The sequence below is a fragment of the Amycolatopsis sp. NPDC059027 genome, from assembly GCF_042739735.1.
Classification (GTDB): domain Bacteria; phylum Actinomycetota; class Actinomycetes; order Mycobacteriales; family Pseudonocardiaceae; genus Amycolatopsis.
In genome coordinates this window covers 2,137-42,998 of the sequence record NZ_JBHYIK010000062.1, presented here as the reverse complement: position 1 = coordinate 42,998, position 40,862 = coordinate 2,137, and the positions used below count along the sequence as shown (strand labels likewise).

Annotated in this window: 36 protein-coding genes; 23 read left to right on the top strand and 13 right to left on the bottom strand. The window is 70.7% G+C overall.

Annotated features, from left to right (window positions below; all coding sequences use genetic code 11):
- Positions 1-79: 79 nt before the first annotated feature.
- Entirely contained in the window at positions 80-688 is a 609-nt protein-coding gene (gene wrbA / locus ACFWY9_RS33925) for an NAD(P)H:quinone oxidoreductase (RefSeq protein ID WP_378340775.1), read from the bottom strand.
- Positions 689-825: 137 nt separating this feature from the next.
- On the bottom strand, positions 826-1,644 hold the full coding sequence (locus ACFWY9_RS33920) for a lysophospholipid acyltransferase family protein (protein ID WP_378340774.1): 819 nt from the start codon (positions 1,642-1,644) through the stop codon (positions 826-828).
- A gap of 129 nt (positions 1,645-1,773) precedes the next feature.
- On the opposite strand from ACFWY9_RS33920, the gene ACFWY9_RS33915 reads away from it, so the two are divergent.
- The 5 genes from ACFWY9_RS33915 to ACFWY9_RS33895 all read left to right on the top strand — a co-directional run bounded on the left by ACFWY9_RS33915 (position 1,774) and on the right by ACFWY9_RS33895 (position 7,340).
- The gene (locus ACFWY9_RS33915; protein ID WP_378324233.1) at positions 1,774-4,305 is read left to right on the top strand and encodes a DNA translocase FtsK 4TM domain-containing protein; all 2,532 of its coding nucleotides are present in this window, start codon (positions 1,774-1,776) and stop codon (positions 4,303-4,305) included.
- 76 nt (positions 4,306-4,381) lie between these two features.
- Positions 4,382-5,620 carry an ATP/GTP-binding protein gene (locus ACFWY9_RS33910; RefSeq protein WP_378340773.1) on the top strand — a complete coding sequence of 413 codons (1,239 nt, stop codon included), beginning with the start codon at positions 4,382-4,384 and terminating at the stop codon, positions 5,618-5,620.
- A gap of 50 nt (positions 5,621-5,670) precedes the next feature.
- Positions 5,671-6,192 (top strand): RloB family protein, encoded by a 522-nt coding sequence (locus ACFWY9_RS33905; RefSeq protein WP_378340772.1) that lies wholly within the window; start codon positions 5,671-5,673, stop codon positions 6,190-6,192.
- Between the two features lie 41 nt (positions 6,193-6,233).
- Positions 6,234-6,707 (top strand): hypothetical protein, encoded by a 474-nt coding sequence (locus ACFWY9_RS33900; RefSeq protein ID WP_378340771.1) that lies wholly within the window; start codon positions 6,234-6,236, stop codon positions 6,705-6,707.
- Positions 6,708-6,833: 126 nt separating this feature from the next.
- Positions 6,834-7,340 (top strand): hypothetical protein, encoded by a 507-nt coding sequence (locus tag ACFWY9_RS33895; RefSeq protein ID WP_378324237.1) that lies wholly within the window; start codon positions 6,834-6,836, stop codon positions 7,338-7,340.
- 54 nt (positions 7,341-7,394) lie between these two features.
- On the opposite strand, the gene ACFWY9_RS33890 is transcribed toward ACFWY9_RS33895, so the two are convergent.
- Positions 7,395-8,042 carry a nitroreductase family protein gene (locus ACFWY9_RS33890; RefSeq protein WP_378324238.1) on the bottom strand — a complete coding sequence of 216 codons (648 nt, stop codon included), beginning with the start codon at positions 8,040-8,042 and terminating at the stop codon, positions 7,395-7,397.
- A 66-nt stretch (positions 8,043-8,108) separates the two neighbouring features.
- On the bottom strand, positions 8,109-8,627 hold the full coding sequence (locus ACFWY9_RS33885; RefSeq protein ID WP_378340770.1) for an amino-acid N-acetyltransferase: 519 nt from the start codon (positions 8,625-8,627) through the stop codon (positions 8,109-8,111).
- A 128-nt stretch (positions 8,628-8,755) separates the two neighbouring features.
- On the opposite strand from ACFWY9_RS33885, the gene ACFWY9_RS33880 reads away from it, so the two are divergent.
- The 8 genes from ACFWY9_RS33880 (at position 8,756) to ACFWY9_RS33845 (ending at position 21,749) form a co-directional block, all read left to right on the top strand.
- The gene (locus ACFWY9_RS33880) at positions 8,756-14,416 is read left to right on the top strand and encodes an AAA family ATPase (protein ID WP_378340769.1); all 5,661 of its coding nucleotides are present in this window, start codon (positions 8,756-8,758) and stop codon (positions 14,414-14,416) included.
- A gap of 5 nt (positions 14,417-14,421) precedes the next feature.
- The gene (gene rimO, locus ACFWY9_RS33875; protein WP_378340768.1) at positions 14,422-15,864 is read left to right on the top strand and encodes a 30S ribosomal protein S12 methylthiotransferase RimO; all 1,443 of its coding nucleotides are present in this window, start codon (positions 14,422-14,424) and stop codon (positions 15,862-15,864) included.
- Positions 15,861-16,508, top strand: coding sequence for a CDP-diacylglycerol--glycerol-3-phosphate 3-phosphatidyltransferase (pgsA, locus tag ACFWY9_RS33870; protein ID WP_378324242.1), 648 nt, complete (start codon positions 15,861-15,863; stop codon positions 16,506-16,508). Before rimO ends, pgsA begins: the two co-directional genes overlap by 4 nt.
- Before the next feature lie 3 nt (positions 16,509-16,511).
- Entirely contained in the window at positions 16,512-16,973 is a 462-nt protein-coding gene (locus ACFWY9_RS33865; RefSeq protein ID WP_378324243.1) for a CinA family protein, read from the top strand.
- Positions 16,974-17,072: 99 nt separating this feature from the next.
- The gene (locus tag ACFWY9_RS33860) at positions 17,073-17,561 is read left to right on the top strand and encodes a helix-turn-helix domain-containing protein (RefSeq protein WP_378340767.1); all 489 of its coding nucleotides are present in this window, start codon (positions 17,073-17,075) and stop codon (positions 17,559-17,561) included.
- Between the two features lie 606 nt (positions 17,562-18,167).
- A complete protein-coding gene (locus tag ACFWY9_RS33855; RefSeq protein WP_378324245.1) occupies positions 18,168-19,019 on the top strand; it encodes a PspA/IM30 family protein in 852 nt (283 codons plus the stop codon).
- 34 nt (positions 19,020-19,053) lie between these two features.
- Positions 19,054-20,067 (top strand): hypothetical protein, encoded by a 1,014-nt coding sequence (locus ACFWY9_RS33850; protein WP_378340766.1) that lies wholly within the window; start codon positions 19,054-19,056, stop codon positions 20,065-20,067.
- A gap of 260 nt (positions 20,068-20,327) precedes the next feature.
- Positions 20,328-21,749 carry an amidase family protein gene (locus tag ACFWY9_RS33845; protein ID WP_378340765.1) on the top strand — a complete coding sequence of 474 codons (1,422 nt, stop codon included), beginning with the start codon at positions 20,328-20,330 and terminating at the stop codon, positions 21,747-21,749.
- On the opposite strand, the gene ACFWY9_RS33840 is transcribed toward ACFWY9_RS33845, so the two are convergent.
- From ACFWY9_RS33840 to ACFWY9_RS33815, 6 genes are all read right to left on the bottom strand, one after another.
- Positions 21,718-22,773, bottom strand: a complete 1,056-nt coding sequence (locus tag ACFWY9_RS33840; RefSeq protein WP_378340783.1) for a quinone-dependent dihydroorotate dehydrogenase — start codon at positions 22,771-22,773, stop codon at positions 21,718-21,720. The genes ACFWY9_RS33845 and ACFWY9_RS33840 overlap by 32 nt on opposite strands.
- A 66-nt stretch (positions 22,774-22,839) precedes the next feature.
- A complete protein-coding gene (locus ACFWY9_RS33835) occupies positions 22,840-23,400 on the bottom strand; it encodes a GNAT family N-acetyltransferase (RefSeq protein WP_378324249.1) in 561 nt (186 codons plus the stop codon).
- A 412-nt stretch (positions 23,401-23,812) separates the two neighbouring features.
- The gene (gene add, locus ACFWY9_RS33830; RefSeq protein WP_378340764.1) at positions 23,813-24,862 is read right to left on the bottom strand and encodes an adenosine deaminase; all 1,050 of its coding nucleotides are present in this window, start codon (positions 24,860-24,862) and stop codon (positions 23,813-23,815) included.
- Between the two features lie 126 nt (positions 24,863-24,988).
- Positions 24,989-25,792, bottom strand: a complete 804-nt coding sequence (locus tag ACFWY9_RS33825; RefSeq protein WP_378340763.1) for a DNA-formamidopyrimidine glycosylase family protein — start codon at positions 25,790-25,792, stop codon at positions 24,989-24,991.
- A 3-nt stretch (positions 25,793-25,795) separates the two neighbouring features.
- Positions 25,796-26,665, bottom strand: coding sequence for a ParA family protein (locus ACFWY9_RS33820; RefSeq protein WP_378324253.1), 870 nt, complete (start codon positions 26,663-26,665; stop codon positions 25,796-25,798).
- A gap of 10 nt (positions 26,666-26,675) precedes the next feature.
- The gene (locus ACFWY9_RS33815; RefSeq protein WP_378340762.1) at positions 26,676-27,443 is read right to left on the bottom strand and encodes a ParA family protein; all 768 of its coding nucleotides are present in this window, start codon (positions 27,441-27,443) and stop codon (positions 26,676-26,678) included.
- Between the two features lie 71 nt (positions 27,444-27,514).
- Between ACFWY9_RS33815 and ACFWY9_RS33810 the strand changes: the two genes are divergently transcribed.
- The 3 genes from ACFWY9_RS33810 (at position 27,515) to ACFWY9_RS33800 (ending at position 30,266) form a co-directional block, all read left to right on the top strand.
- Positions 27,515-28,246: a class I SAM-dependent methyltransferase gene (locus tag ACFWY9_RS33810; RefSeq protein WP_378324255.1), complete on the top strand. Its 732-nt coding sequence runs from the start codon at positions 27,515-27,517 to the stop codon at positions 28,244-28,246.
- Between the two features lie 194 nt (positions 28,247-28,440).
- Positions 28,441-29,658 carry a DNA polymerase IV gene (dinB, locus tag ACFWY9_RS33805; protein WP_378324281.1) on the top strand — a complete coding sequence of 406 codons (1,218 nt, stop codon included), beginning with the start codon at positions 28,441-28,443 and terminating at the stop codon, positions 29,656-29,658.
- A 197-nt stretch (positions 29,659-29,855) separates the two neighbouring features.
- Entirely contained in the window at positions 29,856-30,266 is a 411-nt protein-coding gene (locus ACFWY9_RS33800; RefSeq protein WP_378340761.1) for a DUF3040 domain-containing protein, read from the top strand.
- A 135-nt stretch (positions 30,267-30,401) separates the two neighbouring features.
- Here the strand turns inward: ACFWY9_RS33800 and ACFWY9_RS33795 are convergent, their stop codons facing one another.
- From ACFWY9_RS33795 to ACFWY9_RS33785, 3 genes are read right to left on the bottom strand one after another with little or no spacing between them, the layout of a single operon-like run.
- A complete protein-coding gene (locus ACFWY9_RS33795; protein WP_378340760.1) occupies positions 30,402-32,933 on the bottom strand; it encodes a DUF3488 and DUF4129 domain-containing transglutaminase family protein in 2,532 nt (843 codons plus the stop codon).
- A 56-nt stretch (positions 32,934-32,989) separates the two neighbouring features.
- A complete protein-coding gene (locus tag ACFWY9_RS33790; RefSeq protein WP_378324258.1) occupies positions 32,990-34,264 on the bottom strand; it encodes a DUF58 domain-containing protein in 1,275 nt (424 codons plus the stop codon).
- Positions 34,265-34,297: 33 nt separating this feature from the next.
- Positions 34,298-35,380, bottom strand: a complete 1,083-nt coding sequence (locus ACFWY9_RS33785) for an AAA family ATPase (RefSeq protein ID WP_378324259.1) — start codon at positions 35,378-35,380, stop codon at positions 34,298-34,300.
- Between the two features lie 285 nt (positions 35,381-35,665).
- On the opposite strand from ACFWY9_RS33785, the gene ACFWY9_RS33780 reads away from it, so the two are divergent.
- From ACFWY9_RS33780 to ACFWY9_RS33750, 7 genes are all read left to right on the top strand, one after another.
- Positions 35,666-36,016, top strand: a complete 351-nt coding sequence (locus tag ACFWY9_RS33780; RefSeq protein WP_378324260.1) for a hypothetical protein — start codon at positions 35,666-35,668, stop codon at positions 36,014-36,016.
- Positions 36,017-36,019: 3 nt separating this feature from the next.
- On the top strand, positions 36,020-36,583 hold the full coding sequence (locus ACFWY9_RS33775; RefSeq protein ID WP_378324261.1) for a DUF3558 family protein: 564 nt from the start codon (positions 36,020-36,022) through the stop codon (positions 36,581-36,583).
- 28 nt (positions 36,584-36,611) lie between these two features.
- Positions 36,612-37,205 (top strand): PE-PGRS family protein, encoded by a 594-nt coding sequence (locus ACFWY9_RS33770; RefSeq protein WP_378340759.1) that lies wholly within the window; start codon positions 36,612-36,614, stop codon positions 37,203-37,205.
- The gene (locus ACFWY9_RS33765) at positions 37,202-37,954 is read left to right on the top strand and encodes an ESX secretion-associated protein EspG (protein WP_378340758.1); all 753 of its coding nucleotides are present in this window, start codon (positions 37,202-37,204) and stop codon (positions 37,952-37,954) included. Before ACFWY9_RS33770 ends, ACFWY9_RS33765 begins: the two co-directional genes overlap by 4 nt.
- Positions 37,955-38,520: 566 nt before the next feature.
- Positions 38,521-38,952: a division/cell wall cluster transcriptional repressor MraZ gene (gene mraZ, locus ACFWY9_RS33760; RefSeq protein ID WP_378324264.1), complete on the top strand. Its 432-nt coding sequence runs from the start codon at positions 38,521-38,523 to the stop codon at positions 38,950-38,952.
- Between the two features lie 210 nt (positions 38,953-39,162).
- On the top strand, positions 39,163-40,125 hold the full coding sequence (gene rsmH, locus ACFWY9_RS33755) for a 16S rRNA (cytosine(1402)-N(4))-methyltransferase RsmH (RefSeq protein WP_378324265.1): 963 nt from the start codon (positions 39,163-39,165) through the stop codon (positions 40,123-40,125).
- On the top strand, positions 40,122-40,802 hold the full coding sequence (locus ACFWY9_RS33750) for a hypothetical protein (RefSeq protein ID WP_378340757.1): 681 nt from the start codon (positions 40,122-40,124) through the stop codon (positions 40,800-40,802). The genes rsmH and ACFWY9_RS33750 overlap by 4 nt, the downstream gene beginning before the upstream one ends.
- The last annotated feature ends 60 nt before the right edge of the window (positions 40,803-40,862 follow it).

The window sequence follows — 40,862 nt, the reverse complement described above, 5'->3', positions numbered from 1 at the left end:
CGATAAACTCTTTTTCGCGCCGTGAGCTGATGGGGACTTTCCCCGCATGCGATGCGAGGAAAGTCCCCTTCAGCGCGTGTTACGAGAGGAAAGTCCCCTTCAGCTTGCCGGTGACCGTGGCGAGGCGGCGCCCCTGCAACCGGAGAGCGCCGAGCGCCAGGTCGTCGGGCTCGGCGGACTTCCGCGAGACGAACGAGCCGCCGTACGGGTTCCCGGACTCGTGCAGGTGCGGATCGGTGTAGCCGAGCGGCAGGACGATCGCGCCCCAGTGGTAGAAGACGTTGTTGATCGCCAGCACGGTCGACTCCAGGCCACCGTGCGAAGTGGACGCGGTGGTGAACGACGTCGCGACCTTGTCGGCGAGCTTTCCCTGTGCCCACAAGCCACCCGTGCTGTCCAAATAGGACTTGAGCTGCGCGGCGGGCCCGCCGAAGCGGGTCGGGCTGCCGACCGCGAGGCCGTCCGCCCACTCCAGGTCGTCCAGCGTGGCGAGGTCGTGGTGCGGGCCGGAATCGACCCACGCCTGCCAGCGGGGGTTGCGCGCGATGGCGTCCGGCGGCACCGTCTCGGGAACGGTCCGCAGCCGGACGTCGGCGCCGGTCTCGGCCGCGCCGTCGGCGAGCGCGGTGGCCAGCTTCGCGGTGTTGCCGGTGGCGCTGTAGTAGGCGACGAGAATGCGTGTGCTCACGTCCCGCGACTCTACTGTGCCGTTTGTTACCAATCCGACGGCAGTCACGGCGGAAACAGGTACCTACGAGCAGGTCGGCCGCGGACCGTATCCGCCTGCTTTCGGTCGGATTGGTAAGGCGAACCGCGGACGCCGTCTCATGATCCGGAATTCGGCCGCCACGGGCTGCGCGTGTCGGTGGGCCGCGTCGGGTCGTGGAAGCGTGGCACGTCCGGTTCGTCGCGGCGCAGCGGGACGAGTCCGTCGGTGATGGCCTGCATGATCCTGGCGTGCGCCCGCACCCCGGCACCGGGCCGCTCCGGCTCGACACCGGAGAGATCCACCGGCGCGCCGAAATGGACGCGGAACCGCGGACGCCGCAGCGGCGCGGAAAGGCCCGAGCGGGCCAGCGGGACCAGGTCGGCCGGGCCGTTGACGGTCTCGGTGCCCCAGTAGACGGCCTCGTGCGCGCCCCACTGGCTGATCGGGATCACCGGGACGTCCGCGGCGAGCGCCAGCCGCGCCGCGCCCGTCTTGCCGCGTTCGGGCCAGAGCCCGGGGTCGTGGCTGATCCGGCCCTCGGGGTAGACGATGATTGGCTCGCGCGTGGTCTTCAGCGCCTCGACGGCCTCGGTGAACTGCCCGACCGCGGTCGCGGCCTGCTTGCGGTCGACCCGCAGGTGCCCGCTGACCCGCAGCGCGGGCCCGATCACCGGCGCGTCCAGGATGCCCCCGGCCAGCATGAACCGCGGGTTGATGCCGATCCGCTTGCACGCGGCCATCAGCACGAACGCGTCGAACACGCCGATGTGGTTGGCGGCCATCAGCAGCGGCCGGTGCCGCAGGTGCGCGGGCACGCTGCCGGACACCGTGAGCCGTCCGACCAGGTTGACCAGGCCGCGGTCGATGTTCAGCATCGTCCGCCAGAGGGCGGGGGCACGGCGGGGCGATTCGTCGTCCTGGCGCAGGGTGAACATGCCGAGAGCATGTCATGACGCCGATTTCACCCGAACGGCCGCTCATGTCCGAGGTCACGGGGAAAATGTTGTGGACGTGCCGCGAGTGGCACATGGGGCGAACGGTGCTCGCCGGTTACCGTAGAGGGCATGGCTAGCGGGTCGGCGACGAGGAAGCGGAGCACGGGAAGCGGCGGCAAGGGGTCGGCGCGGAAGCCACGTACCCAGGCGAAGCCGCGTTCGTCCGGTACGCGCAGTTCGTCCGCGCGGGGCTCGTCCGCACGCAGGACCCCGGCCCGCAAACCCGCCCCGCGCCGCTCCAGCCGGTCCTCGGGTTCGTTCGCCCGCGGCGTCCGCGGCACCTGGAACCTGCTGGCCAAGGGCCTCGGGACGGTGGCGAGGACGGTCGGCCGGACCAGGGAGCTGGAGCCGGAACACCGCCGGGACGGGCTCGCGCTGGGCCTCATCGCCGTCGCGCTGGTCGCGGCGGTCGGCGTCTGGTGGCGTGCGGCGGGGCCGATCGGCGAGGGCGTCGAGTTCGGCACCCGCGCGATCCTCGGCGCCGGCGCGGTGACGCTGCCGCTCGCGCTGGTCGTGATCGCCGTCGCGCTCATGCGCTCCGAGCCCAGACCGGAGACCCGGCCGCGCATGGTCATCGGCACCCTGCTGGTCATCCTGGCCGTGCTGGGGATGCTGCACATCTTCACCGGGCTGCCGGAGACGAACGACGGGCGGATGTACGCCGGCGGCATCATCGGCGTGTTCTCCGGTGGGCTGCTCACCAAGGGCGTGACGACCTGGGTCGCGGTCCCGCTGCTCGTCCTGGTGCTGGTGTTCGGGATCCTCGTGTTCACCGGCACGCCGGTCCGCGAGATCCCGCACCGGCTGCGCACCTGGGGCATGGACGAGGAGGAACTCGCCGACGCCGAGGCCGAGCGCCAGGCGATCGCGGCCGAACGCGAGGCCGTCACCGAGGCGGACCCGAAGTCGGTGCGCCTGCGCAAGCCGTCGCGGCGCAGGCAGTCCAGCGGCGCCGAGGGCGAGCAACTCGACATCGAGGCCGCGCTGGCGGAGCCGCCGACACCGTTGCGCCCGCCGAAGCCCGCGAAGGCCGTCGCCGCGGAAGTCCCGGAGAAGAAGCCGAAGAAGGCCGCCGAACCGCCGATGGCCGTCACGCGGACCGTCGAGGGCGACTACGAGCTCCCGCCGCCGGACCTGCTGCAGCTCGGCGACGCGCCGAAGTCCCGCAGCAAGGCCAACGACGCGATGATCGAGGCCATCACCGGCGTGCTGGAGCAGTTCAACGTGGACGCCCAGGTGACCGGCTTCACTCGCGGCCCGACGGTCACCCGGTACGAGGTCGAGCTGGGCCCCGGCGTGAAGGTCGAGAAGATCACCGCGCTGACCAAGAACATCGCCTACGCCGTCGCCACCGACAACGTCCGGCTGCTCGCGCCCATCCCCGGCAAGTCCGCCGTGGGCATCGAGGTGCCGAACTCCGACCGCGAGATGGTGCGCCTCGGCGACGTCCTGCGCGCCCCGGGGACCGTCAAGGACAACCACCCGATGGTGATCGGGCTGGGCAAGGACATCGAGGGCCACTTCGTCACCGCGAACCTGACGAAGATGCCGCACCTGCTGGTGGCGGGGTCCACCGGTTCCGGTAAGTCGAGCTTCGTCAACTCGATGCTGGTGTCGTTGCTGGCGCGGGCGACCCCGGACGAGTGCCGGATGATCCTCATCGACCCGAAGATGGTCGAGCTGACGCCGTACGAGGGCATCCCGCACCTGATCACGCCCATCATCACCCAGCCGAAGAAGGCCGCCGCGGCGCTGGCCTGGCTGGTGGAGGAGATGGAGCAGCGCTACCAGGACATGCAGGCCAACCGGGTCCGGCACATCGACGACTTCAACAAGAAGGTGAAGTCGGGGGAGATCACCGCGCCGCCGGGCAGCGAGCGCGAGTACCGGCCCTATCCGTACATCATGGCGATCGTCGACGAGCTGGCCGACCTGATGATGACCGCGCCGCGCGACGTCGAGGACGCGATCGTCCGGATCACGCAGAAGGCCCGTGCCGCCGGGATCCACCTGGTGCTGGCCACCCAGCGGCCCTCGGTCGACGTCGTGACCGGCCTGATCAAGACCAACGTGCCCTCGCGGCTGGCGTTCGCGACCTCGTCGCTCACCGACTCGCGGGTCATCCTCGACCAGCCCGGTGCCGAGAAGCTCATCGGGATGGGCGACGCGCTGTACCTGCCGATGGGCGCGGGCAAACCGGTCCGCATCCAGGGCGCGTTCGTCGGCGACGACGAGATCTCCGCCGTCGTGAACTTCTCGAAGGAGCAGGCGCAGCCCGACTACAACGACGGCGTGACCTCGGCGAAGGCGGGCGAGAAGAAGGAGATCGACCCGGACATCGGCGACGACCTCGACGTCCTGCTGCAGGCCGCGGAGCTGATCGTGACCTCGCAGTTCGGCTCGACGTCGATGCTGCAGCGGAAGCTGCGGGTCGGGTTCGCGAAGGCCGGCCGGCTGATGGACCTGCTGGAGAGCCGGGGCGTGGTGGGCCCGTCGGAGGGCTCGAAGGCCCGCGACGTGCTGATCAAGCCGGAAGAACTGGAGTCGGTGCTGTTCATGATCCGCGGCGGCGACGCACCGCCCGCGGACGACGAGGAGTAGCCTCGGACGATGCTTCGGGGCGTTCTGTGCGGTTTACTGGTACAGAACGACCCGAAACTTCGTCAGAGAGGTGTTCATGGTGCTGCGAAGCTTTCGGCTGGCGAACCACAGCTCGTTCCGTGACGAGCACGAGCTTCTGCTGATGCCCGCACTCCCCGGCGATGACCGCGCGGTCGTACCCGCGGCGGCGATCTACGGTGCCAATGCCTCCGGTAAGTCCAATCTGCTCGATGGTTTGTGGCAAATGCGCGGGGCGGTCGTCGGACCCCTTGTGCTGGGTGCGGGGGACCGCGACTTTTTTCTGTTGGACGATGCCGGGGCGACACGTCCGTCGGTCTATGTCGTGGAGATCATCGCCGAGGGAATCCGCTATACATACGGCTTCAGCGTCGATGACGAGCAGGTGCTGGAGGAATGGCTGTACGCCTACCCGGAGAAGCGCAAGCGGGTGATTTTCGAACGACAGGATGGCGAAGTCAGGTTCGGAAGCACCGTCGCGGACCTGAAGGGTAAGTTCGCTGCTTTGGAGGAGTTGATCCGGCGGGACACCTTGTTTCTCGGAGTGTGCGACCGGCTGGAACTCGGCCCCCTGATGCCCGTTTATCGCTGGTTCGAGCACGGATTGCGGATACGGACCCGGACCGCCTCTCGGTCCGTTCGGGAGGTGGGTGATCGTGTCGGTGCCTTTATACGGCGAAGCCCGGACAATGCGCGGAAGCTGTCGTCGTTGCTGGCTGCCGCCGACGTCGGTATCACCGATGTCTTGGTGGAACAGGTCGAAGGCCCCTTGCCGGTTCGTCGCTGGTCTCGGCCACCCTCGCCGCAAGGCGGCGCGCCGAGGCAAACGCACTGGGTTCTCAAACTCCGGCACGGACCTGGTGCGGAACCATTCGACCTCTATGCTGAATCCGCCGGAACCCTGAACTGGCTCGAGTTGCTGCCGACGGTTCTCGAAGTGCTGGACCGTGGACAGGCCTTCGTCGTCGACGAGATCGACACCAGCTTGCACCCGATGCTGACTGCTAAATTGGTCGGGCTTTTCCAGACTCCGGAAACGAACCCCAACGCGGCGCAGTTGATCTTCACCACCCACGACACCAGCTTGCTCGGCACGATGCTGGGTGACCAGGTACTGGATCGGGATCAGATCTGGTTTGTCGAGAAGGGCGCCGAGGGAGCGAGTCAGCTTTATCCGCTGACCGACTTCAAACCACGTAAGGAGCAAAACACCGAGCGTCGCTACCTCGCGGGCAGCTACGGTGCGGTGCCGGTACTGGCCGACTCCTCGTTCGCAGACGCGGTGCTGGGCAAATGATCCGGCGGGAGAACAACGGACGTCGTCGCTCACCGCTTAGAGAACCTCGTGTGTCCACGCTGATCGTCTGTGGCGCAAAGGTGACCGAGCCCGCATATTTCGATGGCCTCAAGCGTGCTCGTCGCAATCCGGCGATCACTGTCACCATCAAGAAGAAGGCAGCCGACCCGGAGGCTGTCGTGAGGTACGCGGCGGCCGCGCGTCGGCAGGCTGACGGGGTGTACGACGAAGTTTGGTGTGTCGTCGACGTCGACGAGTTCGACCTGGCGAAAACGGCGGCTCTTGCACGGCGGTCACGCATCAACCTGGCGATCTCGAACCCCTGTTTCGAGTACTGGCTGCTGCTGCACTTCCAGGATTGTTCCGCACCGCTGACCTGCTACGCGGAGGTCGATAAGCGGCTACGCAAGCACGTGCTCGGCTATGACAAGACAGCTCTCAAGTTCACGGACTACGCCGACGGCGTCGCGGATGCCGTCGAACGCGGCAAGTCACGCGGAGCTACTCATGGCGAGGAGCACAACCACAACCCGTCCAGTGGGGTCTGGGCTTTGGTCGAGAAGATCCGGTGAAGCCGTGCAACCCCGGACGGCGCCCGTTCCGTCGTAGGGGCGTGGATGGGAAGCAGCTGGTCATCGGAGTCATCGTGCTCGCCGGGGTCGCCCTCGGGGCGGGCAGCTCGCTCGCGGCCGGGCAGCACTCGCGGCCGGTCGCGCCTGCCGCCCAGCCGGGGCCCGGCCAGCCGAGAACGGAGCAACCCTCGACTGAACCGGTCGGGGTCAAGCTCGATCAGCAGTTCACGCTCAGGACCGGGCAGGCGGCGGCACTGGACGACAAGGACCTCGTCGTGCGGTTCACGGACCTGGTCGACGATTCGCGCTGCCGTCCCGGCATGCAGTGTTTCTGGGCGGGCGAGGCGGTCGTCGCGGTCAGCATCGCCGAACCGGGCCGGGGTGAGCGCACCACGGCCGAGCTGCACACCGGGCAGGGCGGGGCGAGCCGGACGGAGTTCGCCGCCTGCCGGATCGACCTGATCGCGGTGAACCAGGCCGGGGACGCGGTGACCTTGCGAATCTCCAAGGCATAAAAGGAAAGTCCCGCTCAGCAGATCTCGTGGATCATCGTGGCAACCTCCCTCGCACCCGGCACGTCTACCGGGTGGCGACCGCGGAGGGCGGTCGCGTTGGGGATCTCAATTCGAGGGGGAACACCTATGCACAAGGTCGTGTCGAGACTGCTGCTCGCGCTGGTGGCGGCGGTCGTGGGGGCGGGGCTCATGGCGGGCCCGGCCCAGGCGGCAGGCCAGACCCAGGCCCGGATACTCGACTCGTTCGGCTACGGGCAGCTGAAGCTGGGCATGTCCGAGGCGGACGCTGTGGCCACGGGGCTGCTCACCGCGGGGGAGCCGGGGAAATGCGCCGCCTACTACTTCGTGCCCAGCGAGGGCAGCATGCCGCGCAGCAGTGGTGTGTTCATCTCGAAGACCGATGGAGTCACCGTTATCGGCGGCACGTCGAAGATGCGCACGCCGCAGGAGATCTGGCGCGGCTCGACGCTTGACGACCTGCGTGAGGCGTACCCGGACCTCACGCAGGACAGCCAGATGGACTGGATCTACCGGGCGTCCGCGCCCGGAAACCCGGCGGCGAACTACAGCTTCGTCGTGAACTTCAACCAGGTCCAGGACTTCGCACTGGAGGCAACCGGCAAGGGGTGCTGACAGCGGACTCGGTGGGCACAGGGCGACCCGGCCGTGTGCCCACCGGGCCGGCACTCAGTCTCCGAGCGCGTGGCCCCAGCCGTCGAGGTAGGCGACCTCGTCCAGCGGGATCCGCCGTGCGGGCGCGAAATCCGACACGGTCGTGTAGGCCACCGGCAGCAGCCCGACCTGCGTGTAACCCTCGGGAATGCCGAGGATCTCGGCGGCTTCGGCCTCGTGCTGCAGGTGGTATGTCGTCAGCGTCGAGCCGAGACCTCGCGAGCGCAGCGCGAGCTGGAAGTTCCAGACCGCGGGGAAAATCCCGCCGTAGAACGCCGAATCCAGGGCGTTGTCCCCGTGCGGACGGCCTCGCAGACAGGGGATCACGTACACCGGGACGCGGTCGATGACGTCGATCAGGTGCTTGCCCGAAGCGATCGCGCGGGCCACTGGCAGCTGCTTCACCGTGTCACCGGCGGACTCGATCGCCGCTTCCAGGTACGCCGTGCCGACGCGCCGGAACAACGTGGCCAGGCGGTCCTTGACGTTCTGGTCGCGAATGACGAGCCAGCGCCACGCTTGCGCGTTGCCCGGTGTCGGCGCCTGAAGTGCCAGTTGCAGGCACTCGCGGAGCACGTCGGCTTCGACCGGCCGGTCGAGGTCGAGTTTCCGCCGCACCGAGCGGGTCGTGCTCAGCAAATGATCGGTGATCGAGGTGTCCATCCCCGGCCTCCCCGGTGTTCCATGATCGTCCACAGCCGACACTAGCCCCTCGGGCCGACCGTCCGATCAGGACTCCAGCTCCAGCAGCATCCTGCTGTTGCCCAGGGTGTTCGGCTTGACGTAGGGCAGATCGAGGAACTCCGCGACACCGGGGTCGAGCGACCGCCGCATCTCGTCGTAGACCTCCTGCGTCACCGGCGCGCCGTCGATCTCGACGAAGCCGTGCCCGGCGAAGAAATGGGTCTCGAAGGTCAGGACGAACAGCCGTCTCAGGCCCAGTTCCCGTGCTTCCCCGACGAGCCGGTCGACCAGCGCGTGGCCGATCCCACGTCCACGCGCGGCCTTGTCGACCGCCACGGTGCGCAGCTCGGCGATGTCCTCCCACAGCACGTGCAGCGCCGCGCAGCCGAGCACCTCGTCCGCCGCGTCGGCGACCCAGAACTCCTGGATGGCTTCGTACAGCGTGACCAGGTCCTTTTCCAGCAGCACGCGGCCGGCGTCCGAATCGACCAGTGTCTTGATCTTGCGGACGTCGGCGATGCGGGCGCGGCGGATCGCCGCCTCACCGGGCGAATCTGGGGGCACGGATCGACCGTATCCGGCGCGCGAGGTCTCCGCTGCGGTGGGTTCCGTGTGTTCGACGGTTCCCCGTATGCTGCTTCGGCGCAGGTGATCAGCTGCTCACGCAGAGGATTCGACAAAGAGGGGGAGCTTTGACGCGCGCCGGATGGGACCCGTTCCAGGCCGCGGAGGCCCAGGCGTCGGCCGGGAGGACGACGATGCTGGCCGCGCCGGACGGGGTGTCGTGGCTGCTCGTCCCGGGACGGCCGTGGCAGTGGAGCGCCCGTGGGGGCGCGTGGCAGTTCGGGCAGCCGCCCGCCGATCCGGGATACCGGGGCGCCACCCGGCTGGTGCCACCGCCAGGACCCGCGCCGTCGGCTCCGCCGCCGGTGCCTCCGCCCGCGTACGGGCCGCCGTCCGGTCAGGTGCCGGTCGCGCCGCCGGGGCCGCCGTCCGGACCACAGGCCAGGGCCGTCCCGCCTCCGCTGCCCACCGGTCCGACGCCCGTGGGCCCGCCGCCCCTGCCGAACACCCCGCCGCCGCTGCCCGCGCCCGTGGCCGCCGCCCCACCCGCGCCACCCGCCCGCCCGGCCGTCGTGGTGGAGAACCTCCGCGGCGGGACCCGTTTCGTGGCCGGGCCGGAGTCGGCGCTCGCGTTCGTCGACCGCGCCGTCCGCATCATCGGCTGGGCGGACGGGACCCGGCACGCGGAGCAGTCGGGCCCGGCCGATCCGCCGCCCGAACCGGAGCCGCCGGAGGGTGGCAGCCAGTACGGCCTGCTCGACAACATGGCCGCGCACAGCCGATCCGTGACCCTTGACCTGCTCGCCGCCGGAAACCGTTTCCGGCGGTCGAGTCAGCAGCGGAAGCAGCAGGAGGACTACGAGCGCGCGTATCAGCAGTGGCAGCTCGACTACCAGGAGTGGGAGCGGCGGCAGCGTGAGGCGGAGCTGCGCACGGCGGGACAGGAACAGCCGAACCCGCTGATCCTGTTCGTCGGCAAACCACACACCGGGCAGCGACGGCTGTTCCGTGCTGTGTCCGAAGCGCTGTACGCCGCGGGTGTGAGCGTCAGCGCACCCGCCAACGTCACCGGGCCGGAACTGCTCGGTGGCAAGGAGAATCCGTCCGCGGAAGCGGAGTTGCGGCGCACGATCGAGCGCTACGACGACGCCGAGGTGCCCCCGTCGGTACTGGTGGAAGAAGCCGACGTGCTCTTCGACGGCGTGCCCGGTGGTGTCATCCGCTACCTCCGCGATCTCGCGCACGACCAGAACAGCTGCCGGGTCGTCGCGTTCGCCGGGACCGAGGCCATGCTGTCGCTGCTCAAGGCCGAGGCGCCGGAGCTGATCCCGAGGCTGCTCGTCCATCCGATGCCGGACCTGTCCCAGCCCGCGACGGTGTCCGCGCTGCTCGACATCTTCACCGCGGAGCGGTCGATCGTCATGGCGCCCCCGGTGCGGGAGCGGCTCGCCGGGCTCGCGCAGGCGGGCCGCACGACGGAGAACGCGAGGGACGTCGAGGCGTTGCTCGCGGCGGCCAGCCAGCACGCCATCGGCCGGGGCGCGATGCCGGGTGGCCCCGTGCACATCGAGCCGGCCGACGTCGACCAGCTCGCGCAGGCGGTGCGGGCCAAGGGCGGCAAGACGATCGAGGAACTGCTCGCCGAACTGGACGGGATGATCGGGCTCGCTTCGGTGAAACAGCGGGTCCGGTCCCTGGTCGACGAGATGGCGATCGACGCCCGGCGCCGCGAGGCTGGGCTGCGCGTGGCCACCCGCAGCCGTCATCTGCTCTTCACCGGAAATCCGGGCACCGCGAAGACGACGGTGGCGCGGCTCGTCGGCCAGATCTACCAGGCGCTCGGCGTGCTGTCGAAGGGACACGTCGTCGAGGTGGCTCGCACCGACCTCGTCGGCGAGTTCCTCGGCCACACCGCGCCGAAGACCCGCGAGGTGTGCGAGCGGGCGATGGGCGGCGTGCTGTTCCTCGACGAGGCGTACAACCTCGTCAGCGACAAGGACGACGAGTTCGGCCGCGAGGCGGTCACCGAGTTGTTGCTGCAGATGGAGAACAACCGGGACGGCTTCGTCGTGTTCGCGGCGGGTTACCCGAAGGAGATGGACGATTTCCTGGAGAGCAACCCGGGCCTGCGCTCGCGGTTCGCGGGCCGGGTGGAGTTCCCGGATTACTCGAACGAGGAACTCGCCGGCATCTTCCGGGTGATCGCCGAGAGCCAGGGCTACCGGCTGGCCGACGACGCGGCGGCGGCGCTGCCGGACGCCGTCCGGACGATCCCGCGCGGCCGGGGTTTCGCGAACGGCCGGTCGGCACGGGTGCTGCTGGAGGCGGCGATCGCCAAGCAGTCCTCGCGCCTGGCCGCCGCGCCGGACACCGATGCCGCCGAACTGGAAGTCCTGGTCGCGGCCGACCTGCCGGGGGCGGGCGAGTCCGGCGTCGCGATGACCGACGGTGGTGGCCCGCGGCGAAGCCTCGACGACCTGCTGTCCGAATTGGACGGAATGATCGGGCTCGCGTCGGTGAAGCAGCGGATCCGTTCGCTGGTCGACGAGATGGCCATCGACAAACGCCGCCGTGAGGCCGGGATGCGGGTCGGTGCCCGCACCAGGCATCTCGTGTTCACCGGAAACCCGGGGACGGCGAAGACCACGGTGGCCCGGTTGATCGGGCAGATCTACCGGGAACTCGGTGTCCTCTCCTCGGGACACCTGGTCGAGGTCACCAGCCCGGACTTGATCGGGCAGTATGTCGGCACCACCTCCCCGAAGACGCGTGAGGCGTGTGAGCGTGCGGTCGGTGGTGTGTTGTTCATCGACGAGGCGTACAACCTCGCGGGTGCGAAGGGGACGAACTCGGATTTCGGCGGTGAGGCCGTCGCGGAGTTGCTGGTGCAGATGGAAAACCACCGCGACGACCTGGTGGTGATCGCCGCGGGGTATCCGAAGGAGATGGACAACTTCCTCGAGACGAACCCCGGCCTGCGGTCCCGGTTCGCGAACCGCGTGGAGTTCCCGGACTACTCCAACGAGGAACTCGAGGGCATTTTCCGTGTCATGGCGGAGAAACAGGGCTATCGACTGGGTGAGGACCTCGAAGGCGCGCTCTCCGAGGCGGTCCGCCGGATTCCGCGGGGCCGGGGCTTCGCGAACGGCCGCTCGGCGCGGGGCCTGCTGGAGGCGGCGACCGCGCGGCAGTCGAGCCGCTTGGTGGGGCAACCCGACGCGGAGCTGGACGTCTTGGTCGCCGCGGATCTTCCGGGTGCGGGGGAGTCCGGTGTCGGTATGGCGGACGACGGTGGCCCGCGGCGGAATCTGGACGAGCTGTTGTCCGAATTGGACGGAATGATCGGGCTGGCGCCGGTGAAGCACCGGGTTCGTTCGCTGGTGGACGAGATGGCGATCGACAAACGCCGTCGCGAGGCGGGTTTGCCGGTATCGGCCCGCAGCCGCCACTTGGTGTTCACGGGTAACCCGGGGACGGCGAAGACGACGGTGGCGCGGTTGATCGGGCAGATCTACCGGGAACTCGGCGTGCTGCCGTCCGGGCATCTGGTGGAGGTCACCAGCCCGGACCTGCTGGGCCAGTACTACGACGACGCCGCGCAGACGACGCGTGACGTGTGTGAGCGTGCGGTCGGCGGCCTGCTGTTCATCGACGAGGCGTACAACCTCGCCGAAAAGGCCGCGGGCAACGACGTCGTCGCGGAGTTGTTGGTACAGATGGAAAATCACCGTGACGACCTGGTGGTGATCACGGCCGGTTACCCGAAGGAGATGGATACTTTCCTGGAGACGAACCCTGGCCTGCGGTCGCGGTTCGCGGGCCGGGTGGAGTTCCCGGACTACTCCACCGAGGAACTGGCCGCCATCTTCCGTCTGATGGCGGGGAACCAGAAGTACCGGCTCGCCGAGGACATGGCGAACGCGTTGCCCGAGGCGGTCCGGCGCATCCCTCGGGGGAAGGGTTTCGCCAACGGCCGCTCCGCGCGGGTGCTGCTGGAGGCGGCGATCGCCCGGCAGTCCGGCCGTCTCGCGACGCAGCCGGACGCCGAACTGGACGTCCTGGTGGCCGCGGATCTGCCGGAGGCGGGCGAATCCGGCGTCGGGGTCGCGGACGATGGTGGTCCGCGGCGGAGTCTGGACGAGCTGCTGTCCGAATTGGACGGAATGATCGGGCTGGCGCCGGTGAAGCACCGGGTCCGTTCGCTGGTCGACGAGATGGCGGTGGATAAACGCCGTCGCGAGGCCGGGATGGCCGTCACGACCCGGACCCGGCACCTGGTGTTCACCGGGAACCCCGGCACGGCGAAGACGACGGTGGCGCGGTTGATCGGCCAGATCTACCGGGAACTCGGCGTGCTGCCGTCCGGGCACCTGGTCGAGGTCACCAGCCCGGACATGATCGGGCGGTATGTGGGCGAAACGTCTCCGAAGACGCGTGAGGTGTGTGAGCGCGCGGTCGGTGGTGTCCTGTTCATCGACGAGGCGTACAACCTCGCGGGCGCGAAGGGGACTGACTCCGACTTCGGCGGTGAGGCCGTCGCGGAGTTGCTGGTGCAGATGGAAAACCACCGTGACGACCTGGTGGTGATCACGGCCGGGTATCCGAAGGAGATGGACAACTTTCTGGAGACCAACCCGGGCCTGCGGTCGCGGTTCGCCGGGCGGGTCGAATTCCCGGACTATGCGAACGAGGAACTCGAAGGAATCTTCCGCCTCATGGCGGCCAAGCAGGGCTACCGCCTCGCCGAGGACATGACCACAGCGTTGCCGGAAGCGGTCCGCCGCATTCCGCGGGGGAGAGGCTTCGCGAACGGCCGGTCCGCCCGCGGGCTGCTGGAGGCCGCCATCGCCAAGCAGTCGAGCCGGGTCAGCGGCGCCGACGGCGCGGAGCTGGACCAGCTCGTCGCCGCGGACCTGCCGGGCTCGGGCGAGGCAGGTGCCGCGGTCACCGACGACGCCGGGCCCCGGCGCGGCCTCCAGGAGCTGATGGCCGAGCTCGACGGCATGATCGGCCTCGACGGCGTCAAGCAGCGGGTGCGTTCGCTGGTCGCCGAAACCCGGCTGGACGCGCGGCGCCGCACCGCGGGCCTGCCGGTGTCGCCACGCAGCAGGCACCTCGTGTTCACCGGCAATCCCGGCACCGCGAAGACCACAGTGGCCCGGCTGATGGGGCAGATCTACCGGGAGCTGGGCGTGCTGCCGTCCGGGCATCTGGTCGAGGTGACCAGCCCGGACATGATCGGCGAGTACATCGGACGGACCGCGCCGAAGACCCGCGAGGTGTGCGAGCGCGCGGTCGGCGGCCTGCTGTTCATCGACGAGGCCTACAACCTCGTCCAGGACTACGGGAACGACTTCGGCAAGGAAGCCGTCGCCGAGCTGCTGGTGCAGATGGAGAACCATCGCGACGACCTGATCGTCATCGCGGCGGGCTACCCGGCCGACATGGACCGCTTCCTCGACAGCAACGCCGGGCTGCGCTCGCGGTTCGGGGGCACCGTCGAGTTCGCCGACTACACCGACGACGAGCTCGCGGGGATCTTCACCGCGATGGCGGCCAAGCAGGGCTACCGGCTCGCCCCCGACCTCGTCGCGGCGTTGCCGCAGGTGATGGCCGGGATCGACCGGGGCGCCGGGTTCGCCAACGGCCGGTCCGCGCGCGGGCTGCTCGAACAGGCGATCAGCGCGCAGGCGATGCGGCTCGCCGGGCCCGAAGTGGATCTCGAACAGCTGGCCGACGACGACCTGACCCTGCTGACGATGGGCGATCTGCCACGCCAGCTACCCTGAACGTCGTGCCTTCTCCCACCACAGAGCCCGACAGCGGCCGACGCGTCTCCTTGCTGACCCTGGGCTGCGCCCGCAACGAGGTCGACTCCGAGGAGCTCGCCGGCCGTCTCGCCGCCGGTGGCTGGGAGCTGACCGCGGATCCCGAGGACTCCGACGTCGTGGTGGTCAACACCTGCGGGTTCGTCGAATCGGCCAAAAAGGACTCGGTCGACACACTGCTCGCCGCGTCCGACACCGGCAAGAAGGTCGTCGCCGTCGGCTGCATGGCCGAGCGCTACGGCCACGAACTCGCCGAGAGCCTGCCCGAGGCTGACGCCGTACTGGGCTTCGACCACTACGCCGATCTCTCCGAGCGGCTCGGCGACGTCGTGGCCGGGCGCAAGATCGCCGCGCACACGCCGTCGGACCGGCGCAAGCTGCTGCCGATCAGCCCGGTGCAGCGGCCCGCCGCGGCCGAGACGGTCGAGGTGCCGGGCCACGCCCAGCACGGCTGGGGCCCGCGCGTGCTGCGCACCCGGCTGGACACCTCGCCGGTGGCGGCGCTGAAGATCGCCTCCGGCTGCGACCGGCGCTGCTCGTTCTGCGCGATCCCCTCCTTCCGCGGCTCCTTCGTGTCCCGGCAACCGGAGGAGATCATCGCCGAGGCGCGGTGGCTCGCCGAGCAGGGCGTCAAGGAGCTGTTCCTGGTCAGCGAGAACTCGACCTCCTACGGCAAGGACTTCGGCAGGGACGGCGCCCGCGCGCTGGAACTGCTGCTGCCGCGCCTGGCCGAGATCGAGGGCATCGACCGCGTCCGCGTCTCCTACCTCCAGCCCGCCGAGACCCGCCCGCAGCTGGTCAAGGCCATCGCCACCACGCCGGGCGTCGCGGACTACTTCGACCTGTCCTTCCAGCACTCCAGCGAGCAGGTGCTGCGCCGGATGCGCCGCTTCGGCTCGACCGACTCGTTCCTCGCGCTCACCGAGCAGATCCGCGAGTACGCGCCGGCCGCGGGCATCCGCACCAACGTCATCGTCGGGTTCCCCGGCGAGACCGAGGAGGACCTCGCCGAGCTGGAGCGCTTCCTCACCGGTGCCCGGCTCGACGCGGTCGGTGTCTTCGGCTACTCCGACGAGGACGGCACCGAGGCCGAGACGTTCGACGGCAAGCTCGACCCCGCCGAGATCGCCGAGCGGGTCTCGCGGATCTCCGCGCTGGTCGAGGAGCTGACCGCGCAGCGGGCCGAGGATCGCATCGGCGACTTCGTCGAGGTGCTCGTCGAGCAGACCGGCGAGGACGGCGACGACCCGACCGGCCGTGCCGCGCACCAGGCGCCCGAGGTCGACGGCGAATGCGTCGTGCTGGACGCGCCTTCCGCGCTCGAGGTCGGTGACCTGATCCGCTGCGAGGTGGTCGACTCCGCGGGTGTCGACCTCATCGTCCGGCCGGTACCGGACGCCGACCGGTGAGTGCGCTGCCGAGCGACGCGGGCGAGGGCAGTACGCCGCACGGCCACGACGCCCCCGCCCACGTCCCGGAGCCGACCCCGGTCCCGACGCTCAACATCGCGAACCTGCTGACGTTGTCGCGGCTGGTGCTGGTGCCGCTGTTCGTCGTCGCGCTGTTCACCGGTGACGGCACCGACATCCTCTGGCGCGCGATCGCGACCGGGCTGTTCGTCGTCGCCTCGGCCACCGACCAGGTGGACGGCTGGGTCGCCCGCCGCTACGGGCTGATCACCGACTTCGGCAAGATCGCCGACCCGATCGCGGACAAGGCGCTGATCGGGGCCGCGCTGATCGGGCTGAGCCTGCTCGGCGAGCTGTCGTGGTGGGTGACGATCGTGATCGCCGTCCGCGAGATCGGCGTGACCCTGCTGCGGTTCTGGGTGATCCGGCACGGCGTCATCCCGGCCAGCCGCGGCGGCAAGGCGAAGACGATGACCCAGATCGTCGCGATCGTCGCGTACCTCCTGCCGCTGTCCGCGGGCGCCGCGCCGGTGCGCTGGGTGCTGATGGGGCTCGCGGTGGCGCTGACGGTGGTGACCGGGCTCGACTACCTCGTCCGCGCCGTCCGGCTGCGTGCCGCCGGCCGCCGGGCCACCGGAGCCTGACCGGTGGAAGCCGCGGAACTCGTGACCTCGCTCATCGAACGCGGTGAGACGGTCGCCACAGCGGAATCCCTCACCGCCGGTCTCGTGTGCGCGACGCTGACCGGTGTTCCCGGTTCCAGCGCGGTGGTCCGCGGCGGGCTGATCGTGTACGCCACCGACCTCAAGGCCGAACTGGCCGGGGTCGACAGGGCACTGCTGGCCGAGCACGGCGCCGTCCACCCCGAAGTGGCTGCCCAGCTGGCCGAGGGCGCCCGCGATCGCTGCGGCGCGACCTGGGGACTCGGCCTCACCGGGGTCGCCGGACCGGCCTCGCAGGACGGCGTCGCGCCGGGCACCGTGTATGTCGCGCTCGCCGGGCGGGGAACACGGACTGTGCGTACCCTCGGCCTCGACGGCGGCCGCGAACGGATCAGGACCGAAGCCGTGCGTGCGGTGTTCGCGCTGCTCGGGGAACATCTGCGCTGAATCGCGCGTTCGCCCTTGGCGTACGGACGTGTCAACTCCTGCATCCAGGGCGCCGCTCTGGGTAACGTAGGGGGTACCAGTTCGGAAGGGAGGCGCGTGATGACCGTGCTGTTGCGTGAGGCGATCGGTGATCGGCTCCGTCATGCCCGCACCAATCAGCGTCGTACGCTGCGCGACATCTCCCGCGCCGCCAAGGTCAGCCTCGGGTACCTCTCCGAGGTGGAGCGCGGGCAGAAGGAGGCGTCCAGCGAGCTGCTGGCGTCCATCTGCGAGGCTTTGGACCTTCCGCTCGGTGAGCTGCTCTACAACGTCGCGGCCGATGTGTCGGCCCTCGACACGGTCGAGGTCGCGCAGGTCGACGAGCGTGCCGAGGCTGTGCCGCGAGAGACCGTGCCGCGGGAGACCGTGCCGGAGCGCGGCGCCGCCGCGGAGGCCTCGGTGGCCGGTGGCTTCGAGGGAGGCAGGTTGATGTCCGAGCTGATCGGCAACGACCTGGCCGACCTGCAGATGTCGCCGACCCAGCGGATGAGCCCGACGCTGCGCACGACGATCGGCGCGCCGAAGCTCGCGTCGATCATCGCCGCGTAATCGCAGGACTCGCGAGTGGGCGAGGTGTGTTCGCGGAAAGCGCGAACGTGCCTCGCTCGTCGTGTTTTCTGGGGGTGCAACCCCCAGGCCCCGCCTGGGGGCACGCCCCCGGACCCCCGCCGTGGTCACCTCGTGTGGGGATGTCCCGCCGGGTGGGGATGTCCCGAAAGCGTCGTTCGGGACGCCCGCACTCCTGCGCCCCGCACCGAGGGACGCCTTCGGTGCGTGGGATGTGACGAAGGACCCCTCAGTGCACCGGACGCACTGAAGGCGTCCCTCGGCACAGCGCGGCCAGGCCGCCGCGTCAGGAAGGTCCTCGCACGTCAGGCGTCCGCGACGCCCTGGATGCCGGGATAGCCTTGCTGACCTCACGCAACGCGTTCGGAGCGTCCCGCTGCGCAGTATGCCGAGGTGCCGCCGGAGCGGGTCCGGCGACCACGCAGAGTCAGGGTTAGCCCTGATTTACGCCGGGTCGGCTAGAACGCCGGGGGATGACCTGACACGATGGAACCCAACACCGGGGTCGGGACGTTGCATGAGCAGGGGAGTGACGCCCCACCGACCGGTAACTCAAGCCAGTGGGACGCAAGAAGGCAGGCGGAGGAGATGGCCAACCCGTTCGTGAAGTTCTGGAAGTACATGATGGCGGCGTTCTCGTCGAAGATCGACGAGCACGCCGACCCGAAGGTACAGATCCAGCAGGCCATCGAGGAGGCTCAGCGCAACCACCAGGCGCTGACCCAGCAGGCCGCTTCCGTGATCGGCAACCAGCGGCAGCTGGAGATGAAGCTCAACCGGCAGCTCGGCGACGTCGAGAAGCTGCAGTCCTCGACGCGCCAGGCGCTGGTGCTCGCCGACGAGGCCCGCGCGAAGGGCGACGAGCAGAAGGCGGTCGAGTTCGAGAACGCCGCCGAGAGCTTCGCCGCGCAGCTGGTCACCGCCGAGCAGAGCATCGAGGACCTGAAGACGCTGCACGACCAGTCGCTGCAGGCCGCCGCCCAGGCCAAGCAGGCCGTCGAGCGCAACGCCACGATGCTGCAGCAGAAGCTGGCCGAGCGCACCAAGCTGCTGTCCCAGCTGGAGCAGGCGAAGATGCAGGAGCAGGTCTCCGCCTCGCTGAACCAGATGAGCGAACTCGCCGCGCCGGGCAACACGCCGTCGCTGGAAGAGGTCCGCGACAAGATCGAGAAGCGCTACACCACGGCGCTGGGCCAGGCCGAACTCGCCCAGAACTCGGTGCAGGGCCGCATGATGGAGGTCCAGGCCTCGACGACGCAGCTGGCCGGGCACTCGCGGCTCGAGCAGATCCGCGCCTCCATGCGCGGCGATTCGGTGGCCCAGGTGACCGACGGCGGCAAGTCCGCCGCCGCGCCCAAGCCCGCCGCGGGCAGCTCGGCGGACATCCAGCGTGAGATCCAGGCCCGCGTCCAGGCCGAGCAGGGCAAGAACCCGGCCTGACGCGCCGGGCAGACCATCACACAGGGGGCTGGGCATGGGAGACCGCAGGAGAAGGGACTGGCGCGGGGAGTACAACGACCTCAGCGCCAAGCTCGAGAAGCACATCGAGCGGTTGCCCGACTACGCCCAGCGCGCCCAGGAGAAGCTGCAACGGTACTTCCCGCCGGACGAGCAGTCCGGCGGGAAGCCCGCGCAGCGGCCCCCGATGCCTGCCCGCCCGCCGATCCCCCGGCGCCCCGCTATGCCTCCGGTACAGCGGCTGGCCGGGATGTCGTTGTCCTCGATGGCCGAGCAGGTCCCGGTGGTGGCCGACGCCAAGGCCAAATGGGACCGCTGGAACCAGCCGGCGGCCAAGCTGGAACGCCGGAAGCGGCGCGCCTCGCGCGCGATGACGCTGTGGATCCTGCTCACCATCCTGTGCGGGATCTACATGGTCGCGGCCGGGACCGGCGTGCTCAACGCCGCCGGAACCGCACAGCTCCCGCAGGCGATCGCGGCACTGGCCGGGGTCGTCGTGTTCGGCACCTTCGGCGCCCGGTCGGGAATGCGGCTGCGGTCCCTCAACCGCGTCGAGCTTCCGGCGGCGCCCGCCGGTCCGCCGCCGCTGCCGCCCGCCGGGTCGATGGCGCGGCAGCCGATGGAGCGGCTGGCCGAAAGCGAGGCGTCGCTGGCCGAGCTGCTGCGTCAGCTCTCGACGCCGTCGGCGGCCGGGGTCGCCGCCGTGCCGGACATCTCCGTCGCCGACGCCCGCAACACCGCCGACGAGGCGGCCAAGGCATTGCGTGGCCTCGCCGATCGGATCCAGGCGCTCGAACGCGGCCGCGACGCCGCCCCGGCACGGGAGAAGTCCGCGCTCGAAGCCGCCGTGCGGAAGATGCGCGAACAGCTCGACGACGGTCTCGACGGCTACGGCGCGCTGCTCGCCGCCGCCGGTCGCGCGGTCGCCGCGAGTGGTGACGGCGGGCTCGGCGCTTCGAAGGACGCGCTCACCGACGCCACGGATCGGCTCGCCGGGCTCGCGCTGGCACTGCGCGAACTGTCTTCCTGAAACACTTTTCCGTTCCCCGGAACCGGGGCGCCCCGCGAGCAGGGTCGCGTTTCACCCCGGCGTCACCGCCTGTTCATCGTGCGGTACCGAAACACTCGCGTAATCAGAATCGTCTGGCTACGGAAACGCGTGATGCGTAACGTTTCCGTCATGCCTGGACTGGTGGCACCAGAACGGAAGTGCGCGATGCACTAGAGGTTCACCGGCGCCGACCGTACACAGTGGACGCTTTCTCGATCACGCCGAGGAAAGGACGCCCCGTGAACACGATTCCGCCGGATCCCGACCCCGTACCGTCCCCGCCGCCCAGCGCGCACCAGCGAGTCCTGGCGGCGTTCGAGCGCATCGCCGAACTGGACCGCCCGGAAATCTGGACCACCCTCCGCGCCCAGGAAGACGTCCTCGTCGACGCGAAGGCCGTCGACGAGCGCATTCGCGCAGGTGAGGAGCTTCCGCTCGCGGGCTCGCTGCTCGCGGTGAAGGAGGGTATCGACGTCGCCGGTCTGTCCACCGTGGCGGCTTGTCCGTCCTCTTCGTACCTGCCCGAGATGAGTGCCACCGCGGTCTCGCGGCTCGCCGCCGCGGGCGCCGTCGTGCTCGGCAAGACCGATCCGGAGCAGCTCGCGGCCGACCCGCTCGACGTCGCCAGCGGGGTGGCGGTGGCGGTCTCGCTCGGGATCGTCGATCTGTCGCTGGGTACCGATCTCATCGGGGCCGGCCGTGTTCCCGCCGCGCTGAACGGTGTCGTCGGGCTCAAACCCACGCCCGGCTTGGTGCCGGCGACCGGCATTTCCCCGTCCACGCTCTCCTGTGACAGCGTTGTGGTCTTCGCTCGCGGGCTCGTCGAGGCGCAGCGCGCGGTCGGGCTGATGACCGGTCCGGACAGTCGTGCCTGGCCCGCCGACGTCCGGTTCGGGGTGGGGGAGCACCCGCGGCTCGCGATGCCGGACGACGACTGGCTCCGGTCACTGGCGGCACCCGCGCGGCTCGCGCTCGGCACGGCTGCCGCCGCCCTGCGGTCGTCCGGTGCGGTGGTCGAGCCGTGCAGCCTCGCGGCATTCAGGGAAGCCGGGGAACAACGGGTGCTTGCGGGCTACGACGCGCTGCTGTTGCCGACTCTCCCCGAACATCCCGGTGTCGCCGCGGTCAGGGTGCCGTCGCGGCCCGGCGAGCAGGGCCCGTCCGGGGTCACCGTGGTGACCAGGGCCTTCGACGATCAGCTCGGTCTGGACCTCGCGGCCGTCCTCACCGGTGAGCCGCCGTCGCTCTGCTCGGCGCCCGGTGCCGACCTGGTGGTGTTCGGGGCCCATCTGCGCGGGCAGCCGCTCAACGACCGGCTCATCGCACTGGGCGCGCGGTTCGCGAGTCCGGTTAGGACGGTCGAGCGGTATCGCATGGTGTTGCTGCCGACCGAACCCCCGCAACCGGGCGTCCTGCCCGCGGGGGCCAGCGGGCTCGACGGCGAACGGTGGCGACTCTCGCCGGCGGCGCTGAGCCGCTTCGCCGCCGAACTGCCCGACCCGTTCGTACTCGGCCGGATCGAGCTGGAAGACGGCACCTGTCCGCAGGCTGTGCTGTGCGAGGCCGTGGCGGCCGACGGCGCCGAAGACCTGGCGCGCTACGAGTCGTGGCGCGGCTATCTGCGGTTCGTCAGTACCGCCGGTCCGCGAGACCCCGGGTGACCCGTCGCACCAGACCCGGGCCGTGCAAGGCGAACCCGGTGTAGAGCTGGACGAGGCTCGCTCCGGCGTCGAGCATGCGGGCGGCGTCACCGGCGCCGAGGATGCCCCCGACGCCGATGATCGGCAGCTTGCCCTCGGTCCGGTCCTGCACGAACCGGACGACCTCCAGCGCGCGGGCGGTCAGCGGGCTGCCGGACAGCCCGCCCGTCTCCGCACTGAGCCCGGCCTCGGCCGGGACGATCCCGTCGCGGCCGAGCGTGGTGTTGGTGGCGATGACGCCCGCGACGCCGTGCTCGAGGCAGACCTCGAGAAGCTCGGCCAGCGCCTCGTCGGTCAGGTCCGGTGCGACCTTGACCAGCAAGGGCGTCGGCGGCCGTCCCGCTTCTTCGGCGAGCGCACCGGAGGTGAGCCGCAGTTCGGTGAGCAGCTCCGCGAGCGCGGCGCGGTCCTGCAGCGCGCGCAGGCCGGGGGTGTTCGGGGAGCTGACGTTGATCGCGAAGTAGTCCGCGTACGGGTGCAGCGCGCGCAGCGAGAAGCGGTAGTCCTCGACAGCCTCGTCGAGCGGGGTCACCTTCGACTTGCCGATGCTGATCCCCAGCGGGACACCGGGCTTGCCGCTCGCGGCGAGCCGCGTGGCCAGCGCCTGCGCGCCTTCGTTGTTGAAGCCCATCCGGTTGATCACCGCGTCGGTCACCGGAAGGCTGAACAGCCGCGGCTTCGGATTGCCCGGCTGCGCGTGCCGGGTCACCGTGCCGACCTCGACGAATCCGAACCCCAGCGCGGGCCACGCCGCCAGCGCGCGGCCGTTCTTGTCCATCCCGGCCGCGAGGCCGACCCGGTTGGGGAAGCGCAGGCCGAGCACCGTCACCGGGTCGTCGGTGCGGTAGACCTTTTCGAGTGCCTTCAGCGCGGGCGAGACGCGGCTCAGCCTGGCGAGCGCGGCGACCGTCCGTTCATGCACCAGCTCGGGGTCGTGGTAGGCCATCCGGTACAGCGCCGGACGGACGATCTTCTCGAAGAGCACGGCGTCCATGCTGCCTCATCGCCGCGCCGGCGCTCGGCACAGGTGGTACCCGGCGTGAACCAGCCCTCAGCGGCGGGCCTTCCACTCGTGGTCGAGCATCGCGAAGACGAACTCGTCGGTCCACTCGCCCTTGACCACCTCGTTCTCCCGCAGGTGGGCTTCCTTGCGCATGCCGAGCCGCTCCATCAACGCCGCCGACCGGGTGTTGCGGCCGTCGCAGCGGCCGATGATCCGGTGCAGGCCGAGATCCTCGAACCCGAGCCGCAGCAGCTCGGTCGCCGCCTCGGCGGCCAGCCCCTTGCCGTGGTGATCGGGGTGGAACACGAAACCGATTTCGCCCTGCTGGTGTTCGGCGCTGAGGTACTTCAGGTTGAGGTCGCCGATGAGCTGCCCCGTCGACGCGAGTTCGACCGCGACGGCGAGAAGCTGGCCCTCGGCGGACAGCGTCGAGCTGTGCACGCGTTTGGCCAGCGCGGCGGCCGATTCGGCGCGGCTGCGCGGACCCCAGTAGAGGTAGCGGGCGACGTCGGCCCGTGACTGGAAACTGTTCAGCGCGTCGAGATCTTCGGGCCTGAACGGGCGCAGCAGCAGACGGTCCGTGGTGATCGGATAGTCAGGCCTCAGCATGCCGTTCAGGCTAGTCACGCGAGGTCCGTTCGGGGTAATCGCGTAAACCCCTCTTCGCCCAAGGCCGAACTCCGATCGCCGGACGGTCGTCGCGGCCGGATGGGCGGCCACACGATGATGACTCCAGATATGGGTAACCCCCGGCGTGCCTCCCGAACGCCGTCAAACGTTCGGGCCCGAGCCGGACTGGAGCTCGGGTACGCCGGGGGCCCGGTGACTGCCTGGTATTCGCAGAGGTCACGCGGAACGTGACCGATAGCAGGCAGCACACGAAGCAGGCGATGAGCCGAAGGTGGCTCGCGTTGTACCGCTGCTCAAGGTCCTATCGTGTGCCATCCGCTAGCGGACAGCCACCTCACGAGTCCTTTGGGAATACAACTTAGGACCACCTCCTTTCTCGTGTACCGCCACGCTATGCGAAGTCCTCGGGTTCCGGCAACGTGATTTCGTTGATCTCCTTCACCAGCGCGGTCTTCCGGTCCGGGGCCAGGGACGACACCTCGACCGCGCTCCGGGCGAGCCGGGCGATTTCGGGCGTGCTCAGCCGCAAAGTCCGGGCCACGGCGAGGTATTCGCCGGTGAGCGTGGCCCCGAACATCGGCGGGTCGTCGGTGTTGATCGTGACCACGACGCCGTGATCGAGCATGCGGCGCACGGGATGGGCCTCGATCGAACCGACCTGCCCGGTGCGGACGTTGGACGTCGGGCACACCTCGAGCGGAATCCGGTGTGCCGCAAGGTATTCCAGTAGCGCCGGATCGCCGGCGCAGCTGGTCCCGTGGCCGATCCGCTCGGCGCCGAGGTCGTGGATCGCCGACCAGATCGTCGCGGGCCCGGTGGTCTCCCCGGCGTGCGGGACGCTGTGCAGCCCGGACTCCCGCGCCGCGGTGAAGAACGGTTCGAACTGCGCGCGCCCGACGCCGATCTCCGGCCCGCCGAGGCCGAACGACACGAGCCCGTCGGGCCGTTCGCGCAACGCGAACGTGAGGGTTTCCCGCCCGGCCTTGACACCCTTCTCTCCGGGAATGTCGAAGCACCAGGCCAGTTCGACGCCGTGGTCCGCCGCCGCGGCGGCCCGGCCGGTCTCCAGCCCGGTCAACAGGTCGTCGGCGGACATCCCGTCGAGCAGATGGTTGTACGGCGTCACGGTGACCTCGGCGTAGCGCGCGTTGTGCGCCGCGAGGTCGGCGGCGAGTCCGGTGACCAGGGTGTGGATGTCGTGCCGGTCGCGCACCAGCGAGGTGACCGCCAGGTACACCTTCAGGAAATGCGCGAAGTCGCGGAAGGTGAAGAACTCGGCCAGTTCGGCCGCGTCCGTCGGGACGCCCGCGGCGGGCCGCCGCCGGGCCAGTTCGAGCACGGTCGGCAGGCTCGCCGAGCCGACCAGGTGGACGTGGAGTTCGGCCTTGGGCAGGGCCTGCACGTACGCGCGCAGCGCCTGCCCGGTCAGGATTTCGGGCATGACAAAGCTCCCTGAGAATGGAAGTGAGGTGACGTGCGGAAGAAAGGGCGGGCTCAGGGAGCGAGGTCGCCGCGTTCGGTGTCGGCTCCGTAGAGCGGGAGCTTGAACGTCGTCACGCCGTGAATCCTACCGGCTCGGGGCCGGTCCTGGCTGGCATTTCGGGCAATACCAGGTGGGCCTGCGGTACACGTCCTCGCCCTGGGTGTCGACCAGGACCCGGCCGCCGCAGCGGAAACAGCCCTGGCGGGTGCGTTCGTAGACCCAGTTCCGGCGGCCTCGGGCGAGCTCGCCGGTGGTGCTCTGCTCATGCCGCCAGGCGTTGGCCAGCAACAGTTTCCGTGCGAGCGCCACGACCTTCGTGGTGTCCACTTCGGACACCGGGGTCCACGGCGTCACCTTGAGCAGGAAGCAGATCTCGACCTTGTACAGATTTCCGACGCCCGCCATGACCCGCTGGTCGAGCAGCGCGAGCCCGAGTTCCCTGCCCGGGTCGGCGGCGAGTGCCTCCGCCGCGCGCCGCGCGTGCTCGTCCGTCCATTGTAGATCGAGCAGATCCGGGCCGAGATGAGCCACCAGGGAGCGTTCCTCGGCGGTGGGCACGAGTTCGAGGTCGTGTACCCGGAACCCGATCGCCTGGACGTCCTTCGCCGCCAGGATCACGCGGGCGTGGTGGCCGGGATGACGCCATTTCGCCCCGGCGGGGTAGATGTCCCACGTGCCGTCCATGCGCAGGTGGCTGTGCAGCGTCAGGTCCCCGGAGAACCGGGTGAACAGATGTTTCCCGACGGTCCCGGTGCCCAGCACGTCCCGGCCCGAAAGGTCCACAGTGGCCAGTGCGGGATGACGGAATTCCCCGCGTACCAACGTCTTCCCGGCGAGCGCCTTGTCGAGCAGCTTTCCGGCGAGGAAGACGGTGTCACCTTCGGGCACGGTTCACCCCGCGTTGCCGGTGACTTCCGCCGCTTCGCCCGCGCCGGTCTCCTCGACGTCGTCCTCGCCCTTGACGCGGTGGCGGCCCGCCCGGCTCGACCGCAGGATCTTCGCCAGCACCATGTTGAAGGTCAGCGCGATCTCCTGCGCGCCGGGGGAGTGCCACTCGTGGATGGGACTGCACGCGCCCTGCGCCTGCTGCACGGCGAGCCGGTCGGTGATCGCGGTCGGCATCACCAGCGGGCCGAAGTTCTCGCGCAGCTCGGCGATCCGGAACTGGTGCTCGTACGAGCGGACGCGCAGCCGGTTGACCAGTACGCCGATCGGGCGCAGGTCGGGGTTGTTCTCCTTGCGGATCTTCTCGATCGCTTCGAGCGCGCGCTGGGCCCCGGCGACGGCGTACATGGTCGGTTCGGTGACGATCAGCGCGCTGTCGGCGGCGACGAGCGCGGACTTGGTGAGCCTGCCCAGCGACGGCGGGCAGTCGATGATCACCAGGTCGTACGGGGTCTCCCTGATCGGCGCGCGGTGCAGCTCGTCGAGCGCGCGGGAGAGGTTCTCGAGCCTGCGGGGGTCGGCGTCGGGTTCGTTGAGCTGCTCCAGCTCCTCGGCGCCGACGAGGACGTCGACCTCGTCGCTCCAGACGCTCGGCGCGATGGCGCGTTCGAGCACCGCGCGCTGCGGGGTCTCGAGGACGTCGGCCAGTGTGGCGTCGGTGAACGGCGGATCGAGCGAGGTGGTGGCGTTGCCCTGCGGGTCGAGGTCCGCGACGAGAGTCCTCGTTCCCCTACGGAGCGCAGCGGAAGCTACACCGAGAGCGACCGTCGTTTTGCCGACGCCTCCCTTGAGGCTGAGAACGGCGACCGTGTGCACTCGATACAGCCTACGGGCCGACCGGGGTGGCCTTGCCCAGCAAGGTGTCGAACGCCGCAGCGAGATCGCGGGCGCCCGCGGTGCGCAGCCGGTGCAGCGGGGCGCAGGCACCTTGGGCCTGCGCGACGGCGGCACGGTCCGGCAGCACCGGGTCGAGCACGAGGCCGTCGAACGTCTCGCGCAGCTCGTTCACCCGGAAGGTGTGCTCGGTGGACCGCGGTTTCACCCGGTTGACGATCACGCCGAGCGGCCGCAGGCGCGGATTGTGCTGCTCGCGCTCGGCTTCGACGGCCTCGGCGGCGCGCTGCACGCCGGAAACCGCGAACAGCGAAGGCTCGGTGACCAGCAGGGCGGCGTCGGCGGCGACGAGCGCGGAGCGGGTCAGCCTGCCCAGCGACGGCGGGCAGTCCAGCAGCGTGAGCGGGTACGGGTCGGGCAGTTCGGCGACGGCGGTCGCCAACCTGCCGAGACGGCGTGAGCCGGGCTCGGGGTCGTTGAAGGCTTCGGCCTGTTCGGAGCCGACCAGCACGTCGACGCCTTCGCCCCAGGCGCTGCGGGTGATCGCGGAGGTCACCACGTGGCGGCGCGGGGTGGCGAGGACGTCGGCCATCGTGTTCTTGACCTGACCGGGGTCGAGCGCGGCGGTGGCGTTGCACTGCGGGTCGAGATCGGCGACCAGCGTGCGGATCCCGCGGCCCAGCGCGGCGGAGGCGAGGCCGAGCACGACGGTCGTCTTCCCGACGCCGCCCTTGAGACTGAGTACCGCGATGGTGGGCACGGTGTGCAGCCTAACCGCGAGACGCGGGTGAGGCGCGGGTGAGCGGATGGCGGGCACTACGCTGTGCCGCTATGAAGACCGACACCGTGGCCGCCCGAGGTTCGGGGGTGGTTCGCCGGGTGCTCGAGGCGGAGCTGAAGGCCGCCCGCGCGCGGGGCGTGGAGCAGCCGAGCGTCGTCGACGTCGGCGGTGGCAGCGGCGGCTGGGCCGTTCCGTTCGCCTCGGCGGGGTGCCTGGTCACCGTGGTCGAGCCGAACCCGAACGCGCTGGCGACGCTCCGGGTGCGTGCCGAGGAGGAAGGCGTCTCGCACCGCATCACGGTGATCGCGGACGATTCGGACGCGCTGGCCACCCACGTGCCCGCCGGCTCGGCGGACCTGGTGCTGGCCCACGGCCTGCTCGAAGTCGTCGACGATCCCGCGGCGGTGCTCGGCGCGCTGGCCGCCGCCGCGGCGCCCGGCGGGGCCGTGTCGATCCTGGTCGCGAACCGGCACGCCGCCGTGCTGCACCGCGCGCTGGCCGGCCGGATCGCCGAGGCGCAGGCCTTGCTGGCGAGCGCCGACGGGGTCGTGCCGGACGGGCGGGACACCGTGCTGCGGCGCTTCGACAGCGAGGGCCTGCGGGCGCAGCTCGTCGCCGCCGGTCTCGAGGTGACCCTGTTGCGGGGCGACCGGATCGTCGCCGACGTCGTGCCGGGCGGGGTTCGCGAAGAGGAACTGGCCGAGTTCGAACAGGCCGCGTCCGCCGTCCCGGCGTTCCGCGACGTCGCCGGCCGCCTCCACGCACTGGCCCGCCACCCGTAACCGCGGGTTCTCCGGTCGGGTTTCGTTACTTGTGCTGAAGGACGCCTTTAGTGCATCCAGTGCACTGAAGGCGTCCTTCAGCGCGGCCAACGCACTGAAAGCGTCCTTCAGCACCTTTGCCCGGGCACCGGAATTGTCGGGGGTGGCGGGTAGCGTTCGCCTCGATGGGAAGAAACGCTGAACTGCCTGGGGGAATGGCCCGGTTCCGGGTCACCGCGGGTGCCACGAGCCCGCCGGACGACACCGGCTGCGGGATCCTGCACGTCGACATGGACGCGTTCTACGTGTCGGTCGAGCTGCGGACGCGGCCGGAGCTGGTGGACAAGCCGGTGGTGGTGTCCGGGAACGGCCCGCGCGCGGTGGTGTCGGCCGCGAACTATCCGGCGCGCACGTTCGGGGTGCGCTCCGCGATGCCGTTCGCCGTGGCGAAGCGGCTGTGCCCGCAGCTGGTGTGCATCACGCCGACCTTCGGGCTGTACGGCGAGGTTTCCCGCGGTGTGATGGGGATTTTCCGCGAGCTCACCCCGCTGGTGGAGCCGCTGAGCCTCGACGAGGCGTTCCTCGACGTCAGCGGGGCGCTGCGCCGTCTCGGCGCGACACCGGCCGAGCTGGGGGCGCTGATCCGGGCCAGGGTCGAGGCCGAGCACGCGATCACGTGCTCGGTGGGGGTCGCCAAGGTCAAGTTCGTCGCCAAGCTCGCCTCCGGGATGGCGAAACCCGACGGGATGGTGGTCGTCCCGGCGGCGGAGACCCTCGGCTTCCTCCACCAGCTGCCGGTTTCGGCGCTGTGGGGCGTCGGCAAGCGCACCGAGGAGCAGCTGCTCCAGATGGGACTGACCACGATCGCCGACGTCGCGGCCGCGCCGCTCGCCCGGCTCCGGCGGTCGCTCGGCACCGCCGCCGGTGAGCATCTGTACGCGCTCGCCAACGGCCACGACGATCGCGCGGTGGTCCCGGACTCGGCGGAGAAGTCGATCGGCGCCGAGCACACCTTCGACGTCGACCGCCACGACCGCGCCGAGCTGGCACTGCGGCTGCTCCGGCTCGCCGAACGCGTCGGCGCGACACTGCGGGAGCGCGGGCTGCGCGGCCGCACTGTGTCGATCAAGGTCCGGTTCGCGGACTTCCGCACCATCACCCGCGCCCGCACCCTGCTCACCCCGACCGACGTCGCCCGCGAGATCCACCGCATCGCGGTCGAGCTGCTCACCGAACACGCCCCGTCCGGGGCGGTCCGGCTGATCGGCGTGCGGGTCGAAGGGCTTGTCACCGGCGAGTCGGGGGAGCAGCTCGTCTTCGACTCCCCGGAGCCCCGCTGGCGTGACGCGGAGGTCGCCGCCGACGTCGCGAGGTCCCGGTTCGGTGCCGCCGCGGTGCGCCCGGCGTCACTGCTGACGCCGGGTGAAGAGTGAGTTCCATCGCGGTGACGCAGCGTCAACCCACGTCGCCCGGGAATTCGCCCGATTCGATCCCGACAGGATGCGAGATCGGGTAGTCGGCAGCGCGCGGGACTCGTATCCTGGACAGTGCCACCCCACCTGGGGTTGGCTGTTGGGTCCAGGACGTTGCGCGGCCCGGCGCCCGCGACAGCTGTGCCGGAGGAGGAAAGATGCCACTCTCCGAGCATGAGCAGCGGCTGCTCGATCAGATCGAGCGCGAGCTCTATGCCGAGGACCCCAAGTTCGCATCCACGGTGCGCGGCACCCGGTTGCGGCGCCCCGCCCGGCGAAGGCGCATCCAGGGGATCGCGTTGTTCGTGGTGGGTGTCGCACTACTGGTGCTCGGTGTGGTGGTGCCGCTGTTCCGGGTTGCCGACATCCCGCTGATCAGCGTGCTCGGGTTCCTCGTGATGTTCTTCGGGGTCGTGATGGCCGTGACATCGATCAAGCAGGGTGTCGACGGCGACGGCCAGCGAGCGGGGCCGGGCGACCGCGGCGGCAGCGGGAAGCAGGCCGGCCGCCGCAGCTCGTTCACCCAGCGCATGGAAGAACGTTTCCGCCAGCGCTTCGAAGAGCAGTAACTCCCGTATCGAGCCACGCCGCCAAGGTGCCCGCCTTGGCGGCGTGTTCGCGCGGTCGGCCGATCGTCGGGTCCCCGGCCACCGCGGCCGGACCGGTCCCGCGAACGGGTGGGGTAACTCGGGCGGGGGTTTCGCTCAGTTCCTGCGGGTGAACAAGGACTTCGGGAAGAGCTTGCCGCGCCACGACGTCGGCGCGTTCCGGCGCAGGCTGTGCCGCACCTCGCCGAACGACCGGCTCAGTTCCGGATCGGTGTCCTCCCGGCCGCTGTACCACGAACGCTCGACCGCGCCGATCACCGCGCGCAGGCCTTCGCGGCCTTCCTCGTCGAGATGGTGTTTCTGCGCCAGTTTCTGCCCGGCCACGCGCACGGTGTCGCTGTCCGGGATCGGCAGCCCGCGGTCGGCGCATTCGGCCAGCAGCTCCCGCCAGGCCGCGTCCGCGGCGCCGGGACGATGGCTCGCGACGACGCTCAACCGCCGTCGCCGCTGGAAGTCCCGCACCGCGGCGGGTCCGGCGAGCACGGCGAGCAGGACCAGGACGATCAGGCCGAGCCACCACGAAGCCCAGGCCGCGAGGAAGGCGATCCCGGCCGTCCACAGCCCGGCGACCACCAGGGGGACCCAGGCCAGCACCATCCGGGCGCGTTCGTCGCCCACCGCCTGTGTACGAGGCCGTGTCGCGAGCGCCACGGCTCCTTCGTCGCGCGTGGGCTCGGATCCCTGCCCGGGCCGGCTGTCCGCGGGCGACGTCGCCGGACCACCCCGCAACCGTGTTCCGAGGCGTTTGCGGAAGAACACCGCGGCGAGGATGACGAGGACACCCAGCGCCCAGAACACGGCGGCGAGGATGCCCTCCCAGTCGGTGTCGTCCGGCTTCGGCGCTTCGGCCGGTGCCTGGGCCTGGTCCTTGGCCGGGTCACGCGAGGTGCCGGTGGCGGGCGCGCTCGACGTCGGGGCGCTCGGCGCCACCTGGGTGTCGGTCGTCTTGCCCCCGCTCGGCCCGTTCTGCTGCAGATACGGCGGGACGACCCCGCGCCCGTCGGCCAGCGGCGTCGGATCGAAGCTCACCCAGCCCCGGTCCCCGAAGTACACCTCGACCCAGGCGTGCGCGTCCTGCGAGCTGATCGACTGGTAGTCGCCCTTGCGGACGCCGGGGGTGAAGCCGATCGCGACCCGGGACGGCAGCCCCGCCACCCGCGCCATCACGGCCATCGCCGAGGCGAACTGCTCGCAGAAACCCCGTTTGCCGACGAGGACGAAGTCGGCGAGCGCGTCCGCGTCGGTCGCGTCCGCTGTCCTCGTGTCGTAGACGAACCCGTTCTGCGCGGTGAAGAACTGCCACAGCGCGGTGGCCTTGTCGAAGTTCGTGGACTTGCCCGCGGTGAGCTGCTCGGTCTTGGCCCGCACACGCGGGTCCACCCGGTCGACCTGGGTGTAGTAGGGCGGCAGGTCGGCGGGGTTCACGTCGACCGTGCGCAGCTCGTCCTGCGTGGGCTGCTTGAGCGACGCGGCCTCGGTGTACGTCGGCGCGCTTTCCTTCCGCGTCGTGAACACCGCCCCGGTGACCCGGTCGTAGAGCCAGTTGTCGGCGACGCCGCGCAGTTCGCGCGGCGCGCCGTAGATCGGCAGCCAGTTGTCGACCCAGCCGGTCGGCTCGATCTGTATCTGCCGGGTGGGACCGGAACCGTCGTCGCCCGGCGCCGTCGGCAGCGTCTTGTTCGCCTGCACGCCCTGCTGGGCCTGGCCGCCGTTGCGCAGCCCCCAGCCCTTGTTGGGGGTGTACGTGTCGAGGGTGAACGCGCGCAGCAGCTGCCGGTCCGTGTTGAGCCCGCGCACCTTGAACAGCTCGGTGTTCTCGCCCTGGTCCAGCAGTCCGCGCAGTTCGGTGAAGGGCTCGACGCCGAAGCCGCCGGGGCTGGTGCCCCTGCCACCCGCGCCGTTGCCGCCGAACGGGATCTTGCCGACGGTGCCGACCCAGGTCACCGTCCCGCCGAGCAGGCCGAGCACGATCGCGGTGCTGACGACGGCGATCGGGATCGGCAGCACGCTCGCGGAGCCGCCCGCGCCCGGTGCCTCCCGGGTGCGCCAGCGGCGGTGCCGGTGATTGCCGTCGACCGCGAGCAGCCCGGCGAACGCCGCCGCGCCGAGCACGAAGGTCCACCACGGCAGCATGTCGTCGGCCAGCGCCGCGGGCACCGCGTACACGCACAGCAGCACCAGCCCGGTCGCCGCGGGAGCCGCGGCGGCGACGGCGAGGGTGTCGACGAGGACCGCGACGAGACCGATCGCGATCGTCACCAGGCAGAGGATCGGCGGCGTCCCGTCCACCGGGGCCAGCCCGGTCCGGATCTGCTCCGCCGACGCCGCGAGTGTCTGGCTCAGCTCGTCGAGCGCCCGCGCGCCGGGAATGATCTTGAGGATGCCGTGCGAGGTGAACGAACCGGTGATCAGGAGCAGCAGTACGAGCAGCTGGCTGAGCCCGACCACGATCGTCGGCGCCCGCAGCGAGCGCAGTGCGAGCCCGGTGGCGGCGATCAGCACGACCGCGACGAGCAGGTAGCCGAACCACGCCCAGCCCGCGACGACACTGGTCAGCGACGTGGCCGCGCACAACGTCGCGAGCCCGGCCGCGACCGGCGCGACGACGCTGCCCGCCCAGGCGGACATCCGGTTCGGTCCTGGTGGAGGCGCGGTGGGACGCGGGCGCGGCGGCGCGGCGGCGGTCACCGGGGGCCCCCGATCAGCGTGCCGCGGCTCGCGCCCGCCCGGCACAGCTCGCTCCACACCTGCGGCATCGGCGAGGCGGGACCGGCGACGACGACGCCCCAGCCCGCGGCGCGCAACAGCTCGGCGGCGTCCTCGGTGGCGGCGGAGCGCTGCTGCGATCCGTTGACTCCCGCCGACCAGCCCGGTGTGTCCAGCAGGACGGCGAGGCTGCGGATCCCGCGCGGGCGGTACCGGGCCAGCTCGTGCACCGATTCGGCGCTCACCGTGCCGAGCACTGCCACGAGTTCCTGGCCCTCGGCCGGATCGTGGCCGAGGGTGATGTCGCGCTGGTGCGCGGGCTGCAGCGCGGCCAGCGCGTCCAGCACGACGTGGTCGTAGTGGTCGCCGCCCTCGGCGGGGGTGTCCGCGATGGTGGTCCCGTGCTCGCTGACGAGCCGGACGTGGTGGCCGGAGCGGCGCAGGTGCAGCGCGACGGACGCGGCGAACGACACCGCCCACTCCAGGCTCGCCGCCGGCCCCGCGCCGTGATGCGCGGCCGCGCGGTGATCGAGCAGGACGGTCGTCCCGCCGCGCCACGGCCGTTCCTCGACGCGCACCATGATCTCGTCCCGGCGCGCGGTGGACCGCCAGTGCACCTTGCGCAGGTCGTCGCCCATCCGGTACTGCCGCACGATGACGTCCGGCTCGCCCTGCCCGGCGTGCAGCCGGATGGTGCCGTCGTCCCCGGCCCCGATGCCGGCGCCGCTGGGCAGCCCCCACAACGGGAACACCTGCGGCACGACGACGAGCCGGGAGTGCGCGATCAGCTCCCGTTCGAACTCGCACAGCCCGAACGGGTCGGTGATCGTCGCGCGCAGCGGCCCGACCTGCTGGATGCCGCGCAGCACCGGCTGCAGCGGATAACGCAGCGCGACGCGGCGGTCGTGCGGCAGGCGCTCGACGACGAACCGCGGCCGAGCGCCCAGCGCGTACGGGACGCCGTCCTCGAGCAGCACCTCACCCGCCGGGAGCCTGCCGCTGCGCCACAGCTCCAGCTGGACCTCGCCGGTCGAGCCCACCGAGACCCGCTGCGGGTGCAGCGAGCGGGCGGCGCCGATCCGCAGCCGCGAGGCGGAGATGAACACGGTGACCAGCACCGGGAGCGCGACCACGAAGACGGCCACCCGCAGCAGATCCCGCTCGTTGAGCACGAACGAACAGGCCGCCGCGGCGAGCCCCGCGGCGAGGAGGCAGCGGCCACGGGTGGTCAGGCCGGACAGGGCACGCAGCATGCGTTTCTCTCTACTAGCGCCTGGTTTCGTGGCTCAGCGGTGGTTCTGCCCCTGCGGCACCGGGACCCGGTGCAGCACCGCGCGGACGACGTCGGTCGCAGAGCGCCGGGCCGCGTGCGCCTCGGTGGTCAGCACGAGCCGGTGGGCGAGCACCGGGACCGCGACCGCGTGCAGGTCGTCCGGGACGACGTACTCGCGGCCGGACAACGCCGCCTGCGCGCGCGCCGAGCGCACCAGCTGCAGCGTGGCGCGCGGGGAGGCCCCGAGCCGGATCTCCGGCACCTGCCGGGTCGCCGCCGCGATGTCCACCGCGTACCGCCGCACCTCGGGCGCCATGTGCACGTTCCGCACGGTCTGGATGAGCCGGTGCACGGTTTCGCCGTCCGACACCGGCTGCAGCTCCGCGAGGGGGTCGTGCCCGGCGTGCTCGTCGACCATGGCCAGCTCGGCCTGCTGGTCGGGGTAGCCGATGGACACCCGCGCGGTGAAGCGGTCCCGCTGGGCTTCGGGCAGCGCGTAGGTGCCCTCCATCTCGATCGGGTTCTGGGTGGCGATCACCATGAACGGCTCGTCGAGCTCGTAGGTGCTGGTGTCGACGGTGACCTGGTGCTCTTCCATGCACTCCAGCAGCGCGGACTGCGTCTTCGGCGAAGCGCGGTTGATCTCGTCGCCGACCACGATGTTCGCGAACACCGGGCCGGGGCGGAACTCGAACTCGCCGGTCTGCCGGTTGTAGATGGAGACACCGGTGACGTCGCTGGGCAGCAGGTCCGGGGTGAACTGGATCCGGCTGACCGTGCAGTCGATGGAGCGGGCGAGCGCTTTCGCCAGCGACGTCTTCCCGACGCCGGGCACGTCCTCCACCAGGAGGTGGCCTTCGGCGAGCAGCGTGACGAGGGCGACGCGGATGACGTCGGGTTTGCCGACGAGGACCCGCTCGACGTTCGCGGCGATTCGCCGTGCCGTCTCGTGCAGTTCGTCAAGGGAGGCGTGCCCCGGCCGGCCGTTCCGCCTGCCATCGTCCTCCGCCGCGGGGTAGGGCAGCTGGCCCGTCTGCCCCGCCGTCTGCTCACCCTGCTGCTCCGCGGGCGTCGCAGACTGGATTCTCGACGTCACTCGACCTCCTGGTGCCGCATGGCTGTGCTCGTTTTCCCGCCGGTCGTGGCCGGCCCCCTCGCTGTCCGCCGGTTCGCGCGCAGCGAGCAGCATTCCATTCAGTGTGTCAAACTCGGGCGAACTCGGGGTGAGAACCCCAGGATGCCTGGTTGGTGACGCTGTGCAAGCACGGAGCTTACTCCGTTCGAGGGGTGATTCACCCGATTCTGGGTGCTCCCGTTGACCTGGTGTTTTGTCGTATGCTCCGGTTCGAGGTCACGCGACTACGGAGAGGCGTAACCGCACATGAGCGAGCTGGGCACGAAGCCACCGTTCGACGTCCGCGGCTTCGCGGTCGCACCCGAGCTGGCCACCGACGCCTACGCGAAGATCAGCGCGCTGCAGGACGTGGTCGGTGAGATGGTTCGCGAGGCGAAGGTGCTCGGCCGCACGGTCCCGCTCGGCGGCGGATACGCCACCGAGGTCGGCAAGTTCATGGCGGAGTACGGCATCGGCGGACAGGGCTCGGCTGTGCAGTCGCTGACGGCGTTCGGCAAGGAGCTGGAGAACCTCAAGACCCGGATGGCCGAGGCGCTCGGGCGCTACCAGCACCAGGACGAGGCCGCGGCCGACGGCGTGGACTGCGTCGGTGGCTGACCGGTGAACCGAACGTTTCTCCGCCCGGCCCTGCTCGGCGTGCTCGGTCTGGCGCTCGCGGCTTGCGGCCACGCCCAGGGACAGCCCGGCGCCGCCGCGCACGTGCAGAGTTCCTCCGCGCCGCAGTCGTCCTCTGCTCCTTCTTCTCCGGTGCCCGCCGGGCCGCCGACGCTGGCGACGCTCGACCCGTGCACGCTGCTGTCGCCCACCGACCGGTCGACGGTCGGGGTGAGCGTGATCGGGAAGCCGAAGACGATCGGCGAGGCGAAGGCCTGCGACTGGACGGTGCCCGCCACGTTCGGGGTCACCGTGACGGTGGACGAGAAGCACGGTCTCACCGATCTCGAGGTCGCGCGCAAGACCGCGACGAGGACGAAGGTCGGCGCGCACCAGGCGCTGCACGTGTCCGACCGCAAGGCGGGCGACGGCACCTGTGCGGTACTGCTCGGCGTCGGCTCCGGCGGCAGCGTCCAGGTCGACGTCAGCAACACCACCTTCTCGGACACCGCGCTGGCCTGCAGCCGGGCGGACACGGTGGCCGGGCTCATCGAGCCGAAACTGCCCTAAGCCAGCCAGCGGAAAGGAAGGTGTGCCCGTGCCAGGAGCGGAAGAGGCGGCCACGCGTGTCCCGGCGCCGTCGGCCCGGTACGAGTCCTACAGCCACGAGGCGCTGGCCGCCGAGGTGGCACGGGACAACGACCCGGTGGCCGCGGGCCAGCTCGGCGCGCAGTGGCAGGGACTGGCCCGGCGCTTCGCCGATTCCACCGCCGAACTGAGCGCGCTGGTCAACAACACGCACGAGCACTGGCAGGGCCAGGCAGGCGACGCGGTGCGCGAGGTGCTCGGGACAGCGGCGGGCTGGCTCGTCCAGTCGGCCGGGGTGTCCACCGCCCTCGGCGAGTCGGTGGCCGGGCAGGCGGACGTCGCCGCGCGAGCCAAGGCCGAGATGCCGCCGCCGGTCGGCTTCGATCCCGCCTCGATGATCCGTGAGGCCGCCGCGAGCGGGAGCCTGTCGATGCTGGCGGGGCTGTCGGCCGCGATGGACGCGCAGCGCGCCCGCGCCGAGGCCGCCCGGCAGAAGGCGGTCGACGTCATGAACGCGCGGGACGCGGCCTTGCACGGGCTCGTCCCGAGCCGGCGGTTCGAGGCGCCGCCGTCGCTCGGCAATGCGGCGAAGGGCCCGGCTTGATCCGGGTTTCCGCGTCCGCGTTCGACATCCTCTGGGCCGATCTCGGCTTCGCGCGCCCGCCGGATCCGCTGTGCGTGCGCAGCGTCGGCGGTACCGACGCGGAACGCGCGCGGATCCGTGCCGAGGTGTACCGGAACCTCGGCGAGCGTGGCCTGCACGACGGCGAACGGCTCGAACCGGCGCTGGAGGACCGGCTCGGCCTGCTGGCCGGGGGAGAGGTCTACCTCGCCTGCGAAGCGCTCGCCGACATGACCGCCGAGACGCCGTTCCGTGCCGTGACCGCGGTATGCGGCCGCGACGGCGTTCTCGCGACCCAGCCGGAACAGACGATCGCCCTGACCGATATCGGCGCCGCCGAATGGTGCTCGGCGATCGTGGACGTCTTGCCCGAGCTGAGCGCCGGGCCCGGCTACGGCCTCACACTGCCGGCGTCGAGCCTCGGCGAGGGCGGGGACCCGGTGTACGGGGAGCGGGGCGCGCGATCCGCGGCGTCCGCGGCGCAGCTGCGCGAGGTGCTCGCGATCCAGGCGCGCCCGGTGTACAGCGCGGGACAGTTCAGCGTTTCCGTGCGGGGCACGGACGGCCGGGTCCGTCGCGCGGGCGGGCTGACATGGTTCGACACCGACGTCGGCGCGTACTGCGCGGGAACCTCCCCTGGGCGCGGTGGTCAGGAGTGGGTCACGGTGTCCCCAGTGGACAGTCAGCGCCTCGTCGACCGGATCGCCGCCCTCCTCACCACCGACGCCTAGCGACACCTTCTTTCCGGTTCCTCCCCGGCGGTCTCGTGGCGCCCTCATGCGCCCCAATGTGGCGTTCGGTGCGTGGAATCAGGCTGGACGCGCAGCGTCTCCGTTGAGGGTGGCGGCGGGGGCAAGGGCGGAGCACCGAACGCCACATTGGGTGCGTTGGACGCACCCAATGCCACATTGGGGCGCTTGACCCCCGTCCCCACCGAGCCCCACAGGTGCCCCCACCCGGCCCCACCCGGTTCCCCACAGTGCCCCACCGGGGTGCCCCACCTTTCCCCACAGCGCGCCCACGTGGTCTTCTCGCGGCCGTCAACCGGACGTTTCAGGCCCCGTTCCGGTTGCCTGGGACCCCGGTGCGGGGGATCTTGGCCACGGTCCCCCACGTCACCCCCCACCCGGCCCCACCTTGCTGACCAGCGCAAACGTCTGACACGACGGAGTGGTGACGGCGCCGGTCGCGTTGACTGTGGTGAAAAGTGGGGTACGGTGGTGCGCAGTGGGGCAGAAGGGAGCCCCGTGGCCGAATCCGATGGTTTCCATCGGGCTCGGTAGGGAGGTGGAGGCCGGTGTTCCTCGGCACCCACACCCCGAAGCTGGACGACAAGGGGCGGCTCACGCTGCCCGCGAAGTTCCGCGACGCGCTCGCCGGTGGGCTGATGATCACCAAGGGGCAGGACCACTGCCTCTTCGTCTTCCCCCGCGCGGAGTTCGAGCAGATGGCACGCAAGGTCGCCGAAGCGCCGTTCACCAACGAGTCGGTTCGGGCCTACCAGCGCTATCTCTTCGCCGGGACGGATGAACAACGCCCGGACGGGCAGGGGCGCATCGCCATCGCGTCCGAGCTCCGCCGCTACGCGGGGCTCAACAAGGAGTGCGTGGTGATCGGTGCGATCACCCGGTTGGAGATCTGGGACGCCCAGGCGTGGCAGGGCTACCTGGATGAGCACGAAGACAGCTACGCGCAGGCTCGAGAGGAAGTGTTGCCGGGCGTCTTCTAGGCGTGGCCGTGCCGGGAGCACCCCAGTCGTCGGGGGACGGGGGTTCTCCGGCGGCCGCGGACGGAAAGCGACCGCGTGGATGCCGTGAGGCCTCTGTCCGCTCAACAGCCCTGGTGCACCTTCCCCGGCACCAGGTCCGAAGCGGGCGGACAGGGACCTGACGGCATCCGCCACATTCACGGGTGTACGGCAGCGGAAAGGGGGAAGGTCATGACAGCCGAACACGAGCACGTTCCGGTGCTGCTCGACCGGATCCTCGAGCTGTTCGCACCCGCCCTCGCCGATCGCGACGCGGTGCTGGTCGACGCGACCGTCGGCCTCGGCGGTCATTCCGACGCCCTGCTGGCGGCGTTCCCGCGGCTGCGCCTGGTGGCGCTGGACCGCGACCCCGCCGCGCTGGAACGGTCCGGGGAACGGCTGGCCCGGCACGGGGACCGGGTCGATCTGGTCCACACCGTCTACGATGGACTGCCCGCCGCGCTCGCCGGGCTCGGACTGTCCCGTGTGGACGGAATCCTGTTCGACCTCGGCGTCTCCTCGATGCAGCTCGACCGCGCCGAACGCGGGTTCGCCTACGCCAGGGACGCGCCGCTGGACATGCGGATGGACCCGACCACCGGGTTCACCGCCGCCGACGTGCTCAACACCTACGCGCCCGGCGAGCTGGTGCGCATCCTGCGCGACTACGGCGAGGAGCGGTTCGCCCAGCGGATCGTCAAAGCCGTTGTGGCGGAACGGGAAAAGGAACCCTTCACGCGCAGCGCGCGGCTGGTCGAACTGCTCTACGACGCGGTGCCCGCGGCGAGCAGGCGTACCGGCGGGCACCCCGCGAAGCGGACGTTCCAGGCCTTGCGGATCGAGGTCAACGGCGAGCTGGAGGTGCTGCGCCGGGCGATGCCCGCGGCGCTGTCCGCGCTCGCGATGGGCGGCCGGATCGTCGTCGAGTCCTATCAGTCCCTCGAGGACAGGCTGGTCAAGCAGGCGCTGGCCGAGCTGGCGAAATCCCGTACGCCGGAAGGACTTCCGGTGGAACTGCCCGGGCATGGCCCGGAGCTGAAGCTACTGACGAGAGGGGCCGAGAAGGCCTCGGACACGGAGATCGAGCAGAACCCGCGGGCCGCTTCGGTGCGGTTGCGGGCCGCAGAACGGATCGGAGAGGCAGCGCGACGATGACCGCTCCCACGAAGTCCCGCGGCCGCCGTACACCGGCGACGCGCCAGCGTGCCACCGACCGGAACGCGGTGGAGCTGGAGCCGGGAACCACGACGGCGCAGCCGGACGCCGCGCCGCGCCGCGCGTCGCGAGGCCGGACCTCCGCGGCCGAACGCGCCTACGCGCGCCGTGCGCAGCGCGCCGATCTGCTGTCCCAGCGCGCCCCGCGGCCGGCGCCCCGGCCCGACGCGAAGAAGCCCGAGCGGCGCAAGCTCAAGCTGAGCTGGCCGAAGTCGCGCGCGTCGTTCGTGCTCGCGATGATGGGCCTGCTGGCCGTCGGGGTCGCGACGACGCTTTGGCTGACCACGCAGGCGATCGCCGACTCCTACCGCCTGGAGCAGTTGCGCACCACCAACGCGAGCCTGGCCGAGGCCAAGGCGAAGCTGCAGCGCGACGTCGCCAAGGCCGAGTCGCCCGGTTCGCTCGCCCCGGCGGCGCAGCAGGGCGGGCTGGTGCCCAGCGGCGACCCCGCCCGGATCATCGTCGGCCCCGACGGCAAGACCACGCTCGTGGGCGAGCCGAAGAAGGCGCAGGACGCGCCGCCGGCGGCCCAGTCCGTGCCGCCCGCCGCCCCGGCGGGCGGGCCCCCGCGCGGGGGCCGGCCCCGGGGGGGGCAGACTGGCCCGGGGTCGATATAATATATACGATGCCTCGAGACATATTTCTCTGTGGGTTGGGGGGGTTGGGGTGGTGTTTCG

Coding starts and splice junctions, on each gene's coding strand:
- ACFWY9_RS33910 (WP_378340773.1), top strand. CDS start 4,382: ATGGTGCTGCGAAGCTTTCGGCTGGCGAACCACAGCTCGTTCCGTGAC.
- rsmH (WP_378324265.1), top strand. CDS start 39,163: ATGACAGCCGAACACGAGCACGTTCCGGTGCTGCTCGACCGGATCCTC.
- ACFWY9_RS33835 (WP_378324249.1), bottom strand. CDS start 23,400: ATGCTGAGGCCTGACTATCCGATCACCACGGACCGTCTGCTGCTGCGC.
- ACFWY9_RS33800 (WP_378340761.1), top strand. CDS start 29,856: ATGCCACTCTCCGAGCATGAGCAGCGGCTGCTCGATCAGATCGAGCGC.
- ACFWY9_RS33920 (WP_378340774.1), bottom strand. CDS start 1,644: ATGTTCACCCTGCGCCAGGACGACGAATCGCCCCGCCGTGCCCCCGCC.
- ACFWY9_RS33890 (WP_378324238.1), bottom strand. CDS start 8,042: ATGGACACCTCGATCACCGATCATTTGCTGAGCACGACCCGCTCGGTG.
- dinB (WP_378324281.1), top strand. CDS start 28,441: ATGGCCCGGTTCCGGGTCACCGCGGGTGCCACGAGCCCGCCGGACGAC.
- ACFWY9_RS33895 (WP_378324237.1), top strand. CDS start 6,834: ATGCACAAGGTCGTGTCGAGACTGCTGCTCGCGCTGGTGGCGGCGGTC.
- ACFWY9_RS33915 (WP_378324233.1), top strand. CDS start 1,774: ATGGCTAGCGGGTCGGCGACGAGGAAGCGGAGCACGGGAAGCGGCGGC.
- ACFWY9_RS33750 (WP_378340757.1), top strand. CDS start 40,122: ATGACCGCTCCCACGAAGTCCCGCGGCCGCCGTACACCGGCGACGCGC.
- ACFWY9_RS33850 (WP_378340766.1), top strand. CDS start 19,054: ATGGGAGACCGCAGGAGAAGGGACTGGCGCGGGGAGTACAACGACCTC.
- ACFWY9_RS33790 (WP_378324258.1), bottom strand. CDS start 34,264: ATGCTGCGTGCCCTGTCCGGCCTGACCACCCGTGGCCGCTGCCTCCTC.
- add (WP_378340764.1), bottom strand. CDS start 24,862: ATGCCCGAAATCCTGACCGGGCAGGCGCTGCGCGCGTACGTGCAGGCC.
- ACFWY9_RS33795 (WP_378340760.1), bottom strand. CDS start 32,933: ATGTCCGCCTGGGCGGGCAGCGTCGTCGCGCCGGTCGCGGCCGGGCTC.
- ACFWY9_RS33860 (WP_378340767.1), top strand. CDS start 17,073: ATGACCGTGCTGTTGCGTGAGGCGATCGGTGATCGGCTCCGTCATGCC.
- ACFWY9_RS33810 (WP_378324255.1), top strand. CDS start 27,515: ATGAAGACCGACACCGTGGCCGCCCGAGGTTCGGGGGTGGTTCGCCGG.
- ACFWY9_RS33855 (WP_378324245.1), top strand. CDS start 18,168: ATGGCCAACCCGTTCGTGAAGTTCTGGAAGTACATGATGGCGGCGTTC.
- ACFWY9_RS33780 (WP_378324260.1), top strand. CDS start 35,666: ATGAGCGAGCTGGGCACGAAGCCACCGTTCGACGTCCGCGGCTTCGCG.